Raw genomic sequence first — 57,671 nt, 5'->3', positions numbered from 1 at the left:
CGGTTGGCCTCATTGCCCGTGGCGGCTGTGACGGTGTTCTGAAACAGCGAGCCGCTGGCTGTTAGGCGCCACCACTTCGCCAGGGGCTGGTTCAGAGAAACCTCTGCCCCGTAGCTGGTAGCCTGTCCGAAATTATCCACGTACTGAGCCGTAATGACCGCGCCGGCACCGTAGAGGCGGGTAGCGGTGGTATCTACGCGCACCAGACGCTGGATAATGTTGTCCGTGTGGCGGTAGAACAGCGTGGAGGTTAGTGAGGCCTGGCCCATAGAAATCTGGTGGCCCAGCTCCAGGGCATTGATGTACTCCGGCCGCAGCGAAGGGTCGCCGATGCGGTAGCTACGCTGGTCCTGGTAAAGCGGGAAGGCCAGCAGCTGCATAAAGTTAGGGCGGTTCAGGCGGCGCGAGTAGCTGAGCTTCACGCGCTGGTCGGCGGTAGGCAGGGTGCGCTCCACGGTGGCCGAAGGGAACAGGTTCAGGTATTCAAGCTTAAAGGGCCCGTTGCCGTTTAGCACCTTGCCGCTGGTGCGGGTGTACTCGGCCCGCAGGCCCCCCTGCATGCGCCACTTACCTAGTTCCTGCTGGTAGGTGGCGTAGCCGGCCTGCTGGTACTCCTGGAACGTGTACTGGTAGGAACGGTCAGGGAGGCGGTCAAAATCGGAGCCATCGGCCTGCTGACGCAGGAAGTCGTCGGTGCCTTCGTTGGTTTGGTACTGGCCTTTGAGGCCGGTATCAACGCGCGCTTTCTCCCCCAGCGGGTGCACGTAGTCAACCTGTCCATTCACGGCGTGCAGGTTCACGTGCAGATCCTGCTTCCACTCGCGTAGGTCGGGGGTGCCCTCCGTGTTGCGCTGGGCCACTACCACGTCGGCGTTGAGGTAGGTATAGTTGGCACTGGCCGACAGCTCCCGGCCCTTGTGGGCTTCCCAGGTGCGGCGGTAGTCCACCGAGTTGTCGATGTTATCCACGTTTTCCGTCACCCGGAAGGTACTGCCGATGCGGGCATCCGTCGCCCCGGAGAGAGTAGCAAGCTGGGTGCCAGTGTTCAGGCCCCGGTTGAAGTTGGGCTCCGTGGTAAACGTCAGGGTCTGACCGGCGGGTAGGGTATAGTCGAAGCCCAGGCGGCCGTTGTAGTTCTGCTGGTGGCGCAGGTTGTTGCCCTGCTGGTACGTGCGCAGGGCCTGGCTTTCCAGGGTAGTATACTGGTCGCTCCACATGCGGCTGCGGTAGTGGTCGTCGCGCAGGTCCAGGGCGCCAAACAGGTTAAGCTTACCGGTGCGGCGGTTCAGGCTCAGGCTGGTGTTGTACTTGTCACGGGTGCCCACGTTCAGCACAGCTTGGCCGTTCCACCCATCTTTTTTCTGCTTTTTCAGAATGATGTTGAGCACCCCGCCCGAGCCGGCCGCATCGTAGCGGGCCGAAGGATTGGTTACCACCTCTACCCGCTCAATGGCGCTGGCCGGAATCTGCTCCAGGCGGTTCCCCCCGGCTCCGCTGTTGGCCGAGTTGCTGGGCTTGCCATCGATGAGGATGGTAATGTTGGAGGAGCCACGCATGCTCACGGTGCCGTCGGGGGCTACCGTGACGGAGGGCACGTTCTGGAGCACGTTTACGGCCGTGCCGCCCACACTGCTCAGGTCTTTTTCCACGTTGATAACTTTCTTATCCAGGCTTTCCTGCACCGCGGCCCGCTCGCCCTGCACCGTTACGCCGGCCAGCTGGGTAGCCGTAGAATGCAGCTTCATGGTGCCCAATTGCAGGGTGGGGGTAGCATTACTCAGGCTCACCGGGCGGCGCAGTCCTTGGTAGCCCACCGCCGAGGCCTTGAGCAGGTAGTTGCCCATACCCAGCTTTTCCAGCTGAAAACGGCCATTTTCAAGGGTTTCGGCCCCGGCTACAAAGCTGGAATCCTGGGCGCGGAGCAGAACCACATTGGTGAAGGGAAGGGGCTGCCCGTTGGCGTGGTCGAGCAGGGTGCCGCTGACGGAACCGGCAGGTTGTTGCTGGGCCGCGGCCGCCAGCGGAAAGAGCATAGCAAGGAACCCCAGGCCGCGCAGGGCCCGGCCGGAAGACAGGGAGGAAGTCATACAAGGGAGTGGTTGGAAGACGAATCGGGCAAGGAGGGGCCGTGCCCGGCGGCCGCGGTTCCGCTGGGCTGGCGTGGTTGCCAGAAATTCAGACACGATAAGCAGGGACACGCACCGCGCCAGATGCGGGCTGCCAAGCGGCCAAAACACAAGTGCAGCGGTAGGAAACCAAGCGGTTCCGGCAAGCTGCTCAACACCCGGCCCGACTGGCCGCAGTGGTGGTTGGCGGTGGCCGCGGGGACTCGGGTTGGGAGCCTCGGCGCGGCCGGAGGTTAGCTAATCAGTGTTCCAAAGGTAAGCGAAGGTACTATGTAACGCAAGGTACTAGCTGAATTTATTTTTCGGCGCTGAGAAACCTCGTGTTTTGTAGGAAAAGGGGAGGTGTTGCCGCCGGATACGTAGGATAAAAAGCAGCGGAAGCGGTAGGTAACGGCTGTCAGGGAAATAGATGCGCAGAGTGGAATCCCCGTTGCCTGAAAAGCAGAAAAAATATTATCGAGCTGATATATAGCTGTGTAGCTTGTTTAAAGCAGCTGTTGCTATCCTGGATAAGGGCCAATCAAAAGGACTCAGTTGTTCAGGCCAAGCAAACGCGAATCGGAGGGCGGCGTGGCCACGTGCCGCGTTTTCTACACCTGACCTGTACAACAACTGCCCGCGAGATACTTCGCTACCAGCACTGCACGATGGTTAATCGAAACTGAATTCCTGCCTGCTTGCATGCTCAGGTCAATTTCGTTTCCGAACAGCCTGTCCATTTTCGGACATAATTCTTAAAGCTGTATTTTCTATTTTGGAGTATAGTATACTGACAATAAGTAAGTTATGAACATGGCATGCCCCTTGAGTACTTCTACGGGAACCCCTTTCCTTCCTGTACGAAAATGGACAGAGCTATACCAACTGCTACTCAGAAAAGCCGGCAGCGGCGATGGTGGGTAGCCTCAGCAGGCGTGCTGATTGCCCTGGCAGCGAGCCTGCTGGCGTTCCGCGTTGTATTAAAGCCTAGTCTGCCCCGCAACAGCATCCTGACGGCGCGCACCGAAATCGGTGACGTGGAGGCTTCGCTCACGGCGGCTGGCGTACTTATTCCAGGCCACGAGGCGGTGCTTACCAGCCCCATCCAAAGCACTATCCGGCGGGTAGTGGTGCCGGTGGGCAGCAACGTGCAACCGGGCCAGACAATTCTGGAGCTGGACAAGGAGCTGACCACCACGGCTCTGGCCAAGCTCCAGGACGAGCAGCAACAAAACCGCAACAAAAACAGCCAGCTCCAGCTCACCCTTGAAAAAGCCCTGAACGACCTTCGTTCCCAGGAGCAGGTGCAGCAGGTGAAAGTGCGCAGTCTGCAATCGGCCTTGCGGGATGAGCAGTACCTGCTAAAAATTGGGGGCGGCACGGCCGAGAGCGTGCGCCAGGCCGAGCTAAGCCTGCGGGTAGCCCAGCTGGAGCTGCAGCGCCTCGGCGAGCAAATCCGCAACCAGCGCGCCGCCAATGCCGCCGACGTGCGGGAGCTGGGCTTTACCATGCAGATTCAGGACCGCAGCATTGCCGAGCTGGCCGGCAAGCTACAGCAAGCCAACATCAGCAGCCAGCAGCCGGGCGTGCTTACCTGGGTCAAGGAGGATCTGGGTACCACTGTGCAGGCTGGCGACCCGCTGGCCCGGGTGGCCGACCTGAGCCGCTTCCGGGTGCGGGCCACAATCTCCGATGCTTACGCCGATGCTCTCCACCTCCAGGATCCGGTGATCATCCGCGTCAATGGTACTGATTTGCGTGGGGCCATCAGCTCCATTAGTCCGGCCGTGGAGAAGGGGGTAGTCACTTTCTACGCTGCCCTGGCCCAGGACCACCACCCGGTCCTGCGCGCTAACCTGCGGGCCGATGTGTTCGTGGTGACCAAGGCCCTGCATAATGTGGTGCGGGTGAAAAACGGCCCCTTTTATCAGGGCGGTAAGGAGCAGCCCGTATTCGTGGTGAAGAATGGCAAGGCCGTGCGCCGCACTGTGCAGTTTGGGGACAGCAACTTCGATTACGTGCAGATAACCGGTGGCCTCGCGGCTGGGGAGGAAGTTATCGTGTCTGACACCAAGGACTACGTGGCCACGCCCGAACTCACCCTCAACGACTAGCAGCCATGAAACGGATGTTCCCAGCTAGTACGAAATGGGCTGTGCAGACGCGCCCCTTCGCTTACCTTGGCTTTTGGTTCGCAGCTCCCGCTAGAGCAAGCTACGCCGCACCGGTTCAACAACCCCAGCATGTGCCAACACGCGAACCAAAGGTTGGCCTGCGGCAAGCGTCACGTCTATACACCGGGCTGCTGTTGTTGCTGGCTACCCCCGCCGCGGCCCAACACGAGCCAGCCAGTCTGTCGTTGAGCCAAGTAATTGAGTTGGCCCTAAACCAGTCGGCCGCGGCCAAGCAGACGCAGACTACCCGCGACAAAAGCTTCTGGCAGTGGCGCACGTACCAAGCCAACTACCGGCCCCAGTTGGGCTTGCAGGGTACAGTGCCGGGCTTCAGCCGCGCCGTTACGCCCGTGGTGCAGCCCGATGGCACCACCGATTTCCGGGCCGTGCGCATTAACAATTCCAACTTGGCCTTATCCGTCAGCCAGAATATCGGCCTGACGGGCGGCCAGGTGTTTGTGGCCTCGGAGGTGCAGCGCTTCGATGATTTCAACGGTCGCCTGAAGCGCTACAACAACCAGCCCGTGGCTATTGGCCTCACCCAGCCCATCGGCAAGTTCAACGGCCTGAAGTGGGACCGGCGCATAGAGCCCCTGCGCTACGAAGAAAGCCAGCGTCAGTTTGTAGAAGAGCGGGAAACCATTGCCCAGCGCATCACGGAGCTGTATTTCGATGTGCTGGAGCAGCAGGTAAACGCCGAGGTAGCCAGCCAGAATGTGCAGGCCAATGAGGAGTTGCTGCGCATCGGGAAGCAGCGCTACCAACTGGGCCGCCTTTCCCAAAGCGACCTGCTGCGGCTGGAGCTAAACTTGCTGAACGCCCGCCAGGCCATGGCGCAGGGCCAGCTTGATGCCCAGAACGCCGCCGTGAGCTTGCAGAGCTACACCGGGCTACGGGCCGAAACCGTGCGCCTCGGCGTGCCCGCCGCGGCCCCGCGCCTGGTAGTAACTGCTGAGCAAGCCCTGGGCCAGGCCCGCCAGAACCGGAGCGTAGTGCTGGCCTTCCGGCGCCGCCTGTTGCAGGCCGAGCGGGAAGTGGCCCTTGCCCGTGGCACTACGGGGTTTCAGGCGCTGCTGGCCGCCAATCTGGGCTACGTAAATCAGGCTGGCAACCTCTGGGATACCTACCTGTCCCTGCAGAACCAGCAGCAGGTGCAGCTTACGTTTGCGCTACCCCTCGTAGATTGGGGCAAGCAGAAGTCCATCGTGAAAACCGCCGAGCTGACCCGCCGCCAAGTGCAGACAGATGTGGCCCAGGAGGAAACCTCGTTTGAGCTGAACGTGCAGGTGCAGGCCACCCAGCTCGCTACCCTCAGCCAGCAGCTCGACCTGGCAGCCCGCGCCGATTCCTTGGCCCAGCAGCGCTACACCATTGCCCAGACTACCTATAAAGTCGGCCGCATTAGCCTTACCGACCTTACCATTGCCTCCGCCGAAAAGGACCAGGCCCGCCGCGCCTACATTCTGGCGCTGCGCGCCGCCTGGGTGGCTCACTACCGCCTGCGCGCCCTTACACTGTATGATTTCGAGCGGCAGCAGCCCCTGGCAGCCAAATAAGTACGGTTGACCTCAGCCTAAAACGGCTCCGCCACGCAAAGCATCATGCCTTGCGTGGCGGAGCCGTTTTGTGGGGCAGGCAGGGCGTTGCTACCCTCCGGGCGGGCTGTGGTTAAGCCCAGTACTGCTACCTGCACATGATTTCTACCCCGCCGTCTTTCAATCAGCGCGGGTGGAAAATACCGGGCAGGGTAGGAGCAGTAATTAAAATAATAGGGCCCGCAAAGATGCGGGACGGCCAATCAAGACCGAACACCCTGTCCGAAAACGGACATATTTTATTAAACAGATAATTCTGGTAATTAGATTAACTAATTGATTTATAAATACTTATTGCTTTGGCACGCCGCTTGGCTACTCTAGAATATCCGGGGTGGCCAACTGCTCGAAACCGGACACTTCCTTTCAAAACTCTTTCTTCCGACCTGCTCATGGAAAACATCCTCGCCCAATCGGCCGTGCGGCCCCAGACCCACGGCGCCCCCCTGGCCTCTGCCAGCCAGCCGGTTATTCAGCTGCGCGACATCGAGAAGGTTTACCAGACCAAGACCATTGAAACCGTAGCTCTTAACCGCGTGAACCTCACCATCAACAAAGGCGAGTTCGTGTCCATCATGGGCCCCTCGGGGTGCGGAAAATCCACCCTGCTCAGCATTATTGGCCTGCTCGATGAGCCGACCAGCGGCGTGATTGAGTTGGATGGCCGCCCCGTGCAGTCCTACTCCGATAAGGAACTGGCCTCCTTGCGCAACCACAAAATCGGGTTTGTTTTTCAGAGCTACCACCTCATCAACGACCTCTCGGTGCTCGATAACGTGGAGCTGCCGTTGCTCTACCGGCCGGGGGTAGGCGGCAAGGAGCGCCGGCAGCGGGCCTACGCCGCCCTCGATAAAGTGGGCCTGAGCGCCCGTACGGGGCACTTCCCCAGCCAGCTTTCGGGTGGGCAGCGCCAGCGTGTGGCCATTGCCCGCGCCCTGGCCGGCCGCCCCGAAATCATCCTCGCCGATGAACCCACCGGCAACCTCGACTCCGTGATGGGCGAGGAAATCATGGATCTGCTGCTGGGCCTTAACCGCGAGGAAGGGACCACCATCGTGATGGTCACCCACGACGAGCAGCAGGCCCACAAAACGCAGCGCCTTATCCGCTTTTTCGACGGCAGCCAGGTAAGCTAAGCCAGTTGCCAAGGGCGAGTTGAGTTGCCCGGTTTCCTCCACCAGACCTTCCCCAATGATGAAAACCCTGACGCTTTTTCTTTCTGACGCCGAACTGGTAGCGGCCTGTCGACGGGGTAGCGCCGCGGCCCAGCAGCAATTGTACCGGCGCTTCGCCCCGAAGATGCTGACCCTGTGCCGGCGTTACCTGCGCCACGAGTTCGACGCCGAAGATGTGCTGGCCCGCGGCTTTGTGAAGGTGTTTCGCGGCCTGGGGCAGTTTGAAGGCAAGGGCAGTCTGGAAGGGTGGGTGCGCCGCATTATGGCGCACGAAGCCCTGAGCTACCTGCGCCGCCGCGAGTCGCTGACGCTCAGTATCGAAGACTGCAATACTGGCCACTTAGCCACCGAGGTGCCCACCGCCGATGAGGAGCTGCAAGCGGCCGATTTGCTCCGGCTTGTGCAGGAGCTGCCCGCCGGTTACCGGGCCGTGTTCAGCCTCTGCGCCCTAGAGGGGTACACTCACCCCGAGGTAGCCGCCCTGCTCGGTATTTCAGAAGGCACCAGTAAGTCGCAGCTCAGCAAGGCCCGCACAGTGCTGCAGCGGCAGGTAGCTGCCCTTCATGTATCCCTTTCCACTTCCTACGCCCACGCTCATGTTGCTTAGCTACCTCAAAATTGCCTGGAAGGTCTTGCTGCGTCGCAAGTTTTTCACCTTCATCAGCCTGTTTGGCATCAGCCTCACGCTCATGATGATGGTGGTAATGTATGCGCTGTTTGACCATGCGGTGGGACCCGCCCAGCCGGAACTGCGCACTGACCGACTGTTATTTATCAATAGAATGGTATTGAGTGGACCAAACTCTCAGAATTCTTCCAGTGTGGGTTACGACTTTCTCAATCGGCACGCCCGCACTTTGCGCACCCCCGAGAAGATAGCCGTGAGCGAAGCATACCCCATCAACGCTACCTTGTATGTTGGCAAGCTAGTAGTGAAGGCCGACCGACGCTACACCGATGCCAACTACTGGTCGGTACTCGACTTCGACTTCGTGGCCGGCCGGCCCTACAACGCAGCCGAGGTGCGCGACGCAGCTAAGGTGCTAGTGCTGAATGAAACCGTAGCTCGTCGCTGCTTTGGCACGGCGGCCGCGGTAGGCCGGGTCATGCAGCTCGAAGGTCAGCGCTACCAGGTGCTGGGTGTGGTGCGCGACGTATCTACTTCGCGGGAGCTAACCTATGCCGAATGCTGGCTGCCTGTTACCACTACCACCGCAGACTTGCGCGACCCCAACTACCTGGGCGACTTTCAGGCCATCCTACTGGCGCGGCGGGCCGCCGATGTGCCCTCTATTCAAGCCGAGTATCAGCAGATGTTACGTCGGCTGCCCATACCCGACCCTGAGCAGCACAAGGAAATTAAATCGTACGCCCGGACCCTGCTAGCTCATTACATGGCAGCTCATAACAACAACGCCGGAGCCGATGGCGATGCAACCCGCTTCTGGAGACAGTGGGTGGGGCTCGGGCTCCTGTTCATGTTGCTGCCCGCACTCAACCTGATCAATATCAATGTAAGCCGAACCTTGGAGCGAGCCGCTGAAATTGGTGTACGGAAAGCATTTGGAGCCACTACTAGTATGCTCGTCCGGCAATTCCTGCTGGAGAACCTGCTGCTGACACTATTGGGCGGGCTGCTAGGGCTGGGGCTAGCGGCAGCCGTGCTGTACCTGGTTAACGAAAGCCACTTTATTCCCTATGCTCATCTGGGGTTGAATGCACGTGTGTTTGCGGTAGGTCTGTTGCTCGCGCTGCTGTTTGGGTTGCTATCGGGAGCGTACCCGGCCTACAAAATGTCGAAACTGCCGGCCAGTCAGGCCCTTAAAGGAGAAATTGCCCTATGATGCGTCACCTATTCACCCTAATGTGGAATCGTCGTCGGGCCAATGGCCTGCTGGTAGCTGAGATATTCCTGGCCTTTGTCGTTTTATTTGCGGTAAGCAGTATAGGGATCAACTTGTGGGCTAACTATCGGCAGCCGCTCGGATTTGAGTACGCTCGAGCCTGGCAGTTGAACTTAACCATCGGCAAGCAACTCAAAGCCGACCAACTGGCCATCTTACGCCAGTTGCTGGCCCAGCTACGCACTAATCCGCAGATCGAGGGCGCCGCCCTGACGGCTTCTAACACGCCCTTTTCCTTTAACGATAGCCGCCGTTCCCTAGAGTTCACTGACCTGCAAGACTCGGTTAAGCGCCCAATCAGCAACATCAATGTATATGCGGTAGGGCCAGAGTTGCGCGAAGTAATGGGCCTGGAATTGGTAGCCGGGCGCTGGTTTGGGCCAGCCGACGCAGTGCACAGTGCCCAGCTACCAGTAGTCATTGATGAACTGATGCAGCGGGCCATGTATCCCGACGGTGGCTCGGCGCTGGGACAGCAGCTGCAACCACGCGACGAAATGCCCCAGCGGGTTATTGGGATTGTGCGAGCCTTCCGCACTGACGGGGAACTGCAGAAGCCGCTGCCTTCCGTTATTCAGGCAATATTTCCCGAAGACACTGTTTTTGTGGCCCAATCAATACTACTGCGGGTGAAGCCTGGCAGCGGCGCCGTGCTCGAAAAGCAGATTGCCGACCAGGTGCGGCGGCTGGGTCCCGGCTGGTCCGGTTCTATCCGCACGCTTTCCGAAATGCATGCCAGCCAAGTGAAACAGCTCCTGACGCGACCCCTGCTGCTGGGAACGATGAGCCTGTTTCTGCTGCTAAACATGGCGCTAGGCCTGTTTGGGGTGCTCTGGCAAGCTATCAATCAGCGGCGGGCCGAAATGGGAGTTCGCCGAGCCCTGGGGGCTACGGCCGGTGCCATTAGCCGGCAGATTGTGGGTGAGGTTATGGTCGTCACGACGTTCGGCATGGTCCTGGGGCTGCTGGTGACGGTCCAATTTCCGCTACTGGGTTTCATGAGCACCGGTTGGTCAGTGTACCTGACTGGCATGGCACTGGCTATCCTTCTAATTTACGCGTTGACAGCCCTTTGCGCGCTCTACCCCAGCCGACAGGCAGCTGGAATCCATCCGGCAGTTGCGCTCCGCGAGGAATAACCCCGGCTAAGCCTATTCCTGTGCGCTACGATAAAGACGGGCTGCATACCTGCTACTCCCCGCCGCTTTCCTTTCCCACTGCAAATTCCGTCCTTCGCGCTTCTGAGCTATGATACTGATTGTTGACGACGATGTGGCCGTGCGCACCTCGCTGGGGCTCCTGCTGAAACAGGCCGGCTACCCCGCCCGGGGCGTGGCTACCCCCGAAGAAGCCTTGCAGGTGGTACAAGCAGCGCCGCCGCGCCTGGTCCTGATGGACATGAATTTTTCCCTGGATACCAGCGGGCAGGATGGCCTGGCACTGCTGGGCCAGGTAAAGCGGTTGGCTCCCGCGCTGCCCGTGGTACTGATTACTGGTTGGGGTTCCATTGCGCTGGCTGTGGAAGGCATGAAGGCCGGGGCCGCCGAGTTCGTGACCAAGCCCTGGCACAACGATTCCCTGCTGCAAACCATCCGCACCGTCCTAAGCCTGCACGAGCCGGAACCCGAAACCGACCTTGGCACTCTCTCGCGCCGCCAGCTCGATAAGCAGTACAATTTCCAGGGCATTGTGGGGCAGAATGCGCAGCTGCTGCACGTATTGCGCAATGTGGGGCAGGTAGCAGCCACGGATGCCTCCGTACTCATCGAAGGCGAATCGGGGACGGGCAAAGAGCTGATTGCCGAGGCCGTGCACCAGAACAGCCAGCGTCGCCGCCAGCCTTTCGTGAAGGTAAACCTGGGTGGTATCTCCGCTTCGCTGTTTGAAAGTGAAATGTTTGGTCACCGCCGCGGCGCCTTTACCGACGCCAAAACCGACCGGGTTGGCCGCTTTGAGCTGGCTAATGGGGGCACTATCTTCCTGGACGAGGTAGGGGAGCTGGATGTGGGTAGCCAGGTGAAGCTGCTGCGCGTGCTCCAGGACCGCACCTACGAAGTGCTCGGCGACAGTAAGCCCCGCCGCCTCGACATCCGGGTTATCTGCGCCACCAACCGCAACCTGGCCGATATGGTGCAGCAAGGCCGCTTCCGCGAAGACCTGTTCTACCGCATCAACCTGATTACCGTGCGCCTGCCAGCCCTGCGCGAGCGGCCCCAGGATATTCCCTTGCTGGTGCAGCACTTCGTGGATAGCCTGCGCGCCACCTACAACCGTCCGGCTCTGAAAGTAGGCACCCGCGCCCTGCACTGGCTGCAGGAGCAGCCCTTGCCCGGTAACATCCGCGAGTTAAAAAATCTGGTGGAGCGCGCCGTGCTGGTGTCAGGCAAAGACGAGCTGGGCCCCGAAGATTTCCAGGCCCAATTTCAGCGCCAGCCCGCGCGCTCCACCGAAACCGGCGAGCTGCCCGAGCCCGGCACCGTCACCCTCGACGAACTGGAAGCCCAAATGATTCGGCGGACGTTGGAGCACTACGGAGGCAACATCAGCCGCGTGGCCAAAGCCCTGGGCCTGAGCCGCGGCGCCCTCTACCGCCGCCTGGAGAAATACGCCATACCATTTGATGCGGAGTAGAAGCTCCGCTTGCCATCCTGCGCTCAAGTGTAGGGGCTTTACCTCTGGCTACTCCATCAGCAAGCGCCAAAGCGTTTTCCCTTAGGCGCAGCAAGACAGTACCTAGCAGGGGATTTTCTTTCTTTACTCCTCCTTTCCTGCATGACCCTGCGCGTCAAGTTCCTGCTATTTGTAACCATCATTCACGCGGTGCTCATGGTGCTGGCAGGACAGGTAATGCGCACCAATGCGCCCTTATTTATTGGGCTGGAGGTGCTGCTGCTGCTTAGCATTGGGCTTACCGTGCAGCTGTACCGCGGCTTCGTGCGGCCATTTCAGCTGATTGCGGCGGGCACGGAAGCCATTCGGGCCAAGGATTTCTCGATGAAGTTTGTGCCCGTAGGTCAGCGCGAGATGGACCAGCTCATCGACGTGTACAACCACATGATTGACGAACTGCGCAAGGAGCGCGTTACCCAGCACGAGAAAAGCTTTCTGCTCGAAAGCCTGATTCAGGCTTCGCCCGCCGGGGTGCTACTGCTCTCATTTGATGGGCGCATTGAGGGCGTAAATCCGGCCGCCGAGCGGATGCTGGCCTTGCCAGCCATAGCGCTGTTGGGCCAGCAGCCGGCCAGCTTACCCGCCGAGTGGGGGGTAGCGTTGGCGGGCCTTTCCGACCAGCTGCCGCAGGTAGTGCAGCTTTCGGGTATTCAGACTTACCGCGCGCACTCTTCCCGCTTCGTGGACCGGGGGTTTACGCGCCGTTTCATCGTACTGGAGGAGCTGACCCAGGAGGTAATTAAGCAGGAAAAGCAGGCTTACGGCAAGCTGATCCGGATGATGTCGCACGAAATCAACAACTCCATCGGGGCCATCAACTCCATTCTGCAAAGCTTTCACTACTACGCCCCCCAGCTCCGCCCCGAAGACCAGCCCGATTTCACGGAGGCCCTCGAAGTATCCATTGGCCGCAATACGCACCTGGCCAACTTCATGGCCAACTTTGCCAACCTCGTGCGCCTACCCCCGCCTCAGCGCCACCCCACCAGCGTGCACGAACTGCTGCGCACCACCGAGCGGCTGCTGCACGTGCAGGTAGAGCGGCGGCGCATTCAGTGGCATTGGGAACTAACGCCCGGTCTGCTTGTGGTGCCTCTGGACCCCCTGCAGCTGGAGCAGGCTTTGCTTAATATCTGCAAAAACGCCCTGGAGGCTATTGGGGAGGATGGCAACCTGTGGGTGCGCACCAGCCAGGAGCCCGCTCAGATTATCATTGAAAACGACGGCCCTGGTATTCCGCCGGAAGTGCAGCGCTGCCTGTTTACACCCTTCTTCAGCACTAAGCGCGACGGGCAAGGCATTGGCCTCACGCTCATCCGCGACATTCTGTTGCAGCACGGGTTTGCTTTCAGCCTGGAAACGCAGGCCAGCGGCCGTACCGCGTTCAGTATTCGATTTCAGTAGCCAGGAGGCCGGGCATTAGTCCAGAAGCCGTTCTAAGAAAGACAGAACGATGTCGTCTATGCTGAGTGAATAAAGCTGCCCTCCTGCGAAACGACGTACCCATAAAGGGGCCGTAGGTAGAGGTCGTTTCGGAGGAGGGCAGGAGGGCAGCTAGCTTTGGGGTAGCCTAAGCCAGCTAGTTGCGTTTCGCGGGCGCAGTTGGTTTGCGGGCCGGGGCCCCTTTCCCAGCCGGAGTGGGGGTGGCTCCTTCGGCCGCTGCTTGTCCGTTGCGGAAGGTTTTCTTTTCCTGCACGGTTTTACCATCGGGCCCGAAATAGCTCCACACCCCGGTTTGCTTGCCATTGCGGAAAGCGCCGGCAATTTCGGGGGTGCCATCCTCGCGCAGTTGGCGGAAAGCGCCCATTTTCATTCCCTTTACATAGGTGGTTTCGGCCTTCAGCTTACCTGAGGGGTAGTACTCTTGGCCTATCCCAACGGCTTTGCCATTTTCAAAGGTCAGCTTGCTTTGCACGGTGCCAGTGGGGTAGTAGGTGAGTTGCTCCCCAGCCAGCTTGCCGTTCACGTAGGTTTCCTGCTTCTGCACCTGTTTGCCGCCGGGATGGAACGTGCGCCACAGGCCCACGGGTACGCCATTTTTGTACTGCTGCTCTTCCTTGGGCAGGCCATCCTCGTAGTACCCCGTAATTTTCCGGTCGCGGCCCTGGTTGGCGTACTCAATCTTCTGCTGCACCTTCCCCGACTCGTAATAGTCCTGCTGAGTGCCTACCAGCACGCCCTGGCGGTAGGTTTGGGTGCTTTTCACGGCTCCGCTTTCGTAGTAGGATTTGGCCGGGCCATCAAGGTTGCTGGTCCCACCGGCCAGGTTTTTGGCCTGTTTGGTGAGGTCGTCGGCTAAGGGGTTTTTCACGGCCCGGCCTACCAGCGTGGCCGGAGCGTAGGTGCCTTCGGTACGCAGCTTGCCCGAGCGGTAGTAGCTCCGGTACGTGCCACGGCCCGATTTGTCAGCCTGCACATCAGTTTCTACTTGGCCGTTGTCGTAGTAGGTTTTGTAGGGGCCGGCCAGCAGGCCTTTGCTGAAGACGCCCTCACTCTGCAGCTGGCCATTTTCGTAGTAGGTTTTCACTGGCCCATTAGCCTGCCCGTTGAGGTAGGTGATTTCGACCCGGGGCTTGCCCGAAGGGTACAACTCCCGGATGGCTCCCGCTGGCTGACCAGCGCTAAGTGTCGTTTCCAGCTTCACTTCGCCGCTGGGATGGTAGTAGCGGAGCGTACCGGAAGGCTGGTCGTCCTCATACGTGCCTTCCTGAGCTACTTTGCCGTTGTCGTAGTATGTCTTGAAGGGGCCTTGGCGCACGCCCTGCTGGTAGGTTACCTCGAGGCGGCGGCCTCCGTTGGGGTGAAACTCTACGTAAGCCGAGTCGCGCTTGCCGTCCGTGTAGCGGGTCTGGGCTTCCAGCTTGCCCGAGTAGTAAAACCGCTTGTAGGGGCCCTGCATCACCGTGTCGGCAGCTACTAAGGCCGAAAAAATTTCGCGCTTGTGGGTATTGGTCGAGTCGAAGTAGGTAGTGAGGCGCCGCAGCTTCTGGGCCTGAGCAGCCGTAGAAGTCAGAAGCAGTAAGGCAAAGGCAAGTCGTTTCATAGGCGCAAGAACGCGGTAATTCAGAAAGTATTTTCGGGCTGCGCTGGCGGGTGGAGCTGGCTACGGCTTACTGCCAGATGGCAAAATGCACCTCCGGGCAACTTTGCCTGCCCTACCCACCCTGCGCCAGAGCCCAAAACAAAAGCCCTGCCGCAAAATGCATGCGACAGGGCCTTAACATCAGAATCGTCCACAAAATCTGCCGGAGCCGAAAGAATCCGGCAGAAATTCAGCTTTACAGCTTTTCTATCACCAGGCTGCTGGCGCCGCCGCCGCCGTTGCAGATGCCGGCTACCCCAATTTTGCCGCCTTCGTTGTGCAGCACATTAACGAGGGTCGTAACGATACGGGCTCCTGAAGCTCCCAGCGGGTGACCCAGCGACACGGCGCCACCGTAGGGGTTTACCTTAGTGCCTTCCAGCTCCAGCAGCTTGTTATTGGCCAGCGAAACCACTGAAAAGGCCTCATTAATCTCGTAGAAGTCTACATCCTTGGCTTCCAGGCCGGCGTGTTTCAGCGCTTTGGGAATTGCCAGGGCTGGGGAGGTTGTAAACCACTCGGGTGCCTGCTCCGCGTCGGCGAAGCCCCGGATTTTAGCCAGGGGCTTCACCCCCAGCTCTTCCGCCTTCTCGCGGCTCATGAGCAGTACCGCCGCGGCACCGTCGTTGAGGGTTGAGGCGTTGGCAGCCGTTACGGTGCCTTCCTTACCGAATGCCGGCTTCAGGCTGGCAAACTTGGTGAAGTCAGCCTTAGTATACTCCTCGTCGTCGCTGATAACGGTTTCCTTGCCCCGCACCGTAATAGTCACGGGCACGATTTCGTCCTTCTTCTTACCGGCTTGGGCAGCCGCAGCGCTTCGCTCGTAGCTCTGCTGGGCAAAAGCATCCTGTTCTTCGCGGGTGATGCCGTAGTGGGTGGCAGTACGGTCGGCAGCTACGCCCATGGCAAAGTCATGATAGGGGTCCCAAAGACCGTCCTTCATCAAGCCATCAATCATCTGACCATGACCATACTTAGCGCCGAAGCGAGCTTTGTCGAGGTAATACGGCACATTCGACATGCTTTCCATGCCGCCGGCCAGTACCACCTCCGACTGCCCCAGCATAATGGCCTGGGCACCGAACATAATGGCCTTAGTGCCCGAGGCGCACACCTTGTTGACGGTAGTGCACTCTACGGTATCGGGCAGGCCGGCTTTCTTAGCGGCCTGGCGGGCCGGGGCTTGGCCCAGGTTAGCGGAAATAACGTTGCCCATTATCACCTGGTCTACTTCCTTGCCATCAATACCGGCTTTTTCCAGTGCGCCTTTCAGGGCAATAGCGCCCAGCTCGGTGGCGGATAAGGAGGCAAGGCTGCCCCCGAACGAGCCAATGGGGGTACGAACCGCGGCGACAATGACTACTTCTTTGATTTGCATAGAATGGTGGGTGGAATGGGTTGCTTAAGTGGGGTAAAGGTAGGAATAAGGCCGTTAGCCTGGGTAGGGCCGATCTGCTGGCAGCAGCTTACAAGAATACTGTGCTACCAGCCAGGTTTTCCCTTCTGAGGGGGGTGGGTGGCCTTGCGGGGCAGCTGCTGTAAATACTGCTGCTCTGCCGCGTGTAACGCCTCCAATAACTGCCGCGCTTGACCCGAGCTAATATTCATTTGCTGTAAGCGGGCGCGCTGGGTCTGAATATTAGCCTCCGCATTGGGGGCAGCTTCCGTTCCGCCGCGGCGGCTACTTCCACTGGGTACCTCTGTACCGGTTTCCGTGTCGCTGAGTCCTCGCACCGAGCCAGGTTGGTTGCCCTTCGCTATGTTGCGCTGCTCACCGGCCCCGGGGCGCAGGCTATTATTGGTGGAAGTGCCTGGTGCAGAAGATGGCTGGTTAGGGTTCGGTTGTCCGGCCGCATCGGGGCGGGCTTGGGGGGTAGCACGGGAGTCTGCTGGTTCGGCGGGGTCGGTACCTGCGCGCGAAGACGAGGTAGGATCGGCCCTGTTTTCTCCAGGGTCTCCGTCGGTGCCGGGTGGGGGCGGGGGAGGAGCGGCCGCGCGGCGGTGCAGAAAGTTGCGTAGTACCTCGTAGTTGTAACGGGCATCGGCATTGGCAGGATTGGCCACCAGGGCTTGGCGTAGCAGCCCCACTGCCTGCACATAGTCGCCTTTGGTGGCGGCTAATGCCGCTAGCTGTTGCAAGGCCACGCTTCGGATGGTCGGCGTTTTGCTCGTAACCAGCCGGCTGTAATAGCCACGGGCTTCGGCCTGCTGCCCTGTGCGGGCGGTAGCATGGGCTAGGTTAAGCCACACCCTATCATCGGTAGCCCCCAAGCTAAGTGTCGCTGCTTTATAAGCCGCGGCGGCGGCGGCGTAGTTCTGGTGGCGGTAGGCCTCGGCTCCGGTCCGCAACGCTTCGTTGCGGTCATGAATTCGCGTTAGGCCACCCCAAGTGCTGAGCAAAAGCACACCGCCAAGTAGTGTATTTTTCACGGCCGAATCACTTTTACAGTAAGGAGCACATCCAGCAGCATCAGCAATAGGGCCAGGGCCAGGGGGTAGCGGTAGCGGTTATCGGCTACAGAAACAGTGCGTACCTGTTCAGCTTGCCCTTCCAGACGGTTGAGCGCGTTTAGTAGCAGGGGAAACTCGTTGCGCTGATCAGTAAGTTCAAAGTACTGCCCTCCGGTTTGTTCGGCTAAGCGGCGCAGCGGCACGGAAGAAAGGCGGGAAATTGCTTCCCGGCCGCGGGCATCGCGCACGTAGCCCCTTCCCCCTGACTGTGGAATTTTACTGCCTTCCGTAGTGCCTACTCCCATGGAAAATACGCGCGTGCCTGATCGGGCCAGTACCCGAACCGTAGGCTCTAAGTTCTCGCCGAAATCCTCGCCATCAGTAACAAGCACAATGGCCGTAGCGCGGGGCTGAGCATCGGGGGTAGTAGCTGCGGTGCTGTTGTTTAGGCGTTGAAGCACCAACTCCAGCGGGGGCGCTAAGTCAGTACTGCCTGCCGGAACCAGGGAAGTCTGCAGAGTATGCAGGAACAGCTGCAGGGCCGCCTGATCGTAGGTTAGAGGGCACTGCACGTACGCTTCCCCTGCGAATACAATCAACCCCAGCCGATCAGCTTGAAAACGGCTGGTTAAAGTGCTCAGCTCCCCCTTTACTTTCTGCAGGCGGGAAGGCGCCACATCAGGGGCGTCCATGGAGCGGGAAAGGTCCACGAGCAGCCATACATCCTTTCCCGCCGTCCGGACGGGGCGCTGGGTTACGCCATAAGCCGGCCCCAGCAGCGCCGCCCCCAGCAGCCCCACGTAGGCAGTCCGCAGCAGCAGTTTCCAACCCAGGCGCCATCCGCGCTGCCCCAACGGCGCTGCTAAGCGGCGTGTGCGAAGCATGTAGCCGAGGTACAACAGAAAAAAAAGTAGGGCTATTAGCCCCTCAGGCCAGCCTAGCGGATACGCCCAGTTCAGCACGATGGTAACAGCTTAGCGTTCAAAATAAAAGCCATGGCTCAAGCCTTCAAAGCGGGTAGTAAAGCATCAGAAAATACAGCCTGTGGCCTGCAATGTGGCGGCAAGATGGAAGATATTTTTTTTGAAAAAGGTTTGTTTCTCCATTCTGCTTGTATATTTGCACACCTTTCAGCCGGAAAGGATTGCCACCTGGAGAGGTGGGTGAGTGGCTTAAACCAGTAGTTTGCTAAACTGCCGTAGCTCTAAAGGCTACCGGGGGTTCGAATCCCCCCCTCTCCGCACAAGATAGTTGAGGGTTAAAAATTGTGAGTGATGAGTTAAATCAGATAGCTCATGAGCCACAGTTTTTAACCCATTTTTTTCGGGGTGTAGCGTAGCCCGGTATCGCGCCTGCTTTGGGAGCAGGAGGCCGCAGGTTCGAATCCTGCCACCCCGACATGAATAGCCGTCAGCCCGCCTTTGGGGCGGGCGGCTATTTGTTTTTGACCCCGTAGCTCAGCTGGATAGAGCAGCTGCCTTCTAAGCAGCCGGTCATTGGTTCGAATCCAATCGGGGCCACGTTAGCAATCAGCCACTTAGCGTATTCGCTGGGTGGCTTTCTTGTTGGCGGGTATGCATACCATACGATAGTGCCTTCTACAGCAAGGCAGTTGCTAGATCAGTATTCTGCCTTCTGGGCCGGGTGAGGTAGTAGCTAACCATTTTTGACTATTTTCTTATCTACTTCGCTTCCCTCTATAGCTGACTTCTATATTATTCCTTACCTACACGACTATTCTATACGGGTTCCTTTCTCTGTGCCACTTCTCTGTGGGCCGCAACCTGTTCCGCTCAACAGCTTTCCTTAGCTGCTACGGTTGACATTCCTGCCGGACCACTTGGGGTAGCAGCTGGCCTTATCACTGCTTACGTGGCTAATTTCGGCAATAACACAGTCAGCATTTACGATACGCGCACGCCCACAGCACCTGTGCTGCGTAGTGGCGCAAACACTACACTCCAACGTGCCCGTGCTGTCGTGTCTGCCGGAAATAAGATGTATGTGACTGGTTATGGCACTGGCTCTGCGGCCACATATAACATGCAGCCTTCGACGTTAATGATCCTGCGCAGCACTACTCCGGCAGTAAACCGCGGAGCTGTTCTCTGCCGTCTGAGCCTTGGCAAGGGCGTAACCACCGCCCTGCAACTGATGTAGTATGACCCACAACAGCCCGTCTGCGTGCGGACGGGCTGTTGCGTAGATTATGGCCTTGCTCGTGTGGACCACAGAAGCAGGGTGCTACTGGACTGTAAGAAGCGGCTCCCAGGCAAATGGTTGTGAACAGAGGCCGGCATGTGTGCGGCCTGAAAAGGGACCGAAGGTGCCAGCCAGTAGCGCGGAGGCAGCAGGGCCGAGGCGCTGTTTCCGACCCGTAGGTGCAAATCGAGGGCAGGCTTCCGAACCCGGGTAAATCGGCCTTTTTGCTGGCAAAAACCGATTTTTTTCGGTATCTTTGCCTACTTACGCACTAAGCGCTGAACCAACCGCAACATGAGCGAAACCAAAGAGAAAAAAGCCCCCGCTGAGTACTCCGCCAACAGCATTCAGGTACTCGAAGGGCTGGAAGCCGTGCGCAAACGTCCGGCGATGTATATCGGTGACATCGGTATCAAAGGCCTCCACCATTTGGTGTGGGAAGTAGTCGATAACTCCATTGACGAAGCCCTGGCTGGCTACTGTGATACCATTCACGTTACCATTAACGAGAATAACTCCATTACTGTCCGCGACAACGGTCGTGGTATTCCTGTTGACTTTCACCAGAAAGAAGGCCGCTCGGCTCTGGAGGTAGTCATGACGGTGCTGCACGCCGGCGGCAAGTTCGATAAGGATACCTACAAAGTATCAGGCGGCCTGCATGGGGTAGGGGTGAGCTGCGTGAACGCGCTGAGCCAGGACCTGAAAGTAACCGTGCGCCGCAATGGCAAAGTCTACGAACAGGAATACAAAATTGGGGCCCCCCAGTACCCCGTGCGCGAAATCGGCGAAACTGACGAGCACGGCACCCAGGTAGAGTTCCTGCCCGACGATACCATCTTTACCGAGTCGGTGTACAAGTACGCTACCATTGCCTCCCGTCTGCGCGAGCTGGCCTACCTTAACAAGGGCATTAGCATCATTCTCACGGACCGCCGCGAGAAGGGCGAGGATGGGGCTGAATTCCTGAACGAAACCTTCTATTCGGAAGGTGGCCTGGCCGAATTCGTGCAGTACCTCGACGGCTCGGAGCGCCATGCCCTGATGCCGACCCCCATTCACGTGGTGAGCGAAAAGGGCAACACCCCCGTGGAAGTGGCCCTGCAGTACAACGACTCCTACCAGGAGAATATCTTCTCCTACGTTAACAACATCAACACGCACGAGGGCGGCACCCACGTGGCCGGCTTCCGCGCGGCCCTCACCCGCACGCTCAAAGCCTACGCCGACAAATCGGGCAAGCTGGAGAAAGCCAAGGTAGAAATTTCGGGCGAAGACTTCCGCGAAGGACTCACGGCTGTTATTTCAGTGAAAGTTGCTGAACCCCAGTTCGAAGGTCAGACCAAAACCAAGCTGGGCAACAGCGAGGTGAGCGGCGCGGTGAACACGGTGGTAGGCGAAATTCTGGCCCAGTACCTGGAGGAAAATCCCAAGGAAGCGGGTATCATCGTAGAAAAAGTAATCCTGGCCGCCAAGGCCCGCATTGCTGCCCGGAAGGCCCGCGAAATGGTGCAGCGCAAAACCGTGCTGGGCTCCAACTCCCTGCCCGGCAAGCTGGCCGACTGCTCCGAGTCAGACCCGCAAATCTGCGAAATCTACCTGGTGGAAGGTGACTCGGCCGGTGGCACGGCCAAGCAGGGTCGCAACCGGGCATTTCAGGCTATTCTGCCCCTGCGGGGTAAAATCCTGAACGTGGAGAAGGCCCAGGAGCACCGCATTCTGGAAAACGAGGAAATCCGGAACATGATTACGGCTCTCGGCGTGACCTTCGGGGTACCCGCTGACCCCGAAAAGGGCATTGAAGCCGACGCCAAAGCCCTCAACACAGCCAAGCTGCGTTACCACAAAGTCATCATCATGACCGATGCTGACATCGACGGCTCGCACATCCGGACGCTGATTCTGACCTTCTTCTTCCGCTACATGCGTGAGTTGGTGGACCGCGGCTACATCTACATTGCCCTACCCCCCCTCTACCTCGTGAAGCGGGGCAAAGAGGAGCGCTACTGCTGGACCGAGGAGGAGCGCGCAGCCGCCCAGGAAGAGCTTGGCCGAGGCAAGCCCGAAACGGTAAACGTGCAGCGCTACAAGGGACTGGGCGAGATGAACGCCGAGCAGCTCTGGGAAACCACTATGCAGCCCGTTACCCGTTCTCTCAAGCAGGTGACTGTTGAATCGGCTGCGGAAGCCGACCATCTGTTCTCTATGCTCATGGGCGACGAGGTAGCTCCCCGCCGCGACTTCATCGAGAAAAACGCCAAATACGCTAAACTCGACGTGTAACTACCTTCGGAAAGGCCCGCTGCAAAGCGGGCCTTTTTTCGTTGTGATGTAGCGAGCAAAGTGTCTGCTTAGCAAGTAGTAGTATCTACGTCGATACTTTGCTCGTGCTTGAAACGTAGTCTTCTCTATTCCTGGCCCGTTGTTTCTTACCCTTCTTTCATGCGTCAGCTTATCTCTTCCGGAGCTCCCTGGGAGCCTGTTATCGGTTACTCCCGCGCCGTGCGGATACACAATCTGGTGGAAGTAGCTGGCACCACAGCCCAAGACGGCGACACCGTTACCGGCAACGATGCGTACACCCAGGCAAAGCGGGCGTTGGAGAAAATAGGGGAGGCGCTGCATGCGGCTGGGGCTTCGCTGGAGCATGTAGTCCGAACCCGCATCTTTTTAGTCGATATAGCGGACTGGGAAGCTGTGGGGAAGGCGCACGGAGAAGTTTTCGGGGACATCAGGCCCGCTTCTACCTTGCTAGCCGTGCGTGCGCTTATTGATCCGAAGTTACTGGTAGAAATAGAAGCCACCGCTATTATTCCGGGCTAGCTATACTTCTACGGGCGTTTGCTCGTATTTTGTCCGGCCTTTCTTTTCCTAGCATGAAACTGTTCAAATCCGCCGACCTCATCCGCAAAAGCAAGTACATCAGCCGCGACCTGAGCTGGCTGCGCTTTAACTACCGGGTGCTGGACCAGGCGCGCGATGCCAGCCGCTCCCTGTTCGATAGGTTGCGGTTTATGGCTATTACCAGTAGCAACCTCGATGAGTTCTTCATGATTCGGGTGGGCTCGCTCTATAACTATATCGATTACGGCAAGGAGCGGGTCGACTACTCGGGCCTGCGCGAGCTGCCGTTCCGGCGCAAGCTTCTGGACTTTGCCCATCGATTCATCAACGACCAGTCGCTGACCTACCTCAACGAGCTGAAGCCCCTCTTCGAGAGAAACGGCTTCAACGTGCTTCGGATGGAGGAACTCACGGAGTTGGAAGTGAAGAAAGCCGATGGCTACTTCAAGAACACCATCTTCCCGCTGCTCACGCCCATGGTATACGACTCCTACCACGGCTTCCCGCTGATGATGAACCAGATGCTCATCTTCGGGGTAGTCACGCGGGCGGGGAGCGTGCTGGATGCCGAGCCCGACAAAGGGCAGGAGCGCCTCACCTTCGTGCAGATTCCGCAGAACCTTTCGCGCTTCTTCGAGCTGTCGCGCAAGGACAAGGTGATGTTTGTGCCCATTGAGGAAATCGTGCGGGCGAACCTGCCCAAGCTGTTCCGCAACGTCGAAATCGTGTCGGCCAACTTGTTCCGCATCACCCGCAACGGCGACTTTACCCTGGAAGAGTCCGACGACATTGACGTGGACTTCATCAAGGAAATTCAACTGGGACTGAAAACCCGTAAGAAAGGGCGGGTAGTCCGCCTGGAAGTGGAGCCCAATGCCTCAGCCCTGCTCATGCAAGTGCTCCGGGAGCGGTGGAACATCGACAATGGCAACGTGTTCGTTATCAACTCCCTTATTGATATGAAGGGGCTGCTCCAAATTCTGAAGCACCCCAATTTCCGGGGCAAGGGCTTCAAGCAGCCGGCGGCCGTCACGCCCTTGAGCTTGCCGGAGGGCACTGAGGACAACCTCTTCGAGTACCTCAAGCACCACGACGTACTGCTGCACCACCCCTACAACAACATCGACCCGGTGGTGCGGCTGCTGGAGCAGGCCGCTGAAGACCCGCACGTACTGGGTATTAAGCAAACCATTTACCGCCTTGCCGATGACTCGCGGGTAACGGCCGCCCTGCTCAAGGCCGCCGAGAACGGGAAGCACGTGTCGGTACTGTTCGAGGTGAAGGCCCGCTTCGACGAGGAGCGCAACATCCGGGAGGGCGCCAAGCTGGAAAAGGCGGGTTGTTTCGTCATCTACGGGGTGAGCAAGTACAAGACGCACACCAAGATGATGATGATTATCCGTAAGGAAGGCGAGAAGGTAACGCGCTACGTCCACATCGGGTCAGGTAACTACAACGAGCAAACCTCGCGCATCTACACCGACGTGAGCCTGCTTACTACCAACGACGTGTACGGCCACGACGTGTCGGAATTCTTCAACGTAATTACCGGTCATTCCCAGCCCGACGACTACGAGTACCTGATTACGGCCCCCAAGGACATGCGCCAGCAGTTGATTTCCCTGATTCGGGAGGAAGTGCGCAACGCCAAGAAGGGCCTACCCAGCGGCATCGTTATGAAGATGAACTCCTTGGAAGATAAGGAGATGATCGACGAATTCTACAAAGCCAGCAAGGCCGGGGTGCCCATTCGGTTTATTGTGCGAGGTATCTGCTGCCTGCGGCCGGGTAGGGTAGGCCTGAGTGAGAACATTGAGGTGCGCAGCATCGTGGGCGACTACCTGGAGCACTCCCGCCTGTTCTACTTCCACCAGGCGGGGCACCCGAAAGTATACGCAGGCTCCGCTGACCTGATGGTGCGCTCCTTCGACCGCCGTATTGAAGCCCTCTTCCTCATTGTGAACCCGCAGCTCAAGCGCGAGGCCATCAATATTCTGTATTTCAACCTGAAGGACAACCAGAATACCTACGTGATGCGCGAGGACGGTGCCTACATCCGGCGGCAGCCCGCCGACGATGAGCCCGTGTCGAACGTGCACCGGGAGTTCTACAACAAGAGCTTTGGACTAGTGGCGGAAACGGCCCTTTTCGACGAGTGGCTTTCCTGCGCTACCATCCGCAGCTCTTCGGCCGAAGACAACAACCAGCCGGCCGAGTCGGGGGAGGAAGACGCTAGCGCCCCGGGCGAAGTGGTAACCGCCGACGTTGGCCTGGACCCCGAGGCCGACGAGGAAGCCGCGCTGGAATAGGGCCTCCTAACAGCCATAACCACAACGCCCCTGGTGTCAGCTCCGACACCAGGGGCGTTGTGGTTATGGCTGTTAGGGTAGGAGCTGTAGTAACTACCAGCGCTGAGCCTGCTTATTCTACCTCGGTGGGTCGGCTTTGAACGGCAGGCTTGGGGCAGCCGGGCTTCAGGTCGCCGTCGGCGCGGATATCGTCGAAGTGGTCCTCAAACAGAGCCTGCAACATGCCATCCTTGAGGCCAATATCGGGCACAATCATCTGGTGCACATCGGCCCACTCCATGGCGGAAAGGTAGATGTGCCCGGCCGGCACAATCACGTCGGCGCGGTCGGGGTTGAGCAGGGCCACGTTCACCCGCTCGTCCATGCTCATGCCGGTGAGGTGGTCCAGAACGGTGGCAATGCGCTTGCGCGTGACGGGCTTGTCGAGCTGGGGCTGAGCCAGGCTGTAGAGCTTGTTGATGTTGCCGCCCGTACCAATGGCCCGCGACACGTGGTAGCGGCGGGCATTTTCAGTTACCCATTCCTCCATGCGCTGCCAGGTTTCGCGCATGGCTTCCGTGCTCAGGCCGGCCTCTTCCTGCTGCATGCGCCGGATACTACCTACCTCAAACGACTGCGAGGCTACTTTGCGACGGTTGTAGTAGATGTTGAACTCGGTGCTGCCTCCGCCCACGTCGATGTGCAGGTAGTGCTTTTTGTCTTCCAGCAGGTTCTCGATTACCCGGTTGATGTAGGCGGCTTCAGCCTGCCCGTCAATAATCTGCACCGTTATACCCAGCTCCTGCTGAATACGGGCCGCCACCTCGGGGCCATTTTGGGCCGTGCGCATGGCCGAGGTAGCGCACACCAAGTAGTGATTGGGGGCCACGTCGTGGACCTCCATCAGCAACCGCAAGGCGTGCAGAAACTTAATGAACTTGTCCTGCTTTTTCTGCGAAATCCGACCGGTGGCAAACACATCTTCGCCGAGGCGCAGGGGGTAGCGCACGTACTCCACGCGCTTGAGCCGGTACCGGTCGCCGTAGTGGAGCACCGCCGAAATCTGGCACCGTACGGCGTTGGATCCAATGTCGATGGCGGCCAGCTTCAGAAGAGGATATTCCATGCAGCAAAAGGGAAAGGAAGAGAAGTAGGGCAAATATAGGGCTTCGGGGCAGGCCTGACGCATTTTCTGTCTCCGGGCTACGCAAAAGCGCCCCGCCAGAGGCTGGCGGGGCGCAAGGTAGAAAGCAGTGGCAGAATTAGTTGTCAATCCGGAATCCGAGCCCAAACTGAATCAGGCCATTTTCCGGCGACTTCTGGTAGGACACTGATAAAGCAAGCTGGTCGGAAACGGGGGCAATGTAGAAACCGGCCCCGTAGCCGTCGTGCCAGCCTTCGGGGGAGGAGCCTTTGTAGTATACCCGGCCCTTGTCGTAAAAGCCAAAGATACCGTAGGAAAAGGGCAGGAAGGAGGTTTGCACGCTGCCCAGAGCAAGGCGTAGCTCGGTGTTCAGGTACAGGCTGGCGTCGCCGGTGAAGCGGTTGCGGTAGTAGCCGCGCAGGTTTTCGCGCAGGCCCAGGCTGGTGAACTTGTAAAACGGAATGTCGTCGTCGTTGCCGTAGTTCCGGCCCCCGCCGCCCTTTACTACCAGCGTCACCGGAATGCCCAGGCGGGCCGTGCCGTAGTACTCGGCAAAGCCCTGAGTGAGGCCAAAATTGCCCTTGTTGCCGTTGAGCTGGTGGTAGGTGTCGTGCTGCACCCGCAGGCGCACCCCGCGCCGGGCAAACATCTGCCGGTCGCGCAAATCCACGTCCAAGAGGGCATTTACGCCAATCAGGCGCTGGAAGTCCGTGTTCGGAATCCGGTCGTCGGGTACAGTGGTTGGCCGGGATTCCAGCTGGCCCAGGTAGCTGCCGGCGGCGTAGTTGGAAGTGTACTGCTCGTAGGTGGGCCCGAGGCGGAAAACGCTGCGCTGCCAGAATACCCGCTCCGTAAAGGCGTTCAGCGTGAAGCCTTTGTAGCGGGCTTTGTAGTATTTATCATCGTAGAGGTCCTGGTCTTTGCGGGTGTCGTTGCCCAGGCCGAAGAAGTTGTAGAACGGGAAGAAGTTGCCGTACTCGGTGCGGGCCCCAATATCCCACTTCCCGAAGGCGTAGCGGTGGCGGGTAGCCAGAGAAACCTGGAAGTTGCCGCCGCTGGAGCCCCGAATGTCAAACGAGTACAGATTCTTGAAGCCCGGCTTACGGAAGCCCTGCCGCACAAAATCCACGCCCGCGCCTACTCCAATCCCGTCGTTGGCATTCACAATAACGGTAGCGCGGGGCTTGTAGGTGTTGTACTCGAACTCCTCCCGGTCGTAGCGGTTCACGTCGGGGCGGGTAGAAGTGCGGTTGTCGCTTTCCGGGCCTAGCTTCAGGTCGGTATCGGGCACGTCGTAGACCTTCGTAAGGGTGCGCAGCCCGCCTACCCGCGAGTCGTCCGCAATCTGGTCTTTGCCGTCGCCGCCGATAATGCGCACCAACACGCTCCTGCTGGCCCTACCCGTCACCGTGAAGACATCCTTGCCATCAAGGCCGTAGAGGCTGATTTCCTCGGTTTCCCGGGGCGAAAAAGTGCGGTCGAAGAGGGCGTTTCCGTTTGGTTCATTGCCCTCCTTGGCTTTGTCGAACATCTGCACCCGCACCTTGCCGTCAGGCTGGCGCTCCACACGGAACACTTCGGCCTTGTTAGATCCTACTACATCCACACGCTTAGCCAAGAGTAGATAGTAATCATCCAGGGCCTTTGGAAGCTGCTGAATGCGGGCCTTGAGCTTACGGTTCAGGTCGTTGGCCGACAGGTCTTTCAGCTCGGGCGGCAGCGTACCGGTAGCCTCGTCAATGGCAGCGGGCGTAATGCGCTCCTGCATATAGCGGCCGATTTCCTGCCACTGCTCCCGGCTCAGGCTCTGCAGCAGAAACCGGTCGAGGTGGCGGGCGGGCCAGTTCAGGCTCTTCATATCATGAAATTCGGCCTGGAAATCCTCAATGCTGGGCACGGCCCACTCGCGGTTCGCAAGGTAGGTCAGAAAGCCATTCCAGAGCGTGAACGACTGGTCCCGGTCGCGCGGAATGGGCTTGTACACGGTCTTCTTACCGTCTTGGTAGCCGGCCCACTTCCAGTTGTCTTCGTGCTTGCCGAAGTCGGCGACCAGCATATCAAAAGCCCGGGCGCGGCCCAGATTCACGGCGTCGATGCGGTTGTCGTTGTCTTTGTAGAGCTGGCGGAAGAAGCTGAAGGAGCGGCGCACGTCATCGGCCCCGCCGAAGCCGGGCAGGTTAGGCTTGGGGTCCACGGGGCGGTCTTCCAGAGTGCCAAACAAGCCGGCATACTCTTCGCGGTAGGGGCCCAGCTGCTGGTTGTCGGGCAGCACGAAAAGCCGCGGCCGGGCGTGCAGGATGTCGGTTTTATCGAGCAGGGAGCCAGTCACCAGCGCCGAGTAGGGGTGGGCCGTGGGCGTAATGTCGCGCAGCACATCGGCGGCAAAGGAGCTGCGCAGCTCAGGAGGCAGAATGCGCGTCACGTCCTTGTCCACGGAGCGGAACACGTACTCCGAAGAGTCGGCGGCAATCAGCTTCAATGACGTGGTCTGACGCCCGCCGCCCCGTCCGAAGGGGCGCAGGCCACCTTTTTCGGTAGCTAAGTTCAGGGTTTGCACCTGCACCGGCTGGGTCCAGGAACTGCGGTACAAGTCGCCGAGCCAGAAACGGGAGGATCGGCTGCCAGCGTATTGCTTGCCCGCCGCCAGGGTTTGGACAGGCTGAAAGGGGGCGTCGGGCTTCCCTGCTACTACCCCCTTGGGCACGGTAGGGCACTCGGGGATAAAGCTGTTCACCGGTATCTGGGCCAGCCGTGGCTCCTGGCAGGCCGACTGGAACAGCGTGGCTGCGTACGCTTCTTTTGCGTCCGGGCTACCTCCGTTAAAGGTGTAAAAGGTAGTTTTGACGGTGCCATCGGCGTAGTACTCCAGCTTGGAAAAGCCCTCGGCTGCCTCGTTGAACTGCGACCGGGCGTTGGCACCTACGTGCTGCTTTGCGGCAAAGGAACCCGATACTAGATGGTAGCTGCCCTCAGCTTGGGTGAGCTGCAGGCTGAAATCGTGGGCGGCAGCATACACGGCGCCGGGATGGTCCTTGAGCGTGTTCAGCATTTCCTTCTGGAACTGCTGGTAAGCCGGATTGGCTTGGTCGCGTGGGGAGCCCACGTTCTGACGGTACGCCGCGTACACGGTACCGGCCACCGGTGGCAGCAAGTGGCGGCTGAGGGGCATGCGGCCTCCGTACACACCGTTGCTGAGCACCGGCTGGTGACCCACCAGCAGCACGTTACGGCCTTTGGTGTCATCCAGCACGTCCTGCAACTGCTCCCGAAACTCCTCCCGGGTCATGGTTTTGCAGTCCGTATCGGGGGCTTCGGGTTTGTCGAAGGGGTGAGTCCACCAGGGCGAGTTGATGGCCACCAGCCGCACCAGCGGAGCCACATCCACGATTTCGGGGCCGGGGCAGCCGCCAGTGGGTACGAAAGCGTTTTGGCCGGGCAGCTTTTCTTCGATGTATTTCTCCAGGCGGCGCACCCGCTTCAGGCCATCGGGGCCGGAGTTGGCCCAGTCCTTGTCGCCGGGCACGAAGTAGAGCTTGCCGTTGGGCAGGCCTTGTACCAAGGCAATCAGGGCGTCGGCACGGGCCGTCTGGCCGGCTTGGGAGGAATCCTTCTGGCTGCCTAGCCCCTCGTTGCCGACGATGTCGCCGAGGTGTACAACGGTGAAAGTGCCGGACTGCTGTTCAAGCGTGCGGCGCAGGGCTTGCAAGTGAGTGGACGGCAGCTCGGTAGTGGCCGTGTTACCGAGCAGAAACACCGTATGAGCCGGGGGCATCGACTGCGCAAAAGCCGGAAAAGAGGCGGCCAGACCCAGACCGGTCAGCAGCGCCCGAGTGTAGCGTAAGGGCATAGATAGGGGAGTGTAGAACCTGCTTCTACGCAGAAACGAGTTTTCCGATTTAACTCGGCTTTAATTTCAACTCTCCTAAGTGCAGTAAGTTTACTAGGTAAGCCGAGTACAACCCAGTAGCACGATGCCGCGGGGCGGCAGCACCCACTGCGTAGCGCGCACGCGGCCCCCTACCCGTAAAGTTTCGGATTCCAATCGGCGACACGGCAATAGGGCAAACCCGGAAAAGACCAATCCTGGTCAAACGGGCCGTAAAGAGCCGCCGCCCGCTCGCCCGGGTTGTCATGGCGCAAGGCCGTGGCCGGAAACAGTAGCAACAAAGCCCCGAGCCCCCGGTGCCCCCACAGGCAGCCAAAGCCACTACATCAGCACTGGGTAGAAAAATACAGCCAGTAGCCACTAGTGCCGCTAGTGCCACCCGGGCACCAGGAGCTAACCCAGGGTAGGCAATGCTCCTCAATCGGTGCCAAAAGCCTGTTGCGTTACTAGGTATTAGTATAAGCAGAGAAACTAGGCTACCCCTTAGCTGACCAAGCCCGCTTCTGCGTTTTGCTCGATAGGCAGAAGGCTCCCGATGACAGCGGCTTGGGGCTAATGCACGAGAATGAGAGCACGCTACCCCTCCTGCAACTTGGCTGCTACCCGGGGCAGGCCGGTGGTGGCAGGCTCAGTGATGAAATGCAGGTTAGGCCGGGAAGTAACGGGCGGGCGGCTGGGGTCAATGATGTAGATGGGCGTGGTACGCGGCACGTAGTTTATAAGATTGGCGGCCGGGTACACCTGCAAAGACGTGCCCACGACAAGGAACACGTCGGCGGTGGCAGCTTCTTCCACGGCGCGCTCCATTAGTGGCACAGCCTCGCCAAACCATACTATGTTCGGCCGCAACTGGTGGCCCTTCTCGCATAGGTCGCCCAGGGCAATGCGGTCCTCCTCCATGGGGTAAATCAGCTGGTCGAAATACGAGCTGCGTGACTCAAACAGCTTGCCGTGCAAATGAATAACCCGCGAGGAACCGGCCCGCTCGTGCAAGTCGTCGACGTTCTGTGTGACGATGACAACTTCAAAATCATCTTCCAGAGCAGCTAAGGTCTGGTGTCCGGCATTGGGCTGGGCGGCCCGGGCGGCAGCTCGGCGCTGGTTGTAGAACTCCAGCACCAGTTCCGGATTCTTGGCCCAGCCCTCGGGGGTAGCTACATCTTCAATGCGGTGTCCCTCCCACAGCCCATCGGTGCCGCGAAAAGTAGCCAGGCCGCTTTCCGCTGAAATACCAGCTCCAGTCAGGGCAACAAGTTTCTTTTTCATGGTAGCAAGTTTATGCCAGAAGACGAGGCCTGACGCCGGATGGTTGGGGTAGCCCCCGTTCCCGCCACTACCTCTCCGTAAACCGGCCTAATTCGGTGCGGTGAAACGTCCACTCTGGCGTGTAGATGTATTCCTGGGCGGGGTCGAGTAAAAACCAGGCACCTGCTCCTGGCCGGGGGGCTGCTTTTAGCACATGAACCTGCTGAGCGGGCATGTAGCTCTGGGCCAGCAGGGCCATGCGCCGGCCCGTAGCAGGCTGAGTAGCCACGTCGAGCACCAACACGGCGTGCCCTGGCGAGCCGCCCCGGATGAGCACGTCGCCGGGCTGCACCTCGGCCAGCGGGGTAGGCCGCAACTCGCGGCTGAGGGAAAGGGTACCGGCATAACTGAAAATCTGGTCGAGGTAGCGGCGAAAAACGGCGTGGGTAGGTTGCTCAACTGGCTTGGTGGCCGCCAGCACCTCATTGCCCACCACCTGAAAGCCGCGGCCCGCATACCAGTCCTGAAACCTGATGTCGTGGCCGCTAGTGAGGTGAAAGTGCACCAGGTTAGGCTGCTGGCTGAACAGGTACTCGGCCCGCAGGCGAATAACAGCATCGGCACACTGCTGCAAATCCCGCGCTCCTACGTCCAAGTCCACCACGGCGGTGTGCACATCCTGCCGATGTTTGAGTTGCCCGTTGTGCAGGCGCACTGGAGTGCCGGCGGGCAGCAGCGGCAAGGCCCGCAGCCATGCCCCAAACGAGCCCACCGCTACTGGCTGCCGCTGGTAACCCGTTGGAACCGGAAAGCGTGCCGCCAGCGTCTGGCTGAGCCGGTAGCGCCCGGCTGGCAGCCAGGTGTACGTACTGCATCTACCCGGGGGGCGGGGACTCGCCAAACAAGAAGAGGCCGGGGGCAAACGGGCAAATACGGCAGCAGTTTCCAAAACTGCTGAAACCAGCACCGCAATGGCTTTCATAAGCTGTTAAAATATCGTAATAGACTAATATAACGGCAGCCGTAGTTGTAGTATTTCAGGTGAGGAGAAATAAAAAAGGCTCAGCCGATCAAGCTGAGCCTTTTTAGGGGAGGGAATAGCTGCTACTTCGTCTTGTTGGTCGCTTTCTTGGCAGCAGTACCAGCTGCTTTTTTGGCAGCTGGTTTTTTCGCAGCGGCAGGTTTCTTGGCCGCTGCTTTCTTGGCGGGCGTATCGGCTTTTTCCGTGGCGTCGGGGGCTGCTTTCTTAGCGAAGCGTCCACCCTTAGCCGGTTTGTCGGGGGTAGCTTCGGCCAGCTCCAGGCAGCGCTCCAGGGTCAGGCCCGCTGGCTCTTCGCCTTTCGGAATCTTCACGTTCTTTTTGCCTACCACGATGTAGGGCCCAAAGCGGCCATTAAGTACCTGTACATTGGGGTTCTCGGGAAACTCCTTAATCAGGCGCTCGGCATCGGCCTTGCGCTTGGCCTCAATCAGGTCAATGGCTTCCTGAGCCGTGATGGTGTGTGGGTCCTGCTCCTTAGTCAGGGAGTAGAACTTGCTGTCGTGACGGATGTAGGGACCGAAGCGGCCCAGAGCAGCCGTCATATCTTTGTCTTCAAACTGTCCCACAATACGGGGCAGCTTGAACAGGTCGAGGGCTTCCTCTAGGGTGATGCTCTCAATAAACTGACCTTTGCGCAGGCTGGCGTATACAGCCTTTTCCTCGGAGCCTTCCTTGGGCTCAATCTGCACGTAGGGCCCGAAACGTCCTAGGCGAGCCGTGATTTTCTGGTTGGTCTCCGGATGCGTCCCGATTTCGCGGGTGCTACCCAGGGTGCTGCGCTCAATGTCCTGACCCCGCTCCACGGTTTCGTGGAAGGTACTGTAGAAGCCGGCCAGCATGTCGGTCCACTGCTCCTGTCCGTCGGCAATGCGGTCAAACTCATCCTCTACCTTGGCCGTGAACTGGTAGTCCACAATAACGGGAAAGTGCTCCACCAAAAAGTCATTGACAACCATGGCGGTATCAGTGGGGAAAAGCTTGGCTTTGTCGGCTCCGTAAGTTTCGGTTTTAACTTCGGTTTTTACCGCGTCGCCGTCTAGGCTGAGCACGTGAAACTTACGCTCCTTACCCTCCCGGGAGTCTTTCTCCACGTAGCCGCGCTTCTGAATAGTGCTGATGGTAGGCGCATAGGTCGACGGACGGCCGATGCCCATTTCCTCCAGCTTTTTCACCAGCGAGGCTTCGGTGTAGCGGGCGGCCGGCGCGGCGTAGCGCTCCGTAGCCCGTAGCTGCTGCAAGGGCAGTTCCTGCCCTACACTCAGCGGCGGCAGCCCCCGTGAAAACGACGATTCGCCTTCCTGTTCGTCATCGTCTTTGCTTTCCGTATAGGCTTTCAGAAACCCCTCGAAGGTAATGACCTCCCCCGTGGCCGTAAGGGTAGTGCCGGGTTGGGTACTAATGCCGATGGTAGCCACGGTGCGCTCAATCACCGCATCTGCCATCTGCGAGGCCAGGGCCCGCTTCCGGATCAGGTCGTAGAGGCGTTGCTCCTGAGAGTCGTCGCCGGCCTTGACGAGGGCAAAGTCAGTGGGGCGGATGGCTTCGTGCGCCTCCTGAGCCGAAGCCGACTTGGTTTTGAACTGCCGCGTCTGGGCGTATTCGGCCCCGTAGGCAGCAGTAATAGCCTCTTTGGCGGCTGTCAGGGCGTCCTGAGAGAGGTTCACCGAGTCCGTCCGCATATAGCTGATCTTGCCGCCTTCGTAGAGCTTCTGGGCCACGCTCATGGTTTGTGCCACTGAGAAGCCCAGCTTGCGGGAGGCTTCCTGCTGCAGGGTAGACGTAGTGAAGGGCGGGGCGGGGCTGCGCTTGCCGGGCTTTTTTTCCAGGTTCTCGATGCGGTAAGCTGCGCCTACGCACCGGCTCAGAAAAGCTTCGGCTTCTTCGCGGGTTTTAAAGCGGGTGGGTAGCTCGGCCTCCAGCACAGCACCACGGCCCGCGTCGAAGCGCGCCACCACGCGGTAGGCGGAAGACGTTTTGAACTGGCTGATTTCCCGCTCGCGCTCCACCACCAGGCGCACGGCCACCGACTGAACTCGACCGGCGGAAAGCCCAGTTTTTACTTTTTTCCAGAGTACCGGGCTCAACTCAAAGCCCACAAGGCGGTCCAGCACGCGGCGCGCCTGCTGGGCATTCACCAGATTCAGGTCAATTTCGCGGGGGGTAGCAATGGCGTTGAGGATGGCATTCTTAGTAATTTCGCGGAACACAATACGCCGGGTTTTCTCGTCGTTCAGGTTCAATGTTTCAGCCAAGTGCCAGGAAATGGCCTCGCCCTCCCGGTCATCGTCACTCGCTAGCCACACGGTTTCAGCTTCCTTAGCTAGTTTCTTTAACTGGCTGATAACCTCCCGCTTATCGGCTGATACGACATAAGTAGGCTTAAACCCATTGGCAATGTCAATGGCGTTATTGTCTTTGGGTAAGTCGCGCACGTGGCCGAAGCTCGACTTCACCACGAAGTCCTTGCCCAAGTAGCCTTCAATAGTTTTGGCTTTGGCCGGGGACTCGACGATGACTAGATTTTTAACCATAGGGGGGTGGGACTACGCTAGGCTTGTTTCGGGGAGAAACGGCGGGGGCAGCGCAAAAGTTGAATTTTGCCGCAAAGATGCTGGAATAATCCGGCGTAACAGTAGAAAAGGTGTAATTATAGCCTCTGCTACCAGTAAGATGCTTTCCCGGTTCAAGACACTGCTCAGCCAAAAAGCTCAGGTTTGGACAGTTATCACCAGCACGTAAGTTTTTTCTTAGAATTGTGACCTGACGGCTCTATTTGTTACCTTTGCCCGTTCTGGAACCCTCCTCGCACAGGTTCCGTTCGTGCACCACCTTGCTTTGGCAGGTTTCGCCACTATACTCAGTTTATGGCTTCAGCTAAGACGCCCAGAAACAACCGTCCGGTCCCCACCGCTCCGGCTACATCAGAAGAAACAAGTGCTGCTACTGTCACCGACAACGGTCAGAGCGTAGTGCCGCACAGTAATAACTTTACTCGGAAAAGAGGCACGGCCAGCTCGGCCGGCTTCAGCTTCCAGGACCCGGACTATATTAATGATCAGCTGAACCGGGTGCTCTACGCCCTCGACGCCTTTAAGAAAGGGGACGTATCGGTGCGCCTGACCAAGCAGAATGACGACATCTTCGCTGAAATAGCCGAGGCCTATAACTCCATGGTGGAGATGATTGGCGGGGTAGGTGGCGAGGTATCCCGTATTTCCAAGGTTGCCGGGGTGGAAGGCAACCTGAAAGCTCGCGCTTCGGCCGATAATGCCGCTGGTTTCTGGCGCGACATGATCAACAACATCAACGGCTTGGTGGATAGTATCGCCGTACCGGTGTTGGAAGTAGGCAAAGTACTAAAGAATATCAGCAAAGGCAATCTGGACGAGACCTTCCAGATTCCGGTGTCGGGTGACTTTAAGGTGATGGCCGAAACCATCAACAAAACCATCGACAACCTGAACCTGTTCGCCGGCGAGGTAACGCGTGTAGCGCAGGAGGTAGGTACGGAGGGTAAGCTGGGCGGCCAGGCCTCCGTACCAAACGTAGGTGGTATCTGGAAAGAACTGACGGATAACGTAAACTACATGGCCTCGAACCTGACCTCTCAGGTGCGAGACATTGCTAACGTAGCAACTGCCGTAGCCCGCGGCGACTTGAGCCAGAAGATTACGGTAGACGTAAAGGGGGAGCTGCTGCAGTTGAAGCAGAACCTCAACCAGATGGTGGACTCGCTCAACCTATTCGCCGGTGAGGTAACTCGTGTGGCGCAAGAGGTAGGTACCGAGGGTAAGCTCGGCGGCCAGGCTAGCGTACCAAACGTAGGCGGGGTGTGGAAGCAGCTGACGGACAACGTAAACACGATGGCCTCGAACCTGACCCTGCAGGTGCGCGACATTGCCAACGTAGCAACTGCCGTAGCAAAAGGTGACCTCACCCAGAAAATCACCGTGGATGTGAAAGGGGAGCTGCTGCAGTTGAAGCAGAACCTGAACCAAATGGTGGACTCGCTGAACCTCTTCGCCGGCGAGGTAACCCGTGTGGCGCAGGAGGTAGGCACGGAAGGCCGCCTGGGTGGTCAGGCCGTAGTGCCCAATGTAGCGGGCGTATGGAAGGAACTGACGGACAACGTAAACTATATGGCCTCGAACCTGACGCTGCAGGTGCGCGACATTGCCAACGTAGCAACTGCCGTAGCAAAAGGCGACTTGAGCCAGAAGATTACGGTCGATGTAAAGGGGGAACTGCTGCAACTCAAGCAGAACCTGAACCAGATGGTGGACTCGCTGAACCTGTTCGCCGGCGAGGTAACTCGTGTAGCGCTTGAAGTAGGTACTGAAGGGAAACTAGGTGGTCAGGCTTCTGTACCCAATGTAGCGGGCGTATGGAAAGAGCTGACGGACAATGTAAACTACATGGCCTCGAACCTGACCCTGCAGGTACGAGACATTGCCAACGTAGCTACCGCCGTAGCCCGCGGCGACTTGTCGCAGAAAATGACCGTAGATGTGAAAGGGGAAATCCTGGAGCTGAAGAACATCCTCAACCAGATGGTGGACTCGCTCAACATCTTCGGTGACGAAGTAACCCGCGTGGCCCGCGAAGTAGGTACGGAAGGAAAGCTCGGCGGCCAGGCCAACGTGCCCCGCGTAGGTGGTACCTGGAAAGAGCTGACGGACAACGTAAACACGATGGCCTCGAACCTGACCCTACAGGTGCGCGACATTGCCAACGTAGCCACCGCCGTAGCAAAAGGTGACCTGACCCAGAAGATGACAGTGGATGTAAAAGGCGAGATTCTCGACCTGAAAAACATCCTCAATCAGATGGTGGACTCGCTCAACATCTTTGCTGGCGAGGTAACCCGTGTAGCGCGCGAGGTAGGTACCGAGGGTATTTTGGGCGGTCAGGCCAACGTGCCGAGCGTTTCGGGTACGTGGAAAGACCTCACCGACAACGTAAACACCATGGCTTCGAACCTGACCTCTCAGGTGCGGGACATTGCCAACGTAGCAACTGCCGTAGCCCGCGGCGACCTAAGCCAGAAGGTAACGGTAAACGTGCGCGGTGAGCTGCTCCAGCTGAAAGAAAACCTCAACCAGATGGTGGACTCGCTGAACACGTTCGGCGACGAAGTAACCCGCGTGGCCCGCGAAGTAGGCACGGAAGGTCGCCTGGGCGGCCAGGCCGTGGTGCCCAACGTGCGCGGAACGTGGAAAGACCTGACGGACAACGTAAATACCATGGCGGCCTCGCTGACCTCTCAGGTGCGAGACATTGCCAACGTAACCTCCGCCGTAGCCCGCGGCGACCTAAGCCAGAAAGTATCAGTAGATGTTAAAGGCGAGCTGCTGGACCTCAAGGACAACATCAACGTGATGGTGGACTCCTTGAACGTATTTGCTGGCGAGGTAACCCGCGTGGCCCTGGAAGTAGGTACCGAAGGTCGCCTCGGTGGTCAGGCCAACGTACCCAGCGTGAGCGGAGTATGGAAAGAGCTGACCGACCGGGTAAACACCATGGCCTCGAACCTGACAACGCAGGTACGTGGTATCGTGAAGGTAGTAACGGCCGTATCGCAGGGCGACTTGACCCAGAAGCTGACCCTGGATGCTAAGGGTGAGGTAGCCGACCTGGCTGAAACCATTAACCGAATGGTAGACGACCTGAACCGTCTGGCTTCGGAAGTTAGCCGCGTGGCGCGCGTAGCGGGTGGCGAAGGCAAACTGACGGAACGTGCGACGGTAACGGATGTATCGGGCTCCTGGAAAGAACTGGTGGATACCCTGAACGCCCTGATCGAATCCATTGCCTCGCCGGTACTGGAAGTAAGCCGCGTGGTACGGGCTATTTCGGAAGGCGACTTGCAACAGCAGGTAGAAATCGAAACCACCGGCGACATCCGCGCCATGGCCGACGCATTGAACCTTGCTGTGGATAACCTTAATGAACTGCTCGGTGAAATCAACGAGTCCTCGCAGATTGTAGGGGAGTCGTCGGAAGAAATGGTGGTGAAAGGGCAGGAGATGAGCCGGGTAACCGTTGACGTGGCCTTGGCCATGCAGCAGATGGCCGAAGGCGCCCAGAACCAAGCTCTCAAGACCGACCAAGCCTTCAAGCTGATCGAGGAAATTATGCAGGCTACCAAGGAAACGGCTGGTAAGGCCGATGTTGGTATCAAAGCAGCTATCCTCGGTGAGCAAACTTCACAGCTGGGTCTGAAGACGGTAGCGGAAGTGGTAAAGAACATGGAGGAAATCAGCTCAGCAGCTGCCCAGACCTCCAAAACCATTGAAGTACTAAGCACCCGCTCCCAGGAAATCAGTAAGTCGCTGGGCGTTATCACCGATATTGCCTCGCAAACCAACCTGCTGGCTCTGAACGCCGCTATCGAAGCAGCCCGTGCCGGGGAAGCCGGCCGTGGTTTCGCAGTAGTAGCCGAAGAAATCCGCAAGCTGGCTGAAGGTTCCCGCAAGTCGGCCAGCGAAATTGCTACCCTGGTAGAAGACGTTAAGAAGGATACCACCTCGGCGGCTACGGCAATCAGCACCATGGAGGGCCGGGTACTCAAGGGGAAGAACGCTACGTTCGAAGCCAGCTCCGCCTTTAAAAACATTGCTACCAGCAGCGGCGAAACCCTCCGCACTTCCCGCGACATTCTGACGGCCACCGAAGTACAGAAAACTTCTATCGGCGACGTGGTAAAGTACGTGGAAGAGGTAGTAGCCATTGCCGAGCAAACGGCTTCGGGTACCCAGCAGGTAGCCAGCACCGCCAAGCAGCTCTCTACGAGCATGCAGGAGCTGACAACCAGCAGCCAGAACCTGACGGATATTGCGGACGACCTGCAGCTAGGGCTATCGGCCTTCCAGCTGATGGAGGATTTGCAACCCGAACCCGAACCCGAACCAGAGCCTACTCGCCGTCGGCCATTGATGCGCCGTTCGGCTCAGGCTACTCCGGCTACTACCCCCGCAGTGCGGCCTAACCGACGTGCAGCAGCTGTGGTAGAAGATGCGCCCGCAGCTCCCGCTCGAAAAACTGCTCGCCGGGCTGGGGCAACTGTTGTAACCGATGCAGCTGTGGAAACTGCACCCACAGCATCGGATCAGCCTACTGCACCTGTCACTAAGGCTAATCGGTCGCGTCGCAAGGAGGTAAAGAAGGACACTGCTCCAACGGATACTTCTGCCCCTGCTAAGGGACGTTCGGCTAAGGGAAAATCCAAGTAAGTCTTTCTCTAATCAAGCGCCAGACCAACCATATAGAGCGGTTGGTCTGGAACTGATACTACTGTTTCAGGCATGCCTGAGTCCGAAAAAAACGTCAAACAAGACCCTATTATTCAGCTGATTGTATTTCGGCTGGGTGATGAAGAATACGGGATTCGCATTGAGCAAGTAAAGGAAGTAACTATTACTCCTGAAATTGCCCGAATGCCCAAAACGCCGGCCTTCATCAAGGGAATTGCCAATCTGCGCGGCGACATAATTGCCATCATTGACTTGGAGGAACGGTTTCAACTACGGCCTGCCAATGTTGAAATGCCCGCCATGTCCTATACCATGGCTATTGAAGCCAAGGAATACACTATTGGCATAATGGTGCGTGAGGTACCACAGCCCTTGTCTATTCCAGTGTCTATCATTGAGAAAGCGCCGGAATTTATTCAAGACATTAATATTCACGACAAATACATTGAGGGAATCGTCAAAATAGAGGACCGCATCATTGTGGTACTCGACATGCTGAAGCTGCTGACTCCTGCCGAAATCATGCAGTTGCAACCCAAAGCGGAATCTTCCCCCGCAAGCAGCCGTACAAAGGCATAGCTTATTGTACAGTTCAGCTTTCTGTTTTCCTCTCTTTCCTCCTTCCATGAAAAACCGTATCCTCATCGTCGACGACTCTTTCTACATGCGCACGATGCTCAAAAACATGCTTACCGACGCCGGCTATGAGGTGGTTGGAGAGGCAGCTAACGGGCAGCAAGCGCTGGAAATGGCGTTGGCCTCTAAACCTGATTTGATTACCCTTGATGTAATTCTGCCGGACAACACCGGATTAGATGTGCTCAAGGGCATTCGGCGGGAGCAGCCCGAAGTGAAGGTTGTTATGTGCTCCGCTGTTGGTCAAGAAGTTATCGTTAATGAAGCGCTGGAAAGCGGTGCCACTGCTTATATCGTAAAGCCTTTCTCGGAGGAAAAGGTACTGGAAATAGTGGGCAGCGCTCTGCAGGAGCCTGGGGTCGAGCAAAAACAATAAGGTAGCCCTTCTCCGTTGTAGTCCCACTTCTGCTTGCAGTAGCTGCTCTTCTTTTCCGTGTCTTTGTTGACTGTCCCTTTCACCCTGTTGCTCGGTAACCTGCCCACCTTCGTGCGCACGGAACTCACCCGGCTGCTCTCTACCGATCCGGAATTGGAGGTAGTAGGGACAGCCGTGGCTACCAGCGAGCTACCCTCGCTGGCGCGCCGCCTGCGCCCCGGAGTAGTGGTGGTCAGCGAAGATCAATTGTTGAGTCTGGAGCAGCTCCAACGATACTTTCCAGTGCCTGTACTTCTGTACAGCAGTCAGACGCCACTACCCGGGATGCTGCGCGAAGTAGCCCGGTTGGGCGTATACGACTATATTCTGCCCATGCCCGCTGCTGGCCCCGAATTGGCTGAGTGGCGGCGGGCTGTCCGGCGCAAGCTACTTGCGGCCCGCCCTCAGCCCGTAGTCCGCCCCGATTTTCCTGTGCATTTGCGACGTAGCGCTGTTCCGCTGCCACCGCGTGGCATAGTAATTATTGGGGGCTCAACGGGTGGGGCTCCTGCAGTGGAAGCCGTACTACGGAAGCTACCTGCTACCTTCCCCTGGGCCGTTGTGGTCGCGGTGCACTTGCCCGAACTGTTCACGGATACGCTGGTAGAGCGGCTGCGGCGGGCCACAGTGCTGCCCGTCGCTGCTGCTACCTGCGGCACCTCTCTGGAAGCCGGCCGGGTGTTGGTAGCCCCGGGCGGCCGTAATCTGGTCATCAAGCCAGTTACGGATAGCCCATGGCTGGGCTGGCAAACCGATTTTGCTGCAGAATCCGGGTTGGATGTACCGTCCGTTGATGTTCTAATGCATTCTGCTTCTCTCGCCGCCGGACGTAATATAGTTGGAGTGGTGCTTACCGGTTTCGGACAAGACGGCACGCTTGGGGCTCGTCAGGTTCAGCAGCAGGGGGGGACTGTAGTAGCGCAGGATGAGGCTTCCTCAGCCGTCTTCGGAATGCCCAAAGCAGTTATTCAAGCGGGCTTAGCCAGTGCCGTACTACCTTTATCTGAAATTGGGGATTTCGTAGTGCGCCATGTGCAGATAGCAACTATGAGCCGCACCGGGCGTTCTTCCTCTCTCTCCCAACCAGTGTCAGCGCAATGAAGTCACGGGAGCAGGAATACCGCGAAATTTTCATGGCGGAGGCGTTGGAGTATTACGATGCCATGAGTCGCCACATCAGCGAACTGGAGCGTAACCCAACCGATGAGCCTGCCCTGAATGAGCTGTTCCGGCTCATGCACAACCTCAAGTCCAATGCCCGGGCTATGGGCTACAATGCCATTGGCGAGCTGGCCCACCACATGGAAACCATTTTCGGGCTTATCCGCAGCCGCGAAAAGACCTTCACGGGTTCCATGGTCCCGGTACTCTTCAGTGGCATTGATACCATCGGAGAAATGATTCGAGCCGTGGGCGAAGGAGAGGAAATGCCCCCGGTAACTCAACTGCTGGAAAACCTTGACCGCCTGGTGCGTGGGGAGGAACCCATCCTGGAAAATAATACCGAGGACGAGGAGGACGCCAGCCGCAAACTGGAGCTGTCGGACTTGGTGTATATCCAGATCCGCAAGCTGGACCATCTGCTGAATCTGGTAGGGGAACTGACTATTGACCGGGACCGGGTACTCACGCTCAGTCAGGAAATCGGTAACCCGGCCTTGGCAGCGGCAGCGGCGCATCTTTCCCGCATCACCGATGAGTTGCAGTACAGCGTGATGGATGCCCGCCTGGTAGGTGTTGGCTCACTGTTCAACAAGTTCCCGCGGGTTGTCCGGGACGTAGCCAGCACGGAAAAGAAGGATGTCGAGCTGACTGTAGTGGGGGAAGATATCCAAATTGACCGCAACATTCTGCAAATCATCACTGACGCCTTGCTTCATTTGGTGCGTAACGCCATTGGGCACGGGCTGGAAACTCCGGAAGAGCGACTAGCAGCCGGCAAAACCGCGCAAGGGCACCTGACACTCTCGGCCCAGGCTGAGCGCGACGATGTGCTGGTGCAGGTGCGCGACGACGGCCGCGGCATCAATGTCAACAACGTCCGCCGCAAAGCCATTGAGCGAGGCTTAGTTTCAGCGGAAGTAGCCGCTACCCTCGACGATGAAGCAGTTCGGGACTTTCTGTTTGAGCCAGGCTTTTCCATGGCGCAGGAAGTAACGGAGATTTCGGGGCGGGGAGTAGGCCTGGACGTCGTAAAGCTGGCCATTGATTCGCTGGGCGGACAGCTGCGGGTGGAATCCGTGCTGGGAGAAGGTACTACGTTCACGTTGGTGTTGCCTACCTCCATTGCCGTGAAGGGAGCCCTGCTGTTCCAACTCGACCAGCGCAACTACGCCATTCCGCTCATGCACACAGACTCAGTAGTGTCTTTGCTGCCGACGGCGTTCAATGTGGTAGGGGGCGTGTTACTCACCCGTATTCAGGAGGAAAATGTACCAGTAGTATCCTTGCGTCGGTTGCTCCACAACGGCGACGGGCCCCTTGCACCCGCTACGAAAGCGGAGCTCAGCGGGCGACAGGATATTATCATTGTCAACTACAACAACCGCCGGCTTGGACTCATCGTCGACCGGTTTTTGCGCCAGCAGGATATCGTGGTGAAACCCATGAGTAAACCACTGGATACCATTGACTTATTTGGCGGCGTTACCTTGCTGGGTAGCGGGCAGGTATGCTTGGTGCTTGATGTACCAGCATTAACTCGACTATTTCTGGCCAAACGACCGTAATTCACGTAATGCAGACCTGTGGCGGCCACCTGCGGCTAGCCGCCCTTTCACTTGATTTCTATGGATTTGCACATGACGGAACTGGAGCGGGACATTATCCGCGAAATCCTGAATATCGGGCTGGCTCGCGCCGCCGATTCATTCGCGGTAGTCGCCCAGGAAAAGGTGTTGCTAGAGGTGCCGGACCTTGATATTGTATCGGGTAAGACCATCCTGGATAAAGTACGCGACCTACAGGCCGGTCACGTCATTATTCAGTCGGATATCCGGGGTGATTTCAACGGTACTACGCTCATGTTTTTTTCCGGCCAGCATGTCCAGCGGCTCTCGCGGGTCTGCCTGCGCATGAGTGCATCAGACTCCACGCAGATTGACGAAATGCAGGAATCGTTGCTGCTGGAAATCAGTAATATCATCACCGGAGCGCTGGTAACGCAACTGGCTAACATTCTCAAGGCCAGCATCTACGGAGCACCGCCTACGCACCCCCGTGGTGACATTGCCGATGCCCTGCACAGCCTGCTGTTGAACCGGCCCATGGTGCAGCCGCTGATTTTCTCGGTTATCACGCAGTTCTCCGATAAGGACAATTCAGTGGAATTGCCTCTGATGATTTTCTTTGACCGGGATACCTTTGAAAAAATCCTTGACATCATCCGGACCTACGATTTCATGGGCGGGCAGCAGGCCGGTTCGTAAATTCGCCGGCCGCTTAGTCTGAGCGCAGGTGCTGCGGCTCCCGCTACCAGAAATCATGCCCCTAACCGAGGATGATATTCTGGCGACGGGAGCCGCGCGCGTTTCGTCCCATTCTACTTTTACGTTCATCCTCTCGTACATCTATGGCTGACTCTGCCCTGGAGCAAAAGCTCGCTACCTTCGACCCCAACGCCCTCGGTGACTCTGCTGGTGGCATCTATGGTCTGCCGTTTACCCCCGCGGAAGCACAGGTGGTAATTGTACCCGTGCCCTGGGAGGTTACGGTTTCTTACCGGGCCGGCACCGCCGAAGGCCCCGAGGCTATCCGGGAAGCTTCCCTCCAGGTAGACCTCTATGATCCGGACCTGCCGGATGCCTGGAAAATGGGGTTGGCCATGGAAGAGCCCGACGCCACAATTGCGGCCGAAAGCGTGGAACTGCGTCCTATTGCGAAAGACTACATCGGCTGGCTGGAGGAAGGCGAGCCGGAAGCCGGGCACAGTACTTTTTCAGGTGTGCCGGCACGCCTGAACCAGCGGGGCCTTGCACTACTGGAGTGGCTCAAGCAGAAAACCGGTGCCTTACTTGATGCCGGTAAGGGAGTAGTGCTGCTCGGCGGCGACCACAGCACGCCGTTAGGGTATCTGCACGCCCTGGCCGAGCGCCACGAGGAGTTTGGTATTCTGCAAATTGATGCTCACTGCGACCTGCGCCCCGCCTACGAGGGCTTTGAATATTCGCACGCTTCCATTATGTATAACGCGCTGAAGCTGCCCCAGGTGAAAAAGCTGGTGCAGGTAGGCATTCGGGACTACTGCCAGCAAGAAGCTGAGTACATCGACCAGAGTAACGGCCGCGTGGCCCTGTTCGCCGACCGGTTCCTGCAGGCCGAAATGCTGAGCGGCAAGTCCTGGCGCAAGGAATGCAAGAAAATTATTGCACAGCTGCCGCAGAAAGTATACCTGAGCTTTGATATTGACGGCCTCGACCCCAAGCTCTGCCCCGGTACCGGCACGCCCGTACCCGGCGGATTGGAATTTGAGCAAGCCCTCTACCTGATTCGGATGGTGGTCAGCTCGGGCCGGACCATTATCGGCTGCGACTTAAACGAGGTAGCTCCCGGTGACACCGAGTGGAACGCTATTGTGGGTGCCCGTCTGCTTTACCACATGGCCAACTGGATGGGCGTTTCGCAGGGTCGCCTCAAGGCGCGCGCCGTTGAAAAATAAGTTAATAGCCGGTCTGCTACGGTCCCTGGGTAAAATAGTGCGGACGTGAGAGCGAGAAAGTGCGGTAGGGTGTCGGTTACGCAGGAGCCGATATCCGCCGCACTTTTTTGCGTAGTCTGCGTAGAGGAACCCAACTCCCTACGTCTGTACATTTTTCTCACTTAACTGCTACCACCTGCACATGGGCTTCATTTTAAAATTCATTCTCTCCGCCATTATTACCTATGCCTTAGCTAAGTTTCTGCCTGGAGCAGATATCAGCGGCATTACCGACGCCTTTTTCCTGGTCATTGTGCTGGCTATATTGAACGCCGTTGTAAAGCCCCTTCTCAAAATCATTGGCTTTCCTATTACTATATTAACTCTGGGCCTGTTCCTGCTAGTAATCAACGCCTTAATAGTAATGATAGCCGATTGGCTGCTGGCAGGCTTCAAGCTGGATGGATTCGTTTCCGCCTTGATTTTCAGTGTGGTACTCTCGCTGGTAACTGCGGTGGTAGACCTGGTAACCGACCGAAGCTAACCGATTCTCTTTCGTAGAAAAGCCCGCGTTACAATCGTAGCGCGGGCTTTTTGCGTCATTCACCAATGCCAAGAGGCGTTAGGCTGGCAGCTGCGGCCAGGCAGCGCATTGGTGGCGCCAACGGCTGATGGCCAGGGCTAACCCGCCCCGCCAGTAGCAGGAACAGCCACGCCGCAACCAGTAGAGTACGGTAGTTGTAAGGCTCTGCCAGCCCGCGTAAAAAGACTCGACTAGCCGGCTGCGGAACGATAGGAGTGGGGTAGCCGGGGTAGGATGGGGCAGCAGCTGAAAGTACGTGAGCGTGATAATGAAATAGGCTACCTCATTGTTGAGCGCTTTGAGCCGTCCACTCCTCTTCGCGGTGTTCGGCAGCCGTTTCCACGTAGGCTCCAAAGGAACAGGTCAGGCTGTCGCGCCGGGCGTTGGTCAGGTCCAGGTTTTCTACCTCATGCGGACCTCGGCGTGGTAAATAAGCTTGCGGGTAGAAGCCGGTTCAGCAGTGCCGGTACCAGCGCCACTGGTAACGCCCCGGTCGGAGGACCAGGTGCTTCAGGGGCTGGTAGTGCAGCATCCATTGCGGGTGTTGACAGCATGGCATGTTCAGTAGCTGACCTCGTAGAAGCAAGAGCTTCTGAGTTGCCACACGCCACCAGCAGGCCGGTACTCAGTGCTATCGTGAGACAAGTTCGGATAAGCATATGTGCTACCAGATAAAGTAACTCCAGCTGCCGCACCAGGAAAACGTAACGGCTTTGGTATAGACCGGGTGCAACCGCGTCTTGCTCAGGCCACTGAGGTAGTGCCACGGTACCACCGATACGCGGCCCAACAGGCCAGACCCAGAAGCAGCGGCCAGCCATACGCCGCCCCGACAAACAGGATGCCCAACACCCGCCAGCCAAACCAAAGCCCGGCCTGTATCTGCGGCACTATAGCCGTCGCAGGCGAGGTATCCGTAGCTGGCCGCGGCTGGAAGTAAGTGACGTGCAAGGTAGCCAGCGCTGCCTGCTCGGTAAGCAACTGTACTTCTGGCGCGGTAAAGGCAGCCGTGTCAACTGCTGGGATTGGGCGGGCCCGGGTGCGATGCCTGGCTAGCTCCCTGGCAACGTCATGAGAGGTAATCTCCTTGCTGTGCACCATGCCCAGACGGGTGAGGTCGGCAGTGAGGGCCAGGAACTGCGCCGAAGGCACCCGAACGGTCAGAACCTGCTGATGGCGCTCAGCATTGGTGGTTTCGCGGGCATCAGTAAGGTAGGCGCCGCGGCGGGCCAGGGCCGTATCAAGGCGGGCAGTAGCGGCGGGGAAGTCGGCTACCTCCAGCTCCATCCGGCCCTGATAGATGACGGGGTGGCCCGCTGCCCGCCACAGCCGGGACAGGGGCACATCGGCGGCGGGAAGAGCTGCGGCAGCAACTGGTTCCTGCGCTCCGGGCGCCGCTTCCGCCTCGGCCGCGACTAGGGTAGAAACTTCTTCTTGCTCGGCCGACTGGGCGCACCCAGCCAGCATCAGCCCCAGTACCAGGAGCAGACGCACATACTTTTTCATCGGTAGAAGGAAGGAAAGGATGGATGGAAAAAGCTGCGCAGCTTCTGGTAGTTTATACCAACCGCCGCTGAACGTAACCCATCCCGTACCACCAGTGCGGGCCTGGCCCTGAGCTTCTACCCCTGCTGGGAAAAACAACACAGCCCGGTTTCTGCGGAAACCGGGCTGTTGTAGTAAGTGGTAGGGTAGGTCCTAGCTTAGAGACGGCGGATCTGCGCGCCGAGGGCCGTCAGGCGCTTATCGATGTTCTGGTAGCCACGGTCAATCTGTTCCACGTTTTCAATTACGCTGCGGCCGTTGGCCGAAAGGGCAGCAATGAGCAGCGCTACGCCGGCCCGAATGTCGGGCGAGGTCATCGTGATGCCGTGCAGGCGGGTGCGCTTGTCGAGGCCGATAACCGTAGCACGGTGCGGGTCGCAGAGGATGATCTGAGCACCCATGTCGATTAGCTTGTCCACGAAGAATAAGCGCGACTCGAACATCTTCTGGTGAATAAGAACAGTGCCCTTGGCTTGGGTAGCCACCACCAGAATCACGCTCAGCAAGTCAGGCGTCAGGCCCGGCCAGGTGTGGTCAGAAATGGTTAGAATGCTGCCATCAAGGTAGGTAGCAATTTCATAGTGGTCCTGAGCCGGCACGTAGATGTCGTCGCCCCGGAACTCGAGCTGAATGCCCAGCTTACGGAACGTGTCCGGAATCAGGCCCAGCTCCGGAATCTGGCAATCCTTAATGGTGATTTCCGAACCCGTCATGGCCGCCAAGCCAATAAAGGAACCGATTTCAATCATGTCGGGTAGCATGCGGTGTTCGGTGCCGCCCAGGCGCTCCACGCCCTCAATGGTCAGCAGGTTCGAGCCGATACCGTTGATTTTGGCCCCCATGCGCACGAGCATTTTGCACAGCTGCTGCAGGTACGGCTCGCAGGCTGCGTTGTAGATAGTAGTCGTGCCTTCAGCCAGCACGGCACCCATCACAATGTTGGCCGTGCCGGTTACCGAAGCTTCATCCAGGAGCATATAGGCGCCATGCAAGCGGCCTTCCGTGCTGATGCGGTAGAAATCGGTGCCTTCCAGTGTGAGCTTGCCGCCCAGCTTTTCCAGGCCCAGGAAGTGGGTATCCATGGGGCGGCGGCCGATTTTATCGCCGCCGGGCTTGGGCAGCTGGCACTTGCCAAAGCGCGCCAGCATAGGGCCCAGAATCATGACCGAGCCCCGTAAGGCCCCGGCCTGAGCCACAAACTCAGGGGTATCGAGGTAGTCCAGATGTACATCGTCGGCCTGGAAGCGGTAGGTGTCAGTGGCGAGCTTGCCCACCTTCACGCCCATGTCGCGCAGCAGCTCAATGAGCTTATTGACGTCGCGGATGTCCGGGATATTGGAAATCGTGACTGGCTCGTCGGTGAGCAGGACGGCGCACAGAATCTGGAGTGCTTCGTTTTTAGCGCCCTGGGGCACGATTTCACCTTTCAGCGGCTTGCCGCCGATAACTTCGAAAGAGGCCATTAGTGGAGAGAAGTGAGGGAGGGAGATAGGAGAAGTAAGACAAGGCCCGACCCCTTGCGGGGTCCCAAACCACAGTTTCGCTCCTTTCTATCTCACGGTCTCATGTCTGATAAAAAAAGTTACTGCGGGGGTTGCTGGGGTTCCTGCCGGCCTTTTTTGCCACCGCGGCGCTGCTTGTCGCGCCGGTTGTTGCTGCTGCTGCTCCGGCGTACGTCGCGCTCCTGGCGGGGCTGGGGCACAATGAATGGGGCAGGCCGGCCATTGGTGGTGAACTCAAACAGGTTCTGAGCATCAACCTGGGCGGGGTCCAGGCTTAGTTGCCCACCCGACAATTCTTTGAGGTGCTTGAGGATGGTGAGGTCCTTGGCGTTTTCCTTGTTGTGGGAGCGGTACAAGAACTTCATGGTGCGCCCAATGACGATGGTAGCCTGCTCCCGCTCGGCGGGGTCCTCAAGGGTCAGCGCTTTGGCAACAAGCTGTTCCACAGCCCGGCCGTAGGCCCGAAGTTTGGGTCCTCTGCTGGGGTAGGGTACTCGCTGTGGGGGCGTTTGGCTGGCCGGGGCCGCCAGTGGAAACGGGGCATCCACGTCCAGCTCCCCATCGGCCATTTCAAACAGGTGGTTCCAGACTTTTTGCTGAGAATCAGGCTGGTCGCGCAGGGTAGGCTGAATCCGGAAAATAAGCTGCACGATTTGCTGGGCCCGGCGGGTCCGCTCGGCGCGGTCCTCGATGTCGCGCAGCTGCTGCACGAGCTGGAAGGTGCTCTGGCCGTATTCGCGCTGGAGTAACTCGTGCTTATGAAGAGAAGGTAAGGTCATGAAAATGGTATTCGGAGGGTCAAATATACGCCAAACCTTGCCCCAATGGCTTCCTAGTTTGCACAGGATGGCCAGCGGCAAGGTTTAGCAGGAATGGGTAATAGGGAAGTGTCGGACTATCAGCGCCTAAAGTAACGCGAATAGGGCAATTTGGGTGCAGGTAACCACTATTCTGGGCGAAGTAAGGCATCTGGGTTGTGCTTCTGGAGCTTGCCCCAGCTCCCTGCTCCGCCCGGAGTTTAGTGTACGCGCAGCTTAGCGAAGCTCAGCAGCAGCGTCTTTTCGCCTACTTCTTCAAAGTGAATGATTGCCTTGACGGAGCCGGCCTGATTTTCCAGCTTTGTAACGGTACCAAAGCCGAACTTGGGATGCTCCACGCGCTGGCCGGTTTGCAAGTTGCTGGTGTCCGACGGTTTAAAGTCGGCGGGCGGGGAGTACTTGGTAGCTACGGTTTTGCGCGGAGCAGGCGGTACCAGATTGCTGCGGCGCTCAAACACATGCCCGAACGGCGACTCGCCCGGACCAGCGCTACCCACCGGCCCGGCTGAGAACTTGAAGTCGACAAACTTGGGGTCGATTTCATCCAGAAAGCGGCTTTTCTCGCAGCTGCGCAGGTTGCCCCACTGGTAGCGGGAGGTAGCGTAGCTCAGGGTCAGCTTTTTCTCGGCCCGCGTGATGGCCACGTAGAACAGGCGCCGCTCTTCTTCCAAGTCGGCCCGCGAGGTAATCATCATCTGGCTGGGGAAGAGGTTTTCCTCCATGCCCACGATGTACACGTTGCGGAACTCCAAGCCCTTAGCCGAGTGAATCGTCATGAGGGTTACCTGCTCACCTTCGCTCTGGGCATCCTTGGTATCAGCGTCCGTCACCAGGGCAATATCCTGCAGAAAGGAGCTGAGGCTCTTGTCTTCGCGCTCAGGGTCCTCCACAAAGGCCTTGATGCCGTTGAGCAGTTCCTGGATGTTCTCGTAGCGGGAGAGGCCCTCGATGCTTTTATCGGCGTAGAGCTCCTCAATCATACCCGAGTTTTTGGCAATGAACTTGGCGGCTTCGAAGGCATCGTCTTTGGCCGCTACGGCGGTGTAGGCTTTGATCTTCTCGGCGAAGTCCACGATGGGGTTGGCCGCGCGGGCGGGCAGGAATTGGTCGGCGTTGGCGACTACCTCCCAAATCGTGTGGTTTGATTCTTCGGCGGCACTCAGAAGCTTGGCAATGGTGGTGTCGCCGATGCCGCGCTTGGGGTAGTTGATGACGCGACGCAGGGCCTGCTCGTCGTTGGGGTTCACCGTCAGGCGCAGGTAGGCCACTAAGTCCTTGATTTCCTTGCGCTGGTAGAAGCTCAGGCCGCCCACAATCTTGTACTTGATGTTGAGCTTGCGCAGGGCTTCTTCCATGGCCCGGCTCTGGGCGTTGGTACGGTAGAGAATGGCAAAGTCATCGTAGGACAAGTGGTGGTTCATCTTGTCCTCGTAGATGCTATTGGCTACCAGCTTGCCTTCCTCGTTGTCGGAAGCGGCCTTGAACACCTCAATCAGCGGACCTTCCTCGTTGTCGGAGAAAACGTCCTTGCGCAGCTGGGCTTGGTTGTTTTTGATAACCGAGTTAGCGGCCCACACAATGTTTTTGGTGGAGCGGTAGTTTTGCTCCAGCTTAAACACCTGCAACTCGGGGTAGTCCTTCTCAAAGTTGAGAATGTTCTGAATATCAGCGCCCCGGAAGGCGTAGATGCTCTGGGCGTCGTCGCCTACCACGCAGATGTTACGCTCCTTGGCTGCTAGTTTGCGGGCAATCAGGTACTGCGAGTAGTTCGTATCCTGATACTCGTCCACCATCACGTACCGGAACATATTCTGGTACTTGTTCAGCACGTCGGGGTGGTCCTTGAACAGCACGTTGGTCTGGTAGAGCAGGTCATCGAAGTCCATAGCCCCGGCCTTGAAGCAACGGCTGGCGTACTGCTGGTAAATGACGCCCAGCTTGGGCCGCAGCGCCGCCTCATCGTCCTGCCGAATCACGGGGTCGTTGAGGTACTGCTGCACCGAAATCAGCTTGTTCTTGGCGGCCGAAATGCGACCCAGCACCATGTTCGGCTTGTACAGCTTGTCGTCCAGCTCCAGCTCCTTCAGGATCTGCCCAATGAGGGTTTTGGAGTCCTGAGTATCGTAAATAGTGAAGGAGCGGGGGTAGCCAATCTTGTCGGCCTCGGAGCGCAGGATGCGGGCGAAGATGCTGTGGAAAGTGCCCATCCACAGATTTTTGGCCTCGGGGCCTACTACCTTCTCAATACGGGCCCGCATCTCCTTGGCTGCCTTATTGGTAAAGGTCAGGGCCAGGATATTAAACGGATCTACTCCCTTTTCGAGCAGGTGGGCAATACGGTACGTGAGCACCCGGGTTTTACCGGAGCCCGCGCCGGCTATAATCATGCAGGGGCCTTCGGTGTGCAGCACGGCCGCCGCCTGGGAGGGGTTCAATAACGAGTGATAATCCAGTGCCATGCGTGTCAGTCAGATCGGAAACTAAGCTTTTTGGCTTGTTAGCAAAGGTAGGGCTTTCGGGTGGGGTAGCGAAACGCAATCTGGCGTCTGGTCGGGCCCCCGCGCACAACATACGCGTGCAAAGCACCACCCCGAAAAGTACTAACCGAGAGCTGCGCCATTTGGTGCGCTCCGGCTGCTTTATCGCGCAGTAGGGCGCCTGCTGTATCTTCGCGGTGTGAATTCTGCCGCTGCTTCTGCTACCCCTGCCGTGTTTCCTATCTCGCTGCTATGCCTTTCCAACAGCTGGGGCGGCCTGGAGCTGAACACCGTTCGTTTCGCCGACTGGATGCAGCAGCGGGGCTGGCCCGTACAGATTATCACCTTAGCCGATTCGCCTATTGCTGCCCGCGCCGCCGAGCTGGGCCTACCCCTTGCTACCCTGCGCAACCCCTGGAAAGCCGCCGATATTCCGGCTGCGGGGCGTTTGGCAGGGCTGTTGCGCGGGTTTGGTACGCGGGTGCTCATCGTCACGCGGAATGGGGATTTGGGCGTAGCGGTACTCTGTAAAACCTTACGGCTACCGCAACTCCGGCTGGTGTACCAGCAGCACATGCAGCTTGGGCTGGCTAAGCGCGGACTTCTGCACACCTTACGCTACCGTGCCCTGGATGCCTGGCTGGCCCCACTACCCGGTTTGGCCCGGCAAGTGCTGGAAAAAACCCGCCTTGCTGCTAGCAAGCTGCACGTTGTGCCGCTGGGAATAGAGCTGGAGAAGTTCGCGCAACCGGCCTTTTCGCAAGCCCAAGCCCGCGCCGAACTGCGCTTGTCATTGCCCCCGAACGCCGTGCTAATGGGCCTAATTGGGCGTTTCGACGATGGCAAGGGTCAGGATTTCGTGGTGGAAGCGCTGGCTGCTCTCCGCCGACGCTACCCCCAGCTGCATATGCTGTTCGTGGGTGAGCCTACCCGCAACGAGGGCAATGCTTACCGCGAAGCCGTGCAGAAGCGAGTGCAGGAGCTGGGCCTGACGGAGGTGGTGCATGTGCGGGAGTTTACCCTGAAACCTGAGGTAGCGTACCGGGCCCTCGATATCTCCATCACGGCTTCCGTGAACGAAACCTATGGTATGGTTACCATTGAGGCTATGGCTGCCGGCCTGCCCGTAGTAGCTTCCGCAACTGGCGGTACGCTCGAAATTGTGCGCGATGGGAACACCGGTCTGTTGTTTCCACTGCGCGATGAGGGCGCGTTTGTTGCCGCCGTGGAGCGGCTACTTCTGGCACCGGAGCTGGCCCAACGCCTGGGGCAACAGGCCCGGCAGGAGGCCTTAGCCACGTACTCGCACCATCGACAGTGCGAGCTGACGGAAAACGTACTACGGGCCCTGGTCTAATTCTGGTATCTTTGGGGATTGTTTGCTCGGTAGCAACGGCACCACTCGCACTGCTCGCGTGTTAGTGCCCCAACGGCCCCGAACCCCCGAGCCCGACACAACCCCATGATTCAGATTCAGAATACCCTGATTTCCGACGATGTTCGGGATAACTTCTTTGTGTGTAACCTCGAAGCCTGCAAAGGTGCCTGCTGCGTGGAAGGCGACCTGGGCGCGCCGCTGGAGGAAGACGAGCTACAAATCCTGCACAACGAGTACGAAGCCATCAAGCCCTTTCTCACCGAAGCTGGCCGCCAGGCTATTGAGCAGCAGGGCTTGTACATCAAGGATTGGGAAGGCGACTTCAGCACCACCACCATCAACGACCGGGAGTGTGCTTACGCCCTCTACGACGAGCGGGGCATCCTGAAATGTGGCATTGAGCAGGCGTATCTGGCGGGCGTCACTTCCTTTAAAAAGCCTATTAGCTGCCACCTATATCCCATCCGTATTACCAAATACGACGGCTTCGAAGCCCTGAACTACGACCGGTGGAGCATTTGCTCGCCTGCTTGCTCGTTCGGGGCCAATCTGGGTGTGCGCGTGTATCAGTTCCTGAAAGAGCCCCTGATTCGCAAGTACGGGCAGGAGTGGTACGGCGAACTGGTGCACGAAATCGAGCACGGCGACGCGCAGGTTCGGTAAGAAGTACTACCTCAGGTTATAGCCCAGACCTATACTGGCCGTTTGGTTAGCCCTAACAAAAAAGGCTGGCCAAACGGCCAGCCTTTTTAGGTAGAGAGGGGGTAGGAGACTTAGTTGGGTACCCACACCGAGTAGCTACGGGCCTGCACCGGGAAATTGCCGTAGCCGTTGGCATCGGTGGTGATGGTGCCGCTGTAGTTGCCGGTTTTGTCGGTGAGGGTAGCGCTTTTGAAGGGAGAGGTGATGCCTTTGGTGCGGGCCGTGCTGCCGTCGTTCAGAATCATCATCAGGCCCTTGTGCGTAGCGTCGCCGGCGCGCGAGTAGGCGTAGTAGTCGGCGTCATCTACGCTGGTGTACTCGAAGGCAGTTCCGTAAGCGTTGGCCTTGCGGATTGCCATCAGGGTTTTGATCTGGTTGCCCAGGTTATAGTTGTAGTAGTCTTTGTAGAATACGCAGGGGTAGCCGTTGGCCCGGGTCAGGATGTAGGCGTAGGCCAGCATCTTCAGGTTTACCACCGGCGAGTACAGTGCGCCACCCGTTTGGTCGGTGTCGTGGTTGTCTACAAAGGAAACCGAGAGGGTAGGATTCGATTCCGTGAAGCCCGCAAACTGCAGGCCGCGCATATCCCAGCTGCCATTGCCGCTGCTCATGCTCTGGAAGGTGTAATGCAAAGGCACGTCGAAAAGGCTGGTGCGCCCGCCGGTAGCCGAGGCGTAGTTCTTCAGGTCGGTCAGGTTGCGGAACCAGGCCTCGCTTACGGCAAAGCGGGTGCCCTTTACCGCATCCAGCCACTCATTTACGAAGCTGGTCTGGATGTGTTTGGTGGCGTCGAGGCGGTACCCGTCGAGGCTTAGCTTGGTAGTAATCCAGTTGCCCCAGTTTTTGGTTTCGGTACGCTGGTTAACGTCGGCGTAGCGAATCTCCGAGCCCAGCAGGTTGTCGTAGGCATCGTTGTTGGCGTAGGGCTGAAAATCCCAGGCATTCCACTGGTACCAGCCGTTGTTGGGCGCCTGCTGGGTGCCATTGAAGTTGTAGTAGTGCCACTTAAACGCGCTGTAGGTGTTGCCGCGGCCGGGGTAGGTAAAGCTGGTCCACACAGTGTAGTTCTGGCCATTGTACGTGAAGCTCTCCTGGGCATCAGCCGAGGTTAGGTGGTTCATCACCATGTCCTCGTACACCTGAATGCCCTGGCCGTGCAAGGCCGTAATAGCCGACTGTAGTTGAGCCAGCGTACCGTAGCGGGTTGCTACCGTGCCTTTCTGGTTGAACTCTCCCAAATCGTACCGGTCGTACACCCCGTAGCCTACATCATTAATGCTACCGCCTTTATAAGCTGGAGGCAGCCAAATAGCGGTAAACCCGGCGGTTTTAAACTCGGCAGCCCGGGAGCCCAACACCTGCCACCACGTACCCTGGGTGTTGCTAATGGGTGTGTCCCAGTAGAAGCCCTGCATCATAACGCCGTTCACGGCCACGGCATTCTGGGTAGTGGTGTTGGTCACCGGGATAGGAGCACCCGGAACAATGCCTTCTTTGTTGCAGGACGACAATACTGTGCCTGCAGTCAGAAGCCCGAATAGGGCCACTGCTGATCCTTTGTTCATACGAGGTGGGATTTGGTTGTGGAAAAGAACAAGGCAAGTATAGGGGCCCTAAAAGGGAAATATGCAATAGTATTTTGGCTTTAGTAAAATAAATAGTGAGTGCTTACTACCCTAGTTTAATGCGTTATTGACCTAAAAATGATGTTATATTAACCAAGGCACTATCTTGACTGGAAATACGCATATAAGTAATGTTCTATTTGCATACTCTGGTTCTGTACTGACTTAGTACAAATCCAATGCATTCTAAACAGAAAAGGCCAGTCCATTATGGACCGGCCTTTTCTGTTTGGATGTAAGTACGGTAGCTTACAGCTCCGAGAAGTCGAAAGAAGTTTCTAGGAACTTCGTAGTGAAGTTGCCAGCCTTGAATTCTTCATTGTCCATAAGCTTCAGGTGGAAGGGGATAGTTGTTTTCACCCCTTCAACCACAAACTCCGACAAGGCGCGCTTCATTTTCACGATGCACTCCTCGCGAGTTTGCGCTACCGTAATGAGCTTGGCAATCATCGAATCGTAGTTCGGCGGAATCTGATAGCCAGCATACACGTGGGTATCCACGCGCACCCCATGGCCGCCCGGAATGTGCAGCACCGTGATTTTGCCGGGCGAAGGACGGAAGCCGTTGGCCGGATCTTCGGCGTTGATGCGGCACTCCATGGCGTGCATCTTCGGGCCATAGTTATTACCCGTAATCGGAATACCCGCGGCTACCTTGATTTGCTCCTTAATCAGGTCGTAGTTGATAACTTCTTCCGTCACGGGGTGCTCCACCTGAATGCGGGTGTTCATCTCCATAAAATAGAAGTCGCGGTTAGCATCCACCAGAAACTCGATAGTGCCTACCCCTTCGTAGCCGATAGCCGAGGCGCCAGCAATAGCCGCCGCGCCCATCCGCTCGCGCAAATCATCCGTCATAAAGGGCGAAGGCGCTTCTTCCACCAGCTTCTGGTGGCGACGCTGAATGGAGCAGTCGCGCTCCGAGAGGTGGCAGACGTGGCCGTACTGGTCGCCGCACACCTGAATCTCGATGTGGCGGGGTTCCACCACAAACTTCTCCAGGTACACGCCGTCATTGCCGAAGGCCGCTTTGGCTTCCGTACGGGCATCGTTCCAGGCTTTCTCAAACTCGTCCTCGGAGTTGATGATGCGCATACCGCGCCCACCGCCGCCGGCCGTAGCCTTCAGGATAACGGGGTACTTGATTTCAGCAGCTACTTGCTTGCCTTGCTCCACCGAGTCGAGCAGGCCCACGGAGCCCGGAATGCAAGGCACGCCCGCGGCAATCATGGTCGCCTTAGCCGAGGCTTTGTCGCCCATCTGGTTGATCATCTCGGGCGAGGCCCCGATGAACTTGATGCCGTTTTCCTGGCATACGCGCGAAAACTCCGCGTTTTCCGACAGGAAGCCGTAGCCGGGGTGAATGGCATCGGCATTGGTGATTTCCGCCGCGGCAATCAGGGTCGGGATGCTCAGGTAGCTTTGGGCGGAGCTGGGAGGGCCTATGCACACGGCCTCGTCAGCAAAGCGTACGTGCAGGCTTTCTTTATCGGCAGTCGAATACACGGCCACCGTTTTAATGCCCATTTCCTTGCAGGTCCGAATTACGCGCAGCGCAATTTCGCCCCGGTTGGCAATCAGTATTTTCTTGAACACAGGTCTGAAGTAGATAAGAGAAACAAGAGCTTAGAACTTAGATCCACTAGCGTCGGCTACCGGGCTTCTAAGCTCTAAGCTCTTACTTCTGAGTTCTCAAATTACATCGGCTCAATCAGGAACAGCGGCTGGTCGTACTCCACCGGGGAAGCATTTTCCACCATCGCCTTCACGATGCGGCCCGATTGCTCGGCTTCGATTTCGTTGAACAGCTTCATGGCTTCGATGATGCAGATTACCTGACCTTTCTCCACCAAGTCGCCTACCTGCACGAAAGCGGGCGAATCGGGGCTGCTGCTGCGGTAGAAGGTGCCAATCATCGGGGCTTTCAGCGGCACGTAGTTGCTACCAGCAGCTTCTGCTGCTACCGGAGCCGAAGGTGCGGCTGGAGCCGTAGGAGCAGGAGCGGGGGCTGGGGCAGCAACTGGAGCTGCTGGTGCGGCCGGGGCCGCTGCGGCTACGCTGCCGCTCACCACTTTCGTGGTAGGCTCACGCTGAACCGAGATTTTAAATTCCTCGGTTTCGATGTTGACTTTGTTTAGACCCGACTTAGCAATAAAGTCGATCAGTTCCTGTAATTCTTTGGCTTTCATGGCGGCGGGAGAGGGCTTGTTGGGCTGCTTACTTGACTCTTTCGACATAAGAATAGTCGCTCGTTTTGATGCGAATTTTGGTGTCGGTATCAATAAACAGCGGCA

40 protein-coding genes and 3 tRNA genes (2 of these 43 running past the window's edge) are annotated in these 57,671 nt (G+C 58.2%); 25 read left to right on the top strand and 18 right to left on the bottom strand.

All coding sequences use genetic code 11. From position 1 onward, the window contains the following. On the bottom strand, window positions 1-2,087 hold the 5' portion of the coding sequence (locus tag K3G63_RS06475; protein ID WP_220613238.1) for an outer membrane beta-barrel family protein. The gene continues 376 nt to the left of window position 1, outside the view; the window shows 2,087 of its 2,463 coding nt (coding positions 1-2,087); the start codon lies at window positions 2,085-2,087; its stop codon lies beyond the left edge, outside the window. A gap of 884 nt (window positions 2,088-2,971) precedes the next feature. On the opposite strand from K3G63_RS06475, the gene K3G63_RS06470 reads away from it, so the two are divergent. The 8 genes from K3G63_RS06470 (at window position 2,972) to K3G63_RS06435 (ending at window position 13,027) form a co-directional block, all read left to right on the top strand. Beyond that, on the top strand, window positions 2,972-4,219 hold the full coding sequence (locus K3G63_RS06470) for an efflux RND transporter periplasmic adaptor subunit (RefSeq protein ID WP_220613237.1): 1,248 nt from the start codon (window positions 2,972-2,974) through the stop codon (window positions 4,217-4,219). A gap of 131 nt (window positions 4,220-4,350) precedes the next feature. Then, window positions 4,351-5,835, top strand: coding sequence for a TolC family protein (locus tag K3G63_RS06465; protein ID WP_310794564.1), 1,485 nt, complete (start codon window positions 4,351-4,353; stop codon window positions 5,833-5,835). 431 nt (window positions 5,836-6,266) lie between these two features. After that, entirely contained in the window at window positions 6,267-7,010 is a 744-nt protein-coding gene (locus tag K3G63_RS06460) for an ABC transporter ATP-binding protein (RefSeq protein WP_259404285.1), read from the top strand. A gap of 55 nt (window positions 7,011-7,065) precedes the next feature. Next, window positions 7,066-7,656: an RNA polymerase sigma factor gene (locus K3G63_RS06455; RefSeq protein WP_220613236.1), complete on the top strand. Its 591-nt coding sequence runs from the start codon at window positions 7,066-7,068 to the stop codon at window positions 7,654-7,656. Further along, window positions 7,646-8,893: an ABC transporter permease gene (locus K3G63_RS06450; protein WP_220613235.1), complete on the top strand. Its 1,248-nt coding sequence runs from the start codon at window positions 7,646-7,648 to the stop codon at window positions 8,891-8,893. The genes K3G63_RS06455 and K3G63_RS06450 overlap by 11 nt, the downstream gene beginning before the upstream one ends. Beyond that, window positions 8,890-10,092 carry an FtsX-like permease family protein gene (locus tag K3G63_RS06445; RefSeq protein ID WP_220613234.1) on the top strand — a complete coding sequence of 401 codons (1,203 nt, stop codon included), beginning with the start codon at window positions 8,890-8,892 and terminating at the stop codon, window positions 10,090-10,092. Before K3G63_RS06450 ends, K3G63_RS06445 begins: the two co-directional genes overlap by 4 nt. Before the next feature lie 109 nt (window positions 10,093-10,201). Beyond that, window positions 10,202-11,584: a sigma-54 dependent transcriptional regulator gene (locus K3G63_RS06440; protein WP_220613233.1), complete on the top strand. Its 1,383-nt coding sequence runs from the start codon at window positions 10,202-10,204 to the stop codon at window positions 11,582-11,584. Window positions 11,585-11,725: 141 nt separating this feature from the next. Further along, complete coding sequence (locus K3G63_RS06435) at window positions 11,726-13,027, top strand: PAS domain-containing sensor histidine kinase (RefSeq protein ID WP_220613232.1); 1,302 nt, start codon at window positions 11,726-11,728, stop codon at window positions 13,025-13,027. Between the two features lie 175 nt (window positions 13,028-13,202). Here the strand turns inward: K3G63_RS06435 and K3G63_RS06430 are convergent, their stop codons facing one another. From K3G63_RS06430 to K3G63_RS06415, 4 genes are all read right to left on the bottom strand, one after another. Then, complete coding sequence (locus K3G63_RS06430; RefSeq protein WP_220613231.1) at window positions 13,203-14,666, bottom strand: toxin-antitoxin system YwqK family antitoxin; 1,464 nt, start codon at window positions 14,664-14,666, stop codon at window positions 13,203-13,205. Window positions 14,667-14,901: 235 nt separating this feature from the next. Next, window positions 14,902-16,083 (bottom strand): acetyl-CoA C-acyltransferase, encoded by a 1,182-nt coding sequence (locus K3G63_RS06425; protein ID WP_259404284.1) that lies wholly within the window; start codon window positions 16,081-16,083, stop codon window positions 14,902-14,904. Window positions 16,084-16,187: 104 nt separating this feature from the next. Further along, window positions 16,188-17,135 carry a hypothetical protein gene (locus K3G63_RS06420; protein ID WP_220613230.1) on the bottom strand — a complete coding sequence of 316 codons (948 nt, stop codon included), beginning with the start codon at window positions 17,133-17,135 and terminating at the stop codon, window positions 16,188-16,190. Next, a complete protein-coding gene (locus K3G63_RS06415; protein ID WP_220613229.1) occupies window positions 17,132-18,040 on the bottom strand; it encodes a VWA domain-containing protein in 909 nt (302 codons plus the stop codon). The genes K3G63_RS06420 and K3G63_RS06415 overlap by 4 nt, the downstream gene beginning before the upstream one ends. A 111-nt stretch (window positions 18,041-18,151) precedes the next feature. Between K3G63_RS06415 and K3G63_RS06410 the strand changes: the two genes are divergently transcribed. The 7 genes from K3G63_RS06410 to ppk1 all read left to right on the top strand — a co-directional run bounded on the left by K3G63_RS06410 (window position 18,152) and on the right by ppk1 (window position 24,511). After that, window positions 18,152-18,340 (top strand): hypothetical protein, encoded by a 189-nt coding sequence (locus K3G63_RS06410; protein WP_220613228.1) that lies wholly within the window; start codon window positions 18,152-18,154, stop codon window positions 18,338-18,340. Further along, window positions 18,310-18,397 (top strand) — tRNA-Ser (locus tag K3G63_RS06405). The genes K3G63_RS06410 and K3G63_RS06405 overlap by 31 nt, the downstream gene beginning before the upstream one ends. An 83-nt stretch (window positions 18,398-18,480) precedes the next feature. Further along, window positions 18,481-18,554 (top strand) — tRNA-Pro (locus K3G63_RS06400). A gap of 48 nt (window positions 18,555-18,602) precedes the next feature. Then, window positions 18,603-18,676 (top strand) — tRNA-Arg (locus K3G63_RS06395). Between the two features lie 976 nt (window positions 18,677-19,652). Then, window positions 19,653-21,641: a DNA topoisomerase (ATP-hydrolyzing) subunit B gene (gyrB, locus tag K3G63_RS06390; protein WP_220613227.1), complete on the top strand. Its 1,989-nt coding sequence runs from the start codon at window positions 19,653-19,655 to the stop codon at window positions 21,639-21,641. 159 nt (window positions 21,642-21,800) lie between these two features. Continuing rightward, window positions 21,801-22,181: a RidA family protein gene (locus K3G63_RS06385; protein WP_220613226.1), complete on the top strand. Its 381-nt coding sequence runs from the start codon at window positions 21,801-21,803 to the stop codon at window positions 22,179-22,181. A 53-nt stretch (window positions 22,182-22,234) separates the two neighbouring features. Beyond that, the gene (ppk1, locus tag K3G63_RS06380; protein ID WP_220613225.1) at window positions 22,235-24,511 is read left to right on the top strand and encodes a polyphosphate kinase 1; all 2,277 of its coding nucleotides are present in this window, start codon (window positions 22,235-22,237) and stop codon (window positions 24,509-24,511) included. A gap of 112 nt (window positions 24,512-24,623) precedes the next feature. Here ppk1 and K3G63_RS06375 read toward each other — a convergent pair whose 3' ends face one another. The 5 genes from K3G63_RS06375 to topA form a co-directional block, all read right to left on the bottom strand. Continuing rightward, window positions 24,624-25,616 (bottom strand): phosphatase, encoded by a 993-nt coding sequence (locus K3G63_RS06375; RefSeq protein ID WP_259404283.1) that lies wholly within the window; start codon window positions 25,614-25,616, stop codon window positions 24,624-24,626. A gap of 136 nt (window positions 25,617-25,752) precedes the next feature. Then, entirely contained in the window at window positions 25,753-29,481 is a 3,729-nt protein-coding gene (locus K3G63_RS06370; protein WP_220613224.1) for an outer membrane protein assembly factor, read from the bottom strand. Window positions 29,482-30,096: 615 nt separating this feature from the next. Next, on the bottom strand, window positions 30,097-30,786 hold the full coding sequence (locus tag K3G63_RS06365) for an NAD-dependent deacylase (RefSeq protein ID WP_220613223.1): 690 nt from the start codon (window positions 30,784-30,786) through the stop codon (window positions 30,097-30,099). Between the two features lie 67 nt (window positions 30,787-30,853). Further along, window positions 30,854-31,747, bottom strand: coding sequence for a DUF4846 domain-containing protein (locus K3G63_RS06360; RefSeq protein ID WP_220613222.1), 894 nt, complete (start codon window positions 31,745-31,747; stop codon window positions 30,854-30,856). Window positions 31,748-31,869: 122 nt separating this feature from the next. After that, a complete protein-coding gene (gene topA, locus K3G63_RS06355) occupies window positions 31,870-34,338 on the bottom strand; it encodes a type I DNA topoisomerase (protein WP_220613221.1) in 2,469 nt (822 codons plus the stop codon). Window positions 34,339-34,671: 333 nt separating this feature from the next. On the opposite strand from topA, the gene K3G63_RS06350 reads away from it, so the two are divergent. The 8 genes from K3G63_RS06350 to K3G63_RS06315 all read left to right on the top strand — a co-directional run bounded on the left by K3G63_RS06350 (window position 34,672) and on the right by K3G63_RS06315 (window position 45,291). Continuing rightward, entirely contained in the window at window positions 34,672-39,039 is a 4,368-nt protein-coding gene (locus K3G63_RS06350) for a HAMP domain-containing protein (protein WP_220613220.1), read from the top strand. A gap of 72 nt (window positions 39,040-39,111) precedes the next feature. Further along, window positions 39,112-39,639 (top strand): chemotaxis protein CheW, encoded by a 528-nt coding sequence (locus tag K3G63_RS06345; RefSeq protein ID WP_220613219.1) that lies wholly within the window; start codon window positions 39,112-39,114, stop codon window positions 39,637-39,639. A 46-nt stretch (window positions 39,640-39,685) separates the two neighbouring features. After that, window positions 39,686-40,072: a response regulator gene (locus K3G63_RS06340; RefSeq protein ID WP_220613218.1), complete on the top strand. Its 387-nt coding sequence runs from the start codon at window positions 39,686-39,688 to the stop codon at window positions 40,070-40,072. A 63-nt stretch (window positions 40,073-40,135) separates the two neighbouring features. Then, on the top strand, window positions 40,136-41,212 hold the full coding sequence (locus tag K3G63_RS06335; protein WP_220613217.1) for a chemotaxis protein CheB: 1,077 nt from the start codon (window positions 40,136-40,138) through the stop codon (window positions 41,210-41,212). Beyond that, window positions 41,209-42,840, top strand: a complete 1,632-nt coding sequence (locus K3G63_RS06330; RefSeq protein WP_220613216.1) for a chemotaxis protein CheA — start codon at window positions 41,209-41,211, stop codon at window positions 42,838-42,840. The genes K3G63_RS06335 and K3G63_RS06330 overlap by 4 nt, the downstream gene beginning before the upstream one ends. Window positions 42,841-42,900: 60 nt before the next feature. Then, window positions 42,901-43,539, top strand: coding sequence for a chemotaxis protein CheC (locus tag K3G63_RS06325; protein WP_259404282.1), 639 nt, complete (start codon window positions 42,901-42,903; stop codon window positions 43,537-43,539). Window positions 43,540-43,682: 143 nt separating this feature from the next. Further along, window positions 43,683-44,768, top strand: a complete 1,086-nt coding sequence (locus K3G63_RS06320) for an agmatinase family protein (RefSeq protein ID WP_220613215.1) — start codon at window positions 43,683-43,685, stop codon at window positions 44,766-44,768. A 181-nt stretch (window positions 44,769-44,949) separates the two neighbouring features. Continuing rightward, window positions 44,950-45,291, top strand: coding sequence for a phage holin family protein (locus K3G63_RS06315; RefSeq protein ID WP_220613214.1), 342 nt, complete (start codon window positions 44,950-44,952; stop codon window positions 45,289-45,291). 783 nt (window positions 45,292-46,074) lie between these two features. Here the strand turns inward: K3G63_RS06315 and K3G63_RS06310 are convergent. The 4 genes from K3G63_RS06310 to K3G63_RS06295 form a co-directional block, all read right to left on the bottom strand. Beyond that, on the bottom strand, window positions 46,075-46,836 hold the full coding sequence (locus K3G63_RS06310; protein ID WP_220613213.1) for a DUF4349 domain-containing protein: 762 nt from the start codon (window positions 46,834-46,836) through the stop codon (window positions 46,075-46,077). 197 nt (window positions 46,837-47,033) lie between these two features. Then, on the bottom strand, window positions 47,034-48,338 hold the full coding sequence (gene murA / locus K3G63_RS06305) for a UDP-N-acetylglucosamine 1-carboxyvinyltransferase (RefSeq protein ID WP_220613212.1): 1,305 nt from the start codon (window positions 48,336-48,338) through the stop codon (window positions 47,034-47,036). 119 nt (window positions 48,339-48,457) lie between these two features. Next, window positions 48,458-49,156, bottom strand: coding sequence for a DUF4290 domain-containing protein (locus K3G63_RS06300; protein ID WP_220613211.1), 699 nt, complete (start codon window positions 49,154-49,156; stop codon window positions 48,458-48,460). Window positions 49,157-49,395: 239 nt separating this feature from the next. Next, window positions 49,396-51,648: an ATP-dependent helicase gene (locus tag K3G63_RS06295; RefSeq protein ID WP_220613896.1), complete on the bottom strand. Its 2,253-nt coding sequence runs from the start codon at window positions 51,646-51,648 to the stop codon at window positions 49,396-49,398. A 223-nt stretch (window positions 51,649-51,871) separates the two neighbouring features. On the opposite strand from K3G63_RS06295, the gene K3G63_RS06290 reads away from it, so the two are divergent. Then, the gene (locus K3G63_RS06290; RefSeq protein WP_220613210.1) at window positions 51,872-53,029 is read left to right on the top strand and encodes a glycosyltransferase family 4 protein; all 1,158 of its coding nucleotides are present in this window, start codon (window positions 51,872-51,874) and stop codon (window positions 53,027-53,029) included. Window positions 53,030-53,134: 105 nt separating this feature from the next. Continuing rightward, entirely contained in the window at window positions 53,135-53,713 is a 579-nt protein-coding gene (locus K3G63_RS06285; RefSeq protein ID WP_220613209.1) for a DUF3109 family protein, read from the top strand. 110 nt (window positions 53,714-53,823) lie between these two features. Here K3G63_RS06285 and K3G63_RS06280 read toward each other — a convergent pair whose 3' ends face one another. The 4 genes from K3G63_RS06280 to efp all read right to left on the bottom strand — a co-directional run. Beyond that, window positions 53,824-55,317, bottom strand: coding sequence for an alpha-amylase (locus K3G63_RS06280; RefSeq protein ID WP_220613208.1), 1,494 nt, complete (start codon window positions 55,315-55,317; stop codon window positions 53,824-53,826). Between the two features lie 309 nt (window positions 55,318-55,626). Then, a complete protein-coding gene (gene accC / locus K3G63_RS06275) occupies window positions 55,627-56,973 on the bottom strand; it encodes an acetyl-CoA carboxylase biotin carboxylase subunit (protein WP_220613207.1) in 1,347 nt (448 codons plus the stop codon). 101 nt (window positions 56,974-57,074) lie between these two features. Further along, window positions 57,075-57,566 (bottom strand): acetyl-CoA carboxylase biotin carboxyl carrier protein, encoded by a 492-nt coding sequence (gene accB, locus K3G63_RS06270; protein ID WP_220613895.1) that lies wholly within the window; start codon window positions 57,564-57,566, stop codon window positions 57,075-57,077. 28 nt (window positions 57,567-57,594) lie between these two features. Beyond that, window positions 57,595-57,671, bottom strand: the 3' portion of a protein-coding gene (gene efp, locus K3G63_RS06265) for an elongation factor P (RefSeq protein WP_220613206.1). Its footprint extends 487 nt past the window's final position; the window shows 77 of its 564 coding nt (coding positions 488-564); its start codon lies off the right edge, out of view; the stop codon is at window positions 57,595-57,597.

This window comes from Hymenobacter sp. HSC-4F20, from assembly GCF_019599275.1.
GTDB lineage: Bacteria > Bacteroidota > Bacteroidia > Cytophagales > Hymenobacteraceae > Hymenobacter.
The sequence above is the reverse complement of the archived record's forward strand: the minus strand, read 5'-3'. Positions and strand labels throughout refer to the sequence as shown.

Coding starts and splice junctions, on each gene's coding strand:
- K3G63_RS06345 (WP_220613219.1), top strand. CDS start 39,112: ATGCCTGAGTCCGAAAAAAACGTCAAACAAGACCCTATTATTCAGCTG.
- K3G63_RS06330 (WP_220613216.1), top strand. CDS start 41,209: ATGAAGTCACGGGAGCAGGAATACCGCGAAATTTTCATGGCGGAGGCG.
- K3G63_RS06445 (WP_220613234.1), top strand. CDS start 8,890: ATGATGCGTCACCTATTCACCCTAATGTGGAATCGTCGTCGGGCCAAT.
- K3G63_RS06435 (WP_220613232.1), top strand. CDS start 11,726: ATGACCCTGCGCGTCAAGTTCCTGCTATTTGTAACCATCATTCACGCG.
- K3G63_RS06410 (WP_220613228.1), top strand. CDS start 18,152: ATGGCTCAAGCCTTCAAAGCGGGTAGTAAAGCATCAGAAAATACAGCC.
- K3G63_RS06350 (WP_220613220.1), top strand. CDS start 34,672: ATGGCTTCAGCTAAGACGCCCAGAAACAACCGTCCGGTCCCCACCGCT.
- accB (WP_220613895.1), bottom strand. CDS start 57,566: ATGAAAGCCAAAGAATTACAGGAACTGATCGACTTTATTGCTAAGTCG.
- K3G63_RS06440 (WP_220613233.1), top strand. CDS start 10,202: ATGATACTGATTGTTGACGACGATGTGGCCGTGCGCACCTCGCTGGGG.
- K3G63_RS06450 (WP_220613235.1), top strand. CDS start 7,646: ATGTTGCTTAGCTACCTCAAAATTGCCTGGAAGGTCTTGCTGCGTCGC.
- K3G63_RS06320 (WP_220613215.1), top strand. CDS start 43,683: ATGGCTGACTCTGCCCTGGAGCAAAAGCTCGCTACCTTCGACCCCAAC.
- K3G63_RS06315 (WP_220613214.1), top strand. CDS start 44,950: ATGGGCTTCATTTTAAAATTCATTCTCTCCGCCATTATTACCTATGCC.
- murA (WP_220613212.1), bottom strand. CDS start 48,338: ATGGCCTCTTTCGAAGTTATCGGCGGCAAGCCGCTGAAAGGTGAAATC.
- K3G63_RS06360 (WP_220613222.1), bottom strand. CDS start 31,747: ATGAAAGCCATTGCGGTGCTGGTTTCAGCAGTTTTGGAAACTGCTGCC.
- K3G63_RS06325 (WP_259404282.1), top strand. CDS start 42,901: ATGGATTTGCACATGACGGAACTGGAGCGGGACATTATCCGCGAAATC.
- K3G63_RS06280 (WP_220613208.1), bottom strand. CDS start 55,317: ATGAACAAAGGATCAGCAGTGGCCCTATTCGGGCTTCTGACTGCAGGC.
- K3G63_RS06310 (WP_220613213.1), bottom strand. CDS start 46,836: ATGAAAAAGTATGTGCGTCTGCTCCTGGTACTGGGGCTGATGCTGGCT.
- gyrB (WP_220613227.1), top strand. CDS start 19,653: ATGAGCGAAACCAAAGAGAAAAAAGCCCCCGCTGAGTACTCCGCCAAC.
- K3G63_RS06430 (WP_220613231.1), bottom strand. CDS start 14,666: ATGAAACGACTTGCCTTTGCCTTACTGCTTCTGACTTCTACGGCTGCT.
- K3G63_RS06455 (WP_220613236.1), top strand. CDS start 7,066: ATGATGAAAACCCTGACGCTTTTTCTTTCTGACGCCGAACTGGTAGCG.
- K3G63_RS06370 (WP_220613224.1), bottom strand. CDS start 29,481: ATGCCCTTACGCTACACTCGGGCGCTGCTGACCGGTCTGGGTCTGGCC.
- topA (WP_220613221.1), bottom strand. CDS start 34,338: ATGGTTAAAAATCTAGTCATCGTCGAGTCCCCGGCCAAAGCCAAAACT.
- K3G63_RS06375 (WP_259404283.1), bottom strand. CDS start 25,616: ATGGAATATCCTCTTCTGAAGCTGGCCGCCATCGACATTGGATCCAAC.
- K3G63_RS06385 (WP_220613226.1), top strand. CDS start 21,801: ATGCGTCAGCTTATCTCTTCCGGAGCTCCCTGGGAGCCTGTTATCGGT.
- K3G63_RS06300 (WP_220613211.1), bottom strand. CDS start 49,156: ATGACCTTACCTTCTCTTCATAAGCACGAGTTACTCCAGCGCGAATAC.
- K3G63_RS06470 (WP_220613237.1), top strand. CDS start 2,972: ATGGACAGAGCTATACCAACTGCTACTCAGAAAAGCCGGCAGCGGCGA.
- K3G63_RS06340 (WP_220613218.1), top strand. CDS start 39,686: ATGAAAAACCGTATCCTCATCGTCGACGACTCTTTCTACATGCGCACG.
- K3G63_RS06415 (WP_220613229.1), bottom strand. CDS start 18,040: ATGCTTCGCACACGCCGCTTAGCAGCGCCGTTGGGGCAGCGCGGATGG.
- ppk1 (WP_220613225.1), top strand. CDS start 22,235: ATGAAACTGTTCAAATCCGCCGACCTCATCCGCAAAAGCAAGTACATC.
- K3G63_RS06425 (WP_259404284.1), bottom strand. CDS start 16,083: ATGCAAATCAAAGAAGTAGTCATTGTCGCCGCGGTTCGTACCCCCATT.
- K3G63_RS06460 (WP_259404285.1), top strand. CDS start 6,267: ATGGAAAACATCCTCGCCCAATCGGCCGTGCGGCCCCAGACCCACGGC.
- K3G63_RS06365 (WP_220613223.1), bottom strand. CDS start 30,786: ATGAAAAAGAAACTTGTTGCCCTGACTGGAGCTGGTATTTCAGCGGAA.
- K3G63_RS06285 (WP_220613209.1), top strand. CDS start 53,135: ATGATTCAGATTCAGAATACCCTGATTTCCGACGATGTTCGGGATAAC.